This is a genomic window from Bradyrhizobium sp. S3.7.6 (assembly GCF_054061875.1).
This window is the reverse complement of sequence record NZ_JBSSEQ010000001.1, coordinates 1,857,402-1,913,400: the sequence shown is the minus strand read 5'-3', so window position 1 is coordinate 1,913,400 and position 55,999 is coordinate 1,857,402. Positions and strand designations below refer to the sequence as shown.

Here is a 55,999-nt window from a genome sequence, read left to right as displayed (position 1 = left end):
CCATAGCCACAGGCGGATGCGGTGGCCCGGCTCAGCCTGCCCGTTTCAACTGCCCGTGGTTATGGATTCCGGGCTCGGCGCTGCGCGCCGCCCCGGAATGACGACGCGAGATAGTTTTGCGCGAAGCATGGGTCCCGGCTCTGCGGAGCAGCGCTACGCGCTGCACCGCGTCCGGGACACAAGAGGTGAGCGCTGGGCTCTACTTCTTGAAAAAACTATCCGCCGCATCGCGCGAGGCGCGCTTCTTGGTGGCGGCTTCCTCGAGCCTTGCGATCTCGGTGTTGAGCAGCGCCACGCGTTCCGTCAGTTCCTCCACTGACAAGAGCGAGAGATCCTGTCCGATTTCATGGCTGACCTTCTTGCGCGGCTTGTCGTCGTCCTCGATGGCCATGTGTCCTCCCGGGCAGTCCTGTCCTGAAAGACGCCGATCTGGCGTTTTCCGAGCCGAAATGGTACCGCTCCTGCACAAGGAGAATTTGCAGTGACTTTCGCGAGCGCGCAACACCTGACGCGAATGCCCCGGCCCGACCGCAAGGAGGCTGATCGGACGGGATAAGCGCGCGTCCACGCGCGTGAGGCATGAGCCGACCCCAAGCCCTTCCGATCATGCGGGAGGGCTTTTGATTTTTCGTCGGTCGGCATCACCAAACGCGAAAGACCGCAGTCATGACCAAAATTCTCATCACCAGCGCCCTTCCCTACGTGAACGGCGTCAAGCATCTCGGCAATCTCATAGGCTCGCTCCTCCCCGCCGATGTCCATGCCCGCTTCAGGCGACAGATCGGCGACGACGTGCTCTTCATCTGCGCCACCGACGAGCACGGCACGCCGGCTGAGCTCGGCGCCGTTCGCGCCGGACAGGATGTCCGCACTTTCTGCGATGCGCAGCACGCAATCCAGGCCGACATCTACCGACGCTTCGGCCTCTCCTTCGACCATTTCGGGCGAACCAGCTCGCCACAGAACAGCGCTCTGACGCAGCACTTCTATCGCAGGCTCGACGATGCCGGATTGATCGAGGAACGTAAGTTGCCGCAGGTCTGGTCACCCACGGACGGCCGTTTCTTGCCGGACCGCTACGTGCTCGGCACCTGCCCGCATTGCGGCGACCCGTCCGCGCGCGGTGATCAATGTGACCAGTGTGGCGCGCTGCTCGATCCGCCCGAACTGATCGACCCGCGATCCGCGCTGTCGGGCGACCGGGCGCTGGAGGTCCGCGAAAGCCGCCATCTGTTCCTGCGCCAGTCGCAGCTTGTCGAAGCGTTGAGCGCGTGGATCAATAACCGTTCCGGCTGGCCCTCCTTCGTGGTGTCGACCGCGAAAGGCTGGCTGACAGCCGATCTGCGCGATCGCTGTATCACGCGCGATCTGGCCTGGGGTATCCCGGTTCCGCGACAGGGATTCGCCGACAAGGTCTTCTATGTCTGGTTCGACGCGCCGATCGGTTACATCGCCGCCACCCAGGAATGGGCCGCCGCCGCGCCGGGCCGCGACTGGCGAAAATGGTGGTGGCAGGCCGATGACGTCCGCTACGTCCAGTTCCTCGGCAAGGACAACATCCCATTCCACACCGTGAGCTTCCCGGCGACGCTGATCGGCTCGAACGAGCCCTGGAAGAGCGCGGACGTGATCAAGGGATTCCACTGGCTCAATTACGAGGGCGGCAAGTTCTCGACCAGCCGCAATCGGGGCATCTTTACCGACCAGGCTCTGGAGGAATTGCCCGCCGATCTCTGGCGCTGGTGGCTGATCGCCAACGCGCCCGAAAGCGCCGACTCCGATTTCAACGTTGCCAGGTTCGTCGCCGACGTGAACAAGGATCTCGCCGACATCTTCGGCAACCTCGTCAATCGCATTGTCAGCTTCGCCCATCGGGCCTTCGACGGCCGGATTCCGGAAGGCGGCGCTCCTGACGAGGCCGAGCACCTGCTCGCACGGGAACTGGAGCAGCATATCGCGACGCTGCGACGCCATCACGAGGCGCTCGAGTTTCGTACCGCGGCCGCCGCAACGCGTGCGATCTGGGATGTGGCGAACGCTTACCTGCAGCATGCCGCGCCGTGGACAGCCATCAAGTCCGATCGGCTTCGCGCGGCGATCGTGACGCGAACAGCCCTCAATCTGGTCCGCACCTGCGCCGTGCTGGCGTGGAGTATCGTGCCCAGCCTGTCGGAAAATGTGCTGCACGCCTTCGGTAGCGAAGATGCCGCGCCACGCTGGCCCGGTGGCCAAATCGCGGACTTGCTCGACGGCGGCGCCGGCACAGCGGTCGCGCCGATCGGTCCACTGGTCGAAAAAATCTCTCCCGAAAGAGCAAGCCATCTGGCGGCGCGGTTCGGGCCTTAATGTCGTTTCACTTCGGCGGAAAAAGGCGATATGCCATCCGCCGAATTCATTCATCCAAGGACACATCATGGACAAGCTGCCCGCGCAAATGACCGTGGTCGCCATCTCCAAGCCCGGTGGACCGGAGGTGCTGGTGCCGGAACAACGTGCCGTTCCGCAGCCCGGTCCCGACGAGATCCTGGTCAAGGTGCAGGCCGCGGGCGTCAACCGGCCCGACGTGGCGCAGCGCTCCGGCGCCTATCCGCCGCCGCCCGGCGCCAGCGACCTGCCGGGGCTCGAGATCGCGGGCGAAGTGGTGGCGGTCGGCAGCAACGCCAAACGGCACAAGATCGGCGACAAGGTGATGTCGCTGGTCGCCGGCGGCGGCTATGCGCAGTACTGCATCGCGCAGGACGCCCAGGCGATGAGCGTGCCGCCGGCGCTGTCGATCAGGGAAGCCGGCGCGCTGCCGGAAACCCTGATGACGGTCTGGCACAATGTGTTCGAGCGCGGCGGCCTGAAGGCCGGCGAGACGCTGCTGATCCATGGCGGCTCGTCCGGCATCGGCACCATGGCGATCCAGCTCGCGAAAGCGTTCGGCGCGAAAGTGTTCGTCACCGTCGGCTCGCAGGACAAGATCGATGCCTGCCTCAAGCTCGGGGCCGACCGCGCCATCAACTACAAGACCGAGGACTTCGTCGCCGTGGTCAAGGAAGAGACCGACAAGGCCGGCGTCAACCTGATCCTCGACATGGTGGCCGGCGAGTATGTCGACCGCAACTATGATGCCGCGGCGGTCGACGGCCGCATCGTGCAGATCGCAACCCTCAACGGCCCCAAGGTCAGCGTCAACATCGCCAAGGTGATGGTGAAGCGCCTGACCCATACCGGCTCGACCCTGCGCCCCCGTAGTAATGCGGACAAGGCGGCCATGGTGGCCGCAATCGAGGCGAAAGTGATGCCGCTGTTGCGCGAAGGCCGCGTCAAGCCGCTGATGGACAGCAGTTTCCCGCTGGAAAAGGCATCCGATGCGCACCGGCGCATGGAGACCTCGGCACATATTGGCAAAATTGTGTTGGAGGTCTAGGCCAACGGCCCATCAGGCAAGGCGGAAACCCTTTGATTTTCCTCGCTTTCGTGGCATCTATCGCGACGCGCCGAACCATCTTGTTCCGTTCGGAAAACGCCTTGCACTGACCATCTTGCACTGAAGAGTTTGCGTCGAACGCGGAGAACCGACCTTGCGTCTGATCAGGTGCCTCGCGCCCATAGCGCTGGGCCTCATGATTCTCGTCGCCGCATCCCAGGCGCGCGCGCTGGATGCCGTCAGCGTCCGCGGCGACGCGCCCGCGATCGACCTCACCGGCGTGCTCGAGCATCAGCGCAGTGACGCCGATCGCATCCAGGTCTCCACCGCACCCGGCACCGACGGCATCGTCCGCCGCATCGAGGTGCGCGCCCGCGAGGGCGGCCAGAACTGGGTGGTGTTCGCGCTCGCCAACAACACCGACGACCAGCTCGACCGCCTGATCGTCGCCCCGCATTACCGCATCGTCTCGTCGGGCCTGCTGTGGCCCGACCTCGGGCTGTCGCGCATCGCGACCATCACGCCCTCGATCGGCGACCGCCCGGAGCGCCAGGAGAGCGCGACGGCCGACGTGTTCCGCATCACGCTCGATCCCGGCGCCGTCGTCACCTTTGTCGCGGAACTGCGCACCGACAAGCTGCCGCAGCTCTATCTGTGGGAGCCCGAGTCCTACAAGGACAAGGTCAACTCCTTCACGCTGTACCAGGGCATCGTGATCGGCATCTCCGGGCTTTTGGCGCTCGTGCTCACCATCCTGTTCGTGGTGAAGGGCAGCATCATGTTCCCGGCCGCCGCGGCGCTGGCCTGGGCGGTGCTGGTCTATATCGGCGTCGATTTCGGCTTCTGGGGCAAGGTGCTCGACATGTCGAACAACGCCGAGCGCATCTGGCGCGCGGCGGGCGAAGCGATATTGGCGGCGACGCTGCTGGTGTTCCTGTTCGCCTATCTCAACCTCAGTCGATGGCACGTGCGCTATTCGCACATTACGGTGCTCTGGCTCGCCTTCCTGGGTTCGCTGGTGGCGCTCGCCTTGTTCGACCCGGCGGTGGCTTCCGGCATCGCCCGCATGTCGCTGGTGCTGATCGCCTTTGCTGGCTTTGCGCTGATCGTCTACCTCTCCACCCACGGCTTCGACCGCGCGGTGCTCTTGATCCCGACCTGGTTCCTGCTGGTGGTCTGGGTGGTCGCGGCCGGCATGACGGTCGCGGGCTCCGTCACCAACGACATCGTCGGCCCGGCTCTGCTCGGCGGCCTCGTGCTGATCGTGATGCTGATCGGCTTTACGGTGATGCAGCACGCCTTTGCCGGCGGCAGCGCCACCACCGGCGTCGTCTCCGACATCGAGCGGCGCGCGCTGGCGCTGGCCGGCTCCGGCGATCTGATCTGGGACTGGGACGTCTCCGCCGACAAGGTGTTCACCAGCCCCGAGACCGAAGCCCTGCTCGGCCTCAAGCGCGGCACGCTGGAAGGCCCGGCCGCCTCATGGCTTGAGGTGCTGCATCCGCTCGACCAGGACCGGTTCCGCGCCGCGCTCGACAGCGTGCTCGACCAGCGCCGCGGCCGCCTGGTGCAGGATTTCCGGCTGCGCACGCCGGACGGTCATTTCATGTGGTTCGCGCTGAAGGCGCGCCCGGTGGTCGGCTCGGACGGCGAGGTCTCGCGCGTGGTCGGCACGCTGACCGACGTCACCGAGCTGCGCAACGCGGAGGAGCGTCTGCTGCACGATTCCGTGCATGACAACCTCACCGGCCTGCCCAACCGCAAACTGTTCATGGACCGGCTCGGCGCGGTCGCGCATTTCGCCAAGACCATGCCGACGCTGCGGCCGACGCTGATGGTGATCGACCTCGACCGCTTCAAGCAGGTCAACGATTCCGTCGGCATCGCGGTCGGCGACTCGATCCTGCTGACGCTGGCCCGCCGCCTCACCCGCATCCTGAAGCCGCAGGACACGCTGGCGCGGCTTGCCGGCGACCAGTTCGGCCTGATCCTGCTCTCGGAGCAGGACCCTGCCCGCATCACCGCCTTCGCCGAGACCATCCGCAAGACCATCCGCGCCCCGATCGCCTTCAACGACCGCGAGATTTTTCTCACCGCCTCGATCGGGCTCGCGCTGTCCGATCCGCAGACCCAGTTGACGGACGAGATCATCAAGGACGCCGAGCTTGCGATGTATCATTCCAAGCGGATCGGCGGCGACCGCATCGACGTCTACAAGCCGGCGATGCGCGCGCGAAAGACCGACCGCCTGACGCTGGAGAGCGAGCTGCGCCGCGCCATCGAGCGGCAGGAGCTCACGATCCTGTACCAGCCGATCGTGCGGCTGGAGGATCGTTCGATCGCCGGCTTCGAGGCGCTGGTGCGCTGGGATCATCCGAAGCTCGGACGCATGGCGCCGTCGGAATTCATCAGCATCGCGGAAGAGACCGGCCTGATCGTCGACCTCGGCATGTTCGTGCTCGACCAGACCGCAAAGCAGCTTTCGGTGTGGCAACGCGCGATGCGCTCGCGCGAGCCGATCTTCGCCTCCGTCAACGTCTCCTCGCGGCAATTGCTGCGCCACGATCTTATCCACGACATCCGCACCGTGCTGTCGCGCTCCTCGGTGGCGCGCGGCACGCTGAAGCTGGAATTGACGGAATCGCTGGTGATGGAGAACCCGGAGCACGCAGCCCAGATGCTGACGCGCATCCGCGAGCTCGGCACCGGGCTGTCGCTCGACGATTTCGGCACCGGCCATTCGTCGCTGGCCTATCTCCAGCGCTTCCCGTTCGACACCATCAAGATCGACCAGTCGTTCGTGCGCACCACCAACCGCGGCACCCGTCCGGTGATCCTGAAGTCGATCATCGCGCTCGCGCATGATCTCGGCATGGACGTGGTCGCGGAAGGCGCCGAGACCGATTCCGACGCGGTCGAGCTCTACCAGATGGGCTGCGAATACGCGCAGGGCTTCGCCTTCGGCGAGCCCATGGACGCGGACGCGGCGATGCGTCTGCTCACCGAAGTGCGGCTGGAAGCGGCGAGCTAGCGCTTATCTTCTTCCGCTCTCCTCCCGGAAAGGGTCGCTCGCAAAGCGAGCGGGGTGCCGCACCGGCGCGCTTATGCCGGGCTTGATCCAGATCAATGGGCCCTGCTCGACCCACCATGAAAGATGGCACGCAGCATTCGACCCAGAACGGCTTCGTCATCGAGGTCACTGGGCTCGCAGCTGTCGTTCTCAGAATGAGCGGACCACGCGTCTTTCTCAGGAGTCACGGATGACTCAGCACCTTTTCTACGCGATCGCCCTCATCGGCACCGGAGTGTTCCTCGCCTCATCGGCCGAAGCAGTGACAGCCGCACGATGCGAGGACCGAGGCGCAAATTGCCTTGGCACATGCGCCGACTACACCGGCGGGGCCGGTGACGTTCGAGGGCGCCAGAACACATGCGTGCGCGCCTGCGACCGGCAGACGACCAGATGCCTGATACGAGCCCATGACGAACGCTGGCCCCATAATCGCCAATGAAGGCCGTGGTTCTACACTTGGGCTAACGCCCCCCGTCTCGCGCTTGCGGCGCACCGCGTCCAGCTGACCTACCCTGGCTTGCGTCGTAGCCCCGCGACCAAACAAAACCCCACCACCAGCGAGATCGCGGCAAGACCGCCCCAGACCATTCCCGCCTGTTCGAGATAAACATCCTGCGTTACCGGGTCGTAACAGCGGCCGAGCTCGTTGAAGCAGTCGCGCCAGCGCCAGTAGCGGGCCTCGAAGGCGAGCGCGAACAGCACGCCTGTTGCAATCAGGGCTGCGCCAAAAATCCCCCTTAGCCAGCGCAGAATCATGCAGCGTCAGCTCACCTGCGCTGCTTCTTCTTGGTGAACCGCACGCTCTGGCCGTCCGGCATCCGCGTCGCGACGAACCCCGCGGCGAGGCAGGCTTCGCGCTGGGGCATCTGGATGTCGGGGCTGCGGAGGCTGTCCCACCATGAGGCGCGATTCGCCGCCCGCGGCAGGGCCGAGCCGATGATCTCCTCGATCTGCTCGAAACTCAGCACGAATTCCGTTTGCTTCTGCCGCATCAGGTAATCCCGCAGCGCGTCGTAATCGTTCACAATCGTCCTCTCGTCCCAGCTCCGCTGCCCAAAAGCGATGCCCGCGGAAACCAATTCTTAACTCATTGTGGCAGCGCCGTCCCGGCTTAAACACTACGCAAGATTTCGGGCGCATCCACTAGTGTCGGGAGCACTCGATGCAGTCTGGATGGCGCGACGTCACGACCCGCCGGCCGTGGCGGATTTCGGCGAAGCTGCTGATCATATCGTCCGTCGTGACGGTGATCGGCTTTTCCGCCATTTGCGTCAACGTCATGCTGGACATGCGCCGCGGCGAGGAGGCCCTCGCGCGCCAGACGCTGGACAATCTGGCCACCTCCATCGAAGCAGATATCAGCCGCAACATCGAGATCTACGATCTCTCCCTGAAGGCGGTCGCCAGCAACATGCTGCTGCCGGAGATCAACGCGGTCTCGAAGCCGATCCGTCACCTGATCCTGTTCGATCACGCCACCACGGCGCGGCACTTCGGCGCCATCCAGGTGTTCGATGCCGAAGGCAGGCTGACCATCGACGCCTCCACGCTCGATCCCCTGCCGGAGAACCGGAGCGAGGAGGACTACTTCAGGGTTCATCGCGACGATCCCGACGCCGGCCTCTTCATCAGCCGTCCGATGCTTTTCCGCGGCGCCTATTCCATCGTGCTGAGCCGGCGCATCAGCGATACCGACGGCGGCTTCTTGGGGGTCGTCACCGGCTCGATCCGTTTCAGCTATTTCCACGAATTGTTCGAGCGCCTGAACCTCGATCCCGACGATACCATCACCGTGCTGACGCGCGATCGCACCATCATGATGCGGCGGCCGTTCGATCTCGACGTCATCGGCAAGAATCTCGGGACGCGGCAGAGCTGGAAGGCCGACAATCTCAAGGCCGGCGGGTCCTATGCGGGCCAGGGTCCGGTGGACGCGACGCCGCGCCTCTACGTCCGCAGCACCGGCCCGGGTCCGCTGTTCGTGGTGGCAGGCAAGCCGCTCGCCGCCGTGTTCGAGCTCTGGCAGAAGGAAGCCTACCGCATCGGCGCCGTGGTCCTGGCGCTCATCCTGTTCATGCTGGCCTCGACGCTGGTGCTCGCCCGCGAGATCGGCCGGCGCGCCGATGCCGAGCGCAAGCTCGAGGAGATGGCGACGACGGATGCGCTCACCGGCCTGAAGAACCGCCGCAAGTTCGACCAGGTCATCGACGTCGAATGGCGCCGCGCGACGCGCCAGAAGACGCCGGTCGCGCTGCTGATGATCGATGCCGATCACTTCAAGGCCTACAACGACACGTTCGGCCATCAGGCCGGCGACCAGGTGCTGGTCGGCATCGCCATCTGCATTTCCGATTCGGTGCGGCGCTCCGGCGACTGCGCCGCGCGCTATGGCGGCGAGGAATTCGCGGTGCTGCTGCCGAACACCTCGGCCGCCGAGGCCTTCAATGTCGCCGAGACGATCCGCGGCAAGGTGCAGGGCTGGTCCGACGACCAGGCGATGTCGACGGTCTCCTGCGGGATTGCAGGCCTGGTTCCTACCACCGGCCTGGACTGGCCGGTCCTGGTCGCCGCCGCCGACAAGGCGCTCTATGCGGCGAAAGCCGGCGGCCGCAACCAGTCCGTGGTCGCGAGCCTTCCGAAGCTGTCGCTGGTGGCTTGAGGGGCCCCCTCCGTCATTGCGAGCGAAGCGAAGGAATCCAGACTGTCTCCGCGGAGGCAGCCTGGATTGCTTCGTCGCTTCGCTCCTCGCAATGACGAGTGGAGCGCTACCGCCCCAGATATTTCTTCATCTCCGCGATCAGCCCATCGCGCAGTTCCGGCCGCTTCAGGCCGTAGGCGATGTTGGCGCGGAGGAAGCCGGGCTTGGAGCCGCAATCATGGCGCTCGCCCTCGAACTCGACGCCGTAGAATTTCTGCGACTTGGCGAGGCCGATCATGGCGTCGGTGAGCTGGATCTCGCCGCCGGCGCCGCGCTCCTGGGTCTCCAGGATCTTGAAGATCTCCGGCTGGAGAATGTAGCGGCCGGTGATGGAGAGGTTGGAGGGCGCGGTGCCCTTGGCCGGCTTCTCGACCATGCCGTCGACCTCGAACATCTTGCCGGTGCGCTTGCCGACGCCGCAGATGCCGTATTGGTGGGTGAGATGGTCGGGCACCGCCTCGACCGCGATGACGTTGGATTTTTCGCCGAGCGTTGAAGCCGTCTCGATCATCTGCTTGAGGCAGCCGGTCGTATTGAGCACGAGCTCATCGGGCAGCACCACCGCGAACGGCTCGTTGCCGACGATGTCGCGCGCGCACCAGACCGCGTGGCCGAGACCGAGCGGCGCCTGCTGGCGGGTGAAGCTGACGGCGCCGGCCTCCGGCTGGTTCTGCGCCAGGATGTCCTGCTCGGCCTTCTTGCCGCGCGCGGCGAGCGTCGCGTCGAGCTCGAACATCTTGTCGAAATGATCTTCGATGACGTTTTTGTTGCGGCCGGTGACGAAGATGAAGTGCTCGATGCCGGCTTCCCTCGCCTCGTCATAGACGTACTGGATCAGCGGCTTGTCGACGATGGTCAGCATTTCCTTCGGCATCGCCTTGGTGGCGGGCAGGACGCGGGTGCCGAGGCCGGCGACGGGGAATACGGCTTTGCGAATTTTCATGGGACAGATCGAATACCTGAGGACGTGAAGGGAGCAATGGTATCTTGCTAGCTTGTTTGCAGCCGCTAACAAAGGCGGATGTGGGGCCTCGCGCTCACAGAGTTGAGAAAAAGGCCGACACCAAAATTTCACCTTTGTTAAGCTATTGGCAACCGGTACCGGGCCTCCTGAAGGCGGATTTTCGGCCGGACAGGTAGGGTATGATGCAATCAGTGGCAGCGCTGGCGAAACGTGCTGGATTTGTGACCGGCGCAATGATGCTTGCGGCCGCTGTGCTGCTGCCTGTCAGCGCGCACGCCCAGGCGCAGAACGGCTTGTCGAACCTGTTCGGCGGTATTTTCGCCGGCTCGAATCCAGCGCCCTCTCAGCCGGCGCCCGGCCCCGGCGGCGCCTTGCCATGGACCGGCGAGGACGGCGCCTCCGGCCACCCGTTGATGACGGCCGCCGCGATCCGCGAGGCCGCCTCCAACTTCAACAATTGCGTCGCGGGGATGTGGCCCGATGCCGCACGGCGCAACATCACGCAGGAGAATTTCCAGCGCTTCACGGCCGGGCTGTCGCCTGATCTGCGCATCATGGACCTGATGGATTCGCAGCCGGAGTTCACCAAGTCGATCTGGGACTATCTCGACATCCTCGTGAACGACAACCGTCTCGCCAAGGGCCGCGAGGTCCTCGCCAAATACAAAGCGCAGTTCGACGCCACGGAAAAGGCTACCGGCGTCGACCGCTACATCATCGCCTCGATCTGGGGCATCGAGTCCAATTACTCGACGCAGATGGGCGACCGCAGCGTGCTGCAGTCGACCGCGACGCTCGCCTGCATCGGCCGCCGCCAGGCCTATTTCAAGGACGAGTTTCTCTCCGCGCTGGAGATCCTCAACCGCGGCGATCTCAGGCCTGAGCAGATGCGCGGCTCCTGGGCCGGCGCCTTCGGCCCGACCCAGTTCATGCCGACTGCGTTCAAGCGCTTTGCCGTGGATGGCGATGGCGACGGACGGCGCGACGTCGTCGACAATCCCACCGATCTGATCGCCTCGACCGCCAACAATCTGAAGAAGGACGGCTGGCAGGCCGGCCAGACCTGGGGCTACGAGGTCGTGGTGCCCCAAGGCTTCAACTACATGCTGGCCGATCGCGCCAAGGCGATGACGATGGCGCAGTGGGAGAAGCTCGGGCTCAAGCGCCCGGCCAACCAGCCCTTCCCGCATCCGGCCGAGAAAGCCTATCTGCTGGCGCCCGCCGGGGCGCAGGGCCCGGGCTTCCTGATGCTGCAGAATTACCGCGTCATCATGAAGTACAACCCGGCCGAGGCTTATGCGCTGGCGATCGGCCATTTCGCCGACCGGCTGCGCGGCGGCCAGCCCTTCGTGCAGCCCTGGCCGCGCCAGGAGCGCGAGCTGTCCCGCACCGAACGGCTGGAACTTCAGCAGCTGCTGGCCCAGCGCGGCTTCTACAAGGGCACCCCGGACGGCCAGTTCGGCGGCCAGACCCGGGAGGCGCTGCGCAATTTCCAGGCCTCGATCGGGGTCCCCGCCGACGGATTTGCCTCCTCGGACGTGCTGGATCGCCTCCGCGGGCGGTAAAATCGCGCCGAAAGTAACCCTGAACAGGGATTTTGCCCGATCGCCTTGACGGGGATGGCTGTTCCCCGGTGTATGGCAGAAGAATCCGCAAAGAGAATCTGCCCGTTTGGCGCCTGATTCCGCTATTATATCGAGCCTGTCCCGATCCCCATTGCGCGTGCCTGAGATCGCATGTCGAAGAAGTCCCTATTCAAGGCGCTGACCGAGACCGGCCCGCTGATCGCGCTGGGGACGGCGCTTGCGATTCTGGTCTCCATCGCGGGACCCGCCTCGGCGCAGTTCTTCAACTTCCCCGGCTTCGGCGGCCCGCCGCAGCGGCAGGCCCCGCCACCGCGGAACGGTGGAGGCGGCGGCTGGTTCGGCGGCGACTTCTTCGCACCATTCCAGCAGCAACAGCCGCAGGCGCCGCGCCAGGACTTTTCGCGTGCGCCGGCACCAGCCAAGCGCGACACCACGCCCGACAAGAACGTGCTGGTGATCGGCGACGCCATGGCCGACTGGCTCGCCTACGGCCTCGAAGACGCCTACACCGAGCAGCCCGACATGGGCGTGATCCGCAAGCACAAGACCACGTCCGGCCTGATCAAGTACCAGCCGAAGGGTGAGCCCGCGGACTGGGCGGCGGCAGCGAAGGGCATCCTCGAGACCGAGAAGCCTGATGTGATCGTCGTCATGCTCGGCCTCAACGACCGCATCTCGATCCGCGAGGCCGCGCCCGACAAGGCGACGGACAAGGACAAGAAGAACGACAAGGGCGCGCGCGCCAAGCCACCGGCCAAGCCGGGCGATGCTAAACCCGACACGGCCGCCAAGCCGGACGACAAGCCCGCCGACACCGACCTGCCGCAGGACGATGCCGACAACGCCGACACGCCGGCGGTCGCAGCGCCGGAGAAGACCGCGCGCAACCCGAACGGCCTCTACGAATTCCGCGACGAGCGCTGGGTCGAACTCTACGGCAAGAAGATCGAGGAGCTGGCCAACGTTCTCAAGTCCAAGGGCGTTCCGGTGCTCTGGGTCGGCCTGCCCGCGATCCGCGGCCCCAAGGGCACCGCGGACATGCTGTTCCTGGATTCGCTCTATCGCGAAGGCGCGGCCAAGGCCGGCATCACCTATGTCGATGTCTGGGACGGCTTTGTCGACGAAGCCGGCCGCTTCCTCCAGAAGGGCCCGGACTTCGAGGGCCAGATCCGCCAGCTCCGCAGCTATGACGGCGTCTATTTCACGAAACCTGGCGCACGCAAGCTCGCCCACTATGTCGAGCGCGAGATCACGCGCCTGCTCGCCGGACGCTCCGGCCCGATTGCGCTGCCGAGCGAGCCTGCGACCCCCGACACCAGCGCCGAGCCCGGCAAGCCCGCGCCGCGGCCGCTGGCGGGACCGATCGTGCCGCTGGTTGCGGCCTCGATCTCGGCCGATCAATTGCTGGGCGGACCGGGTTCGCGTCCCGCTGCCGTCGATGCGCTCGCCGCGAAGACGATGGTGAAGGGTGAGCCGCTGGCCGCGCCCGCCGGCCGTGCCGATGATTATGCCTGGCCGCGCCGCGAAGTCGGCCGCGAGCAGGCCAAGGGTGATACGCCGATGGCTGCGACGACGCCCGACGGCAGCGCCACTCCCAGCACACCGGGTGCAGCCGCCGCGATCGCGCCGCCAAGGCTCGCGCCGAAGAAGCCGCCGGTACAGCAGCAGCCGCAGCAGCCGGCCCAGGCAACGCCGGCATTCCGCGATTTCTTCGGCTTCGGCTCTCCGCAGCCACCGCCGCGTCAATTCGCACCGGCGCCGCGTAATCCCAATCCCGCGATCCCGCGCCCGCCTGGTAACGTCGGGCGATCGGCGGAGATGTTCCGGTAGTTTTTCTGAATTGAGATCTCGTGTCCCGGACGCGCTGCAGCGTGTAACGCTGCAGCGCAGAGCCGGGACCCAGCACTGCGACATTCACCAAAGAATGGGCCCCGGCTCAGCAAAGCGGCGTTACCGGACGATGCTACGCATCGCCTAGGCCGCATTGCGTCCGGGGCACGAAAAATTCGGGCGGTGGCTCAGCCGTAATAGCGCCAGCGCGGCGGCGGGCGACGGGCGGGACGCGACATCAGGAGCGCGAGTGCGAAGCCGATACCGCCGGCGATCAGCAGCGCACCGAGCGGATTGTCCTGCACCTTCTTGGCAATCGCCTGCGAACCGTCGCGCAAGGTCTCGGCCGGCTTGTCGTAGGCGTCCTTGGCGTAGCCGGCCGCAGTCTCACCGGCGTCGCGCACGGCATCCTTGGCCTGGCCGTAGAGATTCTGCACGGTGCCGGCGGCTTCCCGCGCCTTGCCTGACGCCTGTGTCTGCGCATCGCCAGCGAGATCACCGACGGCGCCTTCTGCGCGCCCAGCGAATTCCTTGGCCGATCCGACGATCCGATCCTTGTCCATGTTGCTCCTCCTCGGGGGTCAGCCGAGGTAACCGATCAGGAGCAGCGCAGTTCCAAGCTTCTGCGAAAGTGTGTAGTCCGGACTACGCTTCCGCCTGCGCTCTTCGGGCTACGGCAGACATGTCGCTCCATCCGGGCTACAGGATGAGCCCGCCATCGACCACCAGCGTCTGGCCAATGATGTAGGACGACAGCGGCGAGGCGAGGAACAGCGCCGCGCCCGCCATGTCAGCCGGCGTGCCCAATCGCCGCAGCGGAATGCGTGACAGCGCGCCTTCGAGCCGCTTGGGATTGTCGGTGGTCACCTTCGTCATCTTGGTGTCGACGAGGCCGGGCGCGATACCGTTGACGCGGATGCCATCCTCGGCCCAGGCCTCGCCCAGCGTCCGCGTCAGTCCGACTGCGCCGGTCTTCGAGGCGTTGTAGGCGGGATTGCCCATGGTGGAATGATAGGCTGCGGTCGAGGACACCATGATCAGCGCGCCCTTGCTATCGCGCAGCATGGAGTGAAACCGCGTCGCGCAGGCCATCAGGCTCATCAGATTGACCTCGACGACCTTGCGGAAGCCGGCCATCTCGAACTCGCCGCGGCGATAGAGCACCGCGCCCTGCGCGAGCACGAGCACATCGAGACGGTCGAAGGACGGCTTGAACGCTTCCACCGCGCCGGTGTTGCCGACGTCGAGCTGCGCATAGGAAAGACCCGTGAGATCGGAGCCTTCTAGCGCCGAATATTCCGCAGGATGAGCACGCGTGCCGCAGACTGCAACTTGCGCGCCCCTGGCGCGAAAGGCTTGCGCGATGCCGTTGCCGATACCGCTGGAACCGCCGACCACCAGCACCTGCTTGCCTGAGAAATCGAGCTCGTTCGCCATCGCGGCCTCCCCTTTTGTTTTGCTTGTTTGACCTGTCTGCGGATCGATGCCAGCCTTGTCCATCTCATAACAAGAAACAAGAGACGCGAGGAAACGGCATGTCCGAATTCAAGGAGCTCAGCCGGTCGGTGAAGGGCCTGACCGTTCTCGTCACGGGTGCGGCGAGCGGCATGGGGCGCGCGACCGCGCGCGTGTTCGCCGCTGAAGGCGCGAACGTCGCCGTCACCGACTTTGACGAGCAGGGCGCGCTGTCCGTTGCCAAGGAGATTGCCGCGAACGCCGGATCCGCGAAGGCGTGGAAGCTCGATGTCGCCGATGGCGGCGAGATCAAGCGCGTGGTTGGCGATGTCGCGGCGCATTTCGGCGGGCTCGACATCATCGTCAACAATGCCGGCATCTCCGTGCGCGTCGCGATCGACGACGAGGCTTACGAAGACGCTTGGGCCAAGGGGATCGCCGTGATGCTGACGGCGCATCCGCGCATCATCCGCGCCGCGCTGCCGCACCTGCGCAAGTCGAAGAGCCCGCGCATCGTCAACATCGCCTCGACCGAGGCGCTCGGCGCCACCGCGTTGCACAGCCCCTATTCGGCGGCGAAGGGCGGCGTGGCGAGCCTCACGCGCTCGCTCGCCGTCGAGCTCGGCCGCGAGGGCATCACCGTCAACTGCATCTGCCCGGGCCCGATCCGCACCGCCATCACCGACCGCATCTCCGAAGAGCACAAGACGATCTACGCCAAGCGCCGCACTGCACTCGGCCGTTACGGCGACCCCGAGGAGGTCGCGCATATGACGCTGAGCCTGTGCCTGCCTGCGGCGTCTTTCCTCACCGGCGCGGTGATCCCTGTCGACGGCGGCTTGATGGCGCGCAACGCGTGAGAGCCATGACGCTTAAGAGATATGCGCGCCGAGCGTTGACAACGCCGGTCGCGGGAGTAGCTTTTTCACCGGCAGAGCGGGACCAACCGCTCGCGGTTCGCGGGAGAAACACCATGACGATCGCCATCCGGCAGCTTCAGAAACATTTTGCCGGCGAGGTTTCCGGCCTCGACCTGCGAAAGCCTCTCACCGAGGCCGAGGCGCGCGAGGTCGAGGCAGCCATGGACAAATATGCGGTGCTGGTCTTCCACGACCAGGACATCACCGACGAGCAGCAGATGGCCTTCGCGCTGAATTTCGGCCAGCGCGAGGACGCGCGCGGCGGCACCGTGACCAAGGAAAAGGACTACCGGCTGCAATCGGGCCTCAACGACGTCTCCAATCTCGGCAAGGATGGCAAGCCGCTGGCGAAGGACAGTCGCGCGCATCTGTTCAACCTCGGCAACTGCCTGTGGCATTCCGACAGCTCGTTTCGCCCGATCCCCGCAAAATTCTCGCTGCTGTCGGCGCGGGTGGTGAACCCGAAGGGCGGCAATACCGAGTTCGCCGACATGCGCGCGGCCTATGACGCGCTCGATGACGACACCAAGGCCGAGATCGAGGATCTCGTCTGCGAGCACTCGCTGATGTATTCGCGCGGATCGCTCGGCTTCACCGAGTACACCGACGACGAAAAGCAGATGTTCAAGCCGGTGCTGCAACGCCTGGTGCGCACCCATCCGGTGCATCGCCGCAAGTCGCTGTACCTCTCATCGCATGCCGGCAAGATCGTCAGCATGAGCGTCCCCGAAGGCCGGCTGCTGCTGCGCGATCTGAACGAGCATGCGACGCAAGGCGAGTTCGTCTACGTCCACAAATGGAAGCTGCATGATCTCGTGATGTGGGACAACCGCCAGACCATGCATCGCGTCCGCCGCTACGACCAGTCCCAACCCCGCGACATGCGCCGCGCGACGGTGGCGGGGACAGAGCCGACGGTACAGCAGCAGGCGGCGGAGTAGGCGGCACACCCCGCTGGACGTGGTCATCGCCCGGCTTGACCGGGCGATCCAGTACTCCGAGACGGTTGTGATGGAATCGATAGGCCGCGGCGTACTGGATGCCCCGGTCAAGCCGGGGCACGACAGCGGAGGGTGGCGCAGGACACCGCAAACCGTCGCAGCAGCTGCTACACAGCTACGCGTGTCCCGCATCGTTCGAGAGCATGCCGGGATCGATGCCGATCTTGCGCAGCGCACGTCCGTACTTCTCGTCGACATCGTCGCCGAAGATCAAATCCGAATCCGCATCGCAATGCAGCCAGCCATTGCTCTGGATTTCGGTCTCGAGCTGGCCCGGCGCCCAGCCGGCATAACCAAGCGCGAGGATGGCGTGCTTCGGGCCGGAGCCGTTGGCGATCGCCCGCAGGATGTCGACGGTCGCGGTGAGGCAGACGCCGTCGTCGATCCGGAGCGTCGCGTTCTCGATGTAGAAATCGCTGGAATGCAGCACGAAGCCGCGGCCGGTATCGACCGGCCCGCCACGCAGCACCTTCATGCTTTCGGCGTTCTCCGGCAGCTTGATGTGCTCGCCCTTCTTGATGATGCCGAGCTGCTGCAACAGCTCGGGGAAGTCGATGCTGCCGGCGGGATGATTGACGATGATGCCCATCGCGCCCTCGGCGGAATGCGCACAGAGATAGATCACCGAGCGCTCGAAGCGCTCATCGCCCATCACGGGCATCGCGATCAGGAGCTGGCCGTCGAGATAGCCGGCCGAGCTGGGAAGCGCGGGGGCCGCGCTGCGGGTGCTTTCGCCCGTCCTTTTGCCTGTGGGAGCCATCGGTGAAGCACTCCGGTTTCGATTCCTATCCTGATGTCGGGCCGGGCTGCTGTCAAATCAAGGCTTGCATAGACTTGATTCAGGTGCATCCATCACAAGCAATTCAATGGTTTGCCCAGGGGCGACCCTGTAAAGACGTGCCATGCTGACAAGAGTTCCCCTGCATGCGGCGTTTGGCGTCGCAACAACCCTGCTTGCGTCGTCGATGACGCTCGCAGCGCGCGCCGACGACGCTTCGCCCTGGCAGCGCGACGGCCATTCCGCAGTGCGATTGCTGGCGGGATCGCGCAGCGGCGCCGTCCTGCTCGGCGGTATCGCCTTCCAGCTCCAGCAGGGATGGAAGACCTACTGGCGCATCCCCGGCGATTCCGGCGTTCCGCCGCGGTTCGATTTCTCCAAATCGGACAATGTCGAAGCGGTGACGGTGATGTGGCCGGCGCCGCTGAAATTCGATGACGGTGCGGGCGGGCATTCGATCGGCTATCACGGCCAGGTCGTGCTGCCTCTGCGCATCGTGCCCAAGGCGCCCGACAAGCCGGTGACGCTGCGCGCCGAGATCAACTACGCCGTGTGCGAGAAGCTCTGCGTTCCCGTCGAGGCCAATGTCGAGCTCGGCTTCAACAACGTCGCCTCGACCGAGGACGCTAATCTGCGTGCTGCGCTCGACACCGTGCCGAAGCCTGCCACGATCGGTGATCCCAATCCGCTGACCATCCGCGACGTCAAACGTGACGGTCCCAAGAATGTCGTGGTCGACGTGGTCGTGCCTGACAGCCGCGGCGTCAATTTGTTCGTGGAAGGGCCAACGCTCGATTGGGCGTTGCCGATTCCGGCGCCGGTCGAGCGCAGCCCACCCGGCGTGCAACGATTTTCCTTCGAGCTCGATGGACTGCCACCGGGCGCCAAGCCCGACGGAGCGGCGTTGAAGTTCACGCTCGTCGCGCCCGAGAAGTCGTACGAGTTCAATACGAATCTGGAGTGAGCCGGAGCTGAGTTGCGCTGCCAGCGCCCCATATTCAGCTGTCGTCCCGGGGCGCGCGCAGCGCGAGCCCGGGACCCATAGCCACAGGGAGTGGTTTGGCGAGGACTCGGAGTTACCAGCCAGCGCAACAATTTCTCCCTGGGGTTATGGGTCCCCGCCCCCCGTGCGCAATTGCGCACTAGGCGGGGACGTCGCTGGTGGCTGGAGCGGCAGCATGCCTCACCCAACCCAATCTTAACGAATGGTTGCTAATCCCCAAGGGCTACCGCATCAGGCCTGCCGCAGCATGCGGGACGCCTGATACGGACGCCCTGGGGATCTCGAATTGGCCGTGATGGATGCAGAACCCGCAACGACCGGACCTGCCGGCCTCATCGCGCGGCTGCGCGCGAAGCTGATGGGCGGGTCGAACGAAGCGTCGCTGACGCGGCGGTTGGCCGGCACCATCTTCATCATCCGGGTGATCAGCGCGGGCCTCGCCTATTTCTCGCAAGTTCTGCTCGCGCGCTGGATGGGGACGTCCGACTACGGCATCTATGTCTATGTCTGGACCTGGGTGTTGCTGCTCGGCAGCATGATGGACTTCGGCATCTCGGCCTCCGCGCAAAAGATCATTCCCGAATATCGCACCAGCGGCGAGCATGCGCTGCTGCGCGGCTTTCTCTCCGGCAGCCGCTGGCTGACCTTTGCCGCGTCCACGCTGGTGTCGCTGGGGCTCGCCGGAATCGTCAAGCTGCTCTCGCCCTGGATCGATCCGGCCGAGGTGCTGCCGCTCTATATCGGCTGCATGACGCTGCCCGCCTTCGTCGTCGCCAACACCCAGGACGGCATCGCGCGCTCGCATGACTGGATGCAGCTCGGTCTGATGCCGCAATTCATCATCCGCCAGGCGCTGATCATCGGCATCACGGCCGCGGCCTTCCTGCTCGGCTATCATCTCGGCGCGGTCGCCGCGATGGTCGCGAGCGCCGGCGCGGTGTGGATCGCGATGACCGGGCAGATGGTGGTGCTGAACCGCAAGCTCGCCGATCACATCGAGCCGGGCCCCAAGACCTACGACATCGGCGGCTGGCTCGCCGTCTCGCTGCCGATCCTGCTGGTCGAGAGCTTCTACCTGCTGCTGTCCTATACCGACGTGCTGGTGCTTCAGCAGTTCCGCCCATCGGACGAGGTCGGTGTCTATTTCGCGGTGGTGAAGACGCTCGCCCTGGTCTCGTTCATCCACTACGCGATGTCGGCGACCACAGCGCACCGCTTCGCCGAATACAACGCGCTCGGCGACAAGGCGCGCCTGTCGGCCTATGTCGCGCATGCCATCAACTGGACGTTCTGGCCGTCGCTGGCAGCGACCATCGTGCTGCTTGCGCTCGGCAAGCCGCTGCTCTGGCTGTTCGGCCCGCAATTCACGGTCGGCTACGACATCATGTTCGTCGCCGCGATCGGCCTCGTGGTGCGCGCCGCGATTGGACCGGTCGAGCGCCTGCTCAACATGCTCGGCCAGCAGAAGATCTGTGCGCTGGCCTATGCGCTGGCGTTCGTGATGAACCTCGTGCTCTGCATCGCGCTGGTGCCACGCTTCGGCGGTCACGGCGCCGCGGCCGCGACCTCGATCTCGCTGACATTCGAGACGGTGCTGCTGTTCTGGATCGTGCGCCAGCGGCTCGGCCTGCACGTGCTGGCGTTTGGCAAATAGGCGCTGCCACCCGGGTTGCCGGCCTGGAGAATGGCTGTTTCGCGCCTTGCGCGGCGGCGACTGAAACCCCCTCCCCGCCCACCGTCTGTCGCAAGATTTTTCTTATTCAACCGAAGCGATTGCGTTTCAGGGAAATTTTATTCTACGTCATATTGCTCAACCGACGAGATAAACCTAAGATTCCCCAGACATGATTGATCCGCTCTATGTCGCCTCCGGATTTGGCGTCGGCCTGCTTGTCGGGATGACCGGCGTGGGTGGCGGCTCGCTGATGACGCCGCTGCTGATCCTGCTGTTCGGCATCCACCCCTCCACCGCCGTCGGCACCGACCTGCTCTATGCCGCCGCCACCAAGACCGGCGGCAGCGTGGTGCATGGCTGGTCGCGGAGCGTGCACTGGCCCGCCGTGCTGCGGCTCGCCTGCGGCAGCATCCCGGCGAGCGCGCTGACGCTGCTCGTGCTGTGGAAGCTCGACCTCAGGAGCGATTCCGAGCGCAGCCTGGTCAATCTGGTGCTGTGCTTTGCATTGCTGCTGACCGCGACATCGCTGATCTTCCGCAAGGCCCTCATGGAGCGCTATCGCGGCCGGCTGGAACGTGTCGACGATCGTACCACGGCGATCGCGACCGTCGTCACCGGCATCGTGCTCGGCGTGCTGGTGTCGATCTCGTCGGTCGGTGCCGGCGCGGTCGGCGTCACCGTGCTGCTGCTGCTCTATCCGCGCCTGCCGATGGCGACCATCGTCGGCTCGGACATCGCGCATGCGGTGCCGCTGACGCTGGTTGCCGGGGCCGGACATTGGGCGCTCGGCGATGTGGATTGGGCCCTGATGGGCGTGCTGCTGCTGGGCTCGCTGCCCGGCATCATCGTCGGCAGTCTCAGTGCGACGCGCGTCCCCGAGACGGTGCTGCGCCTGACGCTTGCCTGCGTGCTGTTCGTGGTCGCCAGCAAGATCATGTTCGCGGAGCTGAACCTGTCGTCCGCGATCGTGACGGCGCTGGCCTGGACGCATTAGGCCAACCACCCGCCCTAGCTGTCATCGCCCGGCTTGACCGGGCGACGACCAAGGGCGGGATCGTAGGGTGGGCAAAGCGAAGCGTGCCCACCGTTTCTCCTCAATCGCGGGAGGATGGTGGGCACGGCGCTGACGCGCCTTTGCCCACCCTACGGCTGGAGCCTTACTCCGCCGTCCAGCCGCCGTCGATCGACAGGTTGGTGCCGGTGATCTGCGCGGCATCGTCGCCGCACAGGAACAGCGCGAGGGCTGCGACCTGCTCGGAGGTGACGAACTCCTTGGTCGGCTGCGCGTCGAGCAGCACGTCGTTGATGACCTGCTCGCGCGTGAGGTTGCGCGCCTTCATCGTGTCGGGGATCTGCTTCTCCACCAGCGGCGTCCAGACATAGCCGGGGCTGATGCAGTTGCAGGTGATCTTGTGGGTCGCGACCTCGAGCGCCACGGTCTTGGTCAGGCCGGCGATGCCGTGCTTGGCCGACACATAGGCGGACTTGAAGGGCGAGGCGACCAGCGAGTGCGCCGACGCCGTGTTGATGATACGGCCCCAGCCCTTCTTCTTCATGCCGGGCACCGCCGCGCGGATGGCATGGAAAGCCGAGGACAGGTTGATCGCGATGATCTGGTCCCATTTCTCAACCGGGAATTCCTCGATCGGCGAGACGAACTGGATGCCGGCATTGTTGACGAGGATGTCGACCGAGCCGAACGACTTCTCGCCGAGCGCGATCATCCCGGCGATCTCGGCGGGCTTGGTCATGTCGGCCGGCGAATACACCGCCTTCACGCCGAAGTCGGACTCGATCTTGGCGCGTTCCTTCTCGATGTCCTCCGGCGAGCCGAAGCCGTTGATGACGACATTGGCGCCGGCGGCGGCGAAGGCGCGCGCATAGGCGAGCCCGATGCCGCTGGTCGAACCGGTCACGACGGCGTTCTTGCCTGACAGACTACCCATGTTATTCGCTCCTTTTTGGCGGGGGCGCGGTGACGTCCCCCGTGAGATCGTAGGTCACCATGGTCTCGCCGGACTGCGGCCGCTCGAGCCAGTCCTTGTGGCGCATCGACAGATGCACGTCGCGCACGCCGGCTTCCCAGTGCTCGACCATGGCGACATGCGAGAAGTCGTAATCCTTCGACGAGGATTCGTAGTTCTTGCTGCGATAGATCAGATGCACCACGGTGACGGTGCTTTCGCGCGATACCTTCGCGAGGAATTCCACGGAAGGATCATTCTTCAGATAATCGGGCAATTTGGAAATCAGATCGCGCACGGCCCGGCGGGCGTTGTGGATCTGCTTGTTCTTGTCGGTGTTCATCCGCGTGCGGCTGGAGAAGCGGATGTCCTTCTCGCGCTCGGTCGCCTCGAGCAGCGAATTCGGCAGATCGCCGCGGGCGCTGAACAGATCGACCTGGAAGATCAGCATGTCGCGAGCGACCTCGGCATCGAGCACGTAGTCGAGCGGCGTGTTGGAGGCGATGCCGCCGTCCCAATAGTGCTCGCCTTCGATCACGACGGACGGAAATCCCGGCGGCAGCGCGCCGGAGGCCATGATGTGCTCGGGGCCGATGGTCTTGCCGAGCTTCTTGAACTCGTAATTGTCGAAATATTTGAAGTTGCCCGAGGTGACGCCGACGGCGCCGACCGACAGGCGCGTCTTCAGATCGTTGATGCGATCAAAATCGACCAGGCGCTCCAGCGTCTTCTTCAGCGGCGCGGTGTCGTAATAACTCTCGGCCTGCTTGGTGCCGGGCGGCCAGAGCGGCGCGGGCGGAATGCGCGGCGTGAAGAAACCGGGCACGCCGAAGGTCGCGATCAATGCGGCACTGGTCGAATTGAACAGCTCGCGGCTGTGATCGCTCTTGCCGATCGGCTTCCACGGCACCGGCGCCGACACCATCTCCCAGAATTCCTTGAGCCGCTTGACGCGGGTCTGTCCCTCGTTGCCGGCGATGATGGCGGCGTTGACCGCGCCGATCGAGATGCCGGCGACCCATTCCGGCTCGAAGTCGAAATGGCACAGCGACTGGTAGGCGCCGGCCTGATAGGAGCCGAGCGCCCCACCGCCCTGGAGGACCAGGACGCGCTGCGCCTTCGCGGGGACTGTTGCGACTTCCGGGCTATGATCTGTCATCTGGGAACAATAGCAAAAGGCGAGCCACCGTGGCGACAGTCCGCCGCGGCGTCAATGCATCCCGGGATCAAGTCTGGCTTATCGGGGGTCGGTCGAGGCCAGGATCATGGTCCAGAACACCTTGTATTTGGTGCCGGGAGCATAGCCCGCCGCGATGCCCAGTTTTGTGACACCGCTCTTGAGCATGTTGGCCCGGTGCGGAGGCGAGTCGCGCCAGCCGGAAAACGCTTCCGCCAGCGTATGATAGCCCGCCGAAACGTTCTCGACCGCCACCGTCGCCGGATAGCCGCCCGCGCTGAGGCGCTTGGCCAGCGGGGCGCGGACATCATGGTCCATCTTGTTGGCCGCCGCCATGGCCTGGGACTGGGATTCGGCGAGCCGCATCAGATCGGGGTCGATCACGACGGTGCCGAGGGCGTTGTTCTGGCGGTATTGCGAGATCATGATCGCTGCCGCCTGCGCATCGAGCTTGGTGCCCGGGACCGACATGTCGGCATACATCGACGGCTGCTGGACCGGTGCTTCGTTGCCGGCGCAGCCGGCGAGAAGCAAAGTGATGAGTATTGCGGCCGCAGCGCGCATGTTCAGGGGCCCCCAAATGAGGGGCCGTTGTTGCATACCAACCGTGGCTGAAAGGTGAATATTGAGGAAGATTTGAGCTTTCGGCCGAGGCGCCTACTAGCCCGCAAATATCCGGTAGCGGCGCGGTTCGAGGCCGATCGTGTCGCCGGCGCGCAGTTCCCTGTCGCGGGGGGCGTCGATCTCGATGGTCTCGCCGCCGGATAGCGCCACCTCGGCCCGCTGCACGGGGCCGAAATTCCGGACGTGCTGCACAGCGCCCTCGAAGGCACCGCTTCCGGGCGGGCCGACCAGCATATCATGTCGCCGCACGAACAGTTTTGACGCGCCAGACACCAAGCCGTCTGCTGCAAGATTGAGTGGGCGGTCGCCGAGCCTGATGACGCCGCCTTCGACCTGGACCGGCAGCTCGATGGATTCGCCGATGAAGCCGTGGACGAAGGCGGTCGCCGGGCTTTCATAGACGTCGTCGGGCGAGCCGATCTGCTCGATCCTACCCTTGTCCATCACCACGACGCGGTTGGCGACTTCGAGCGCCTCCTCCTGGTCGTGGGTGACGAAGATCGAGGTGACGTTGATCTCCTGGTGCAGCGAGCGCAGCCATCGGCGCAGCTCCTTGCGCACCTTGGCATCGAGCGCGCCGAAGGGCTCGTCGAGCAGGAGGATGCGCGGCTCGATCGCGAGCGCGCGGGCGAGTGCGATGCGCTGGCGCTGGCCGCCGGAGAGCTGGCTCGGATAGCGGTCGGCGAGCCAGTCGAGCTGCACGAGATCGAGCAGCTCCTTGACGCGCGCACGAATGGTGGACTCGTCCTTACGGCTGGCGCGCGGCTGCACGCGCAGGCCGAAGGCGACGTTCTCGAACACCGTCATGTGGCGGAACAGCGCGTAGTGCTGGAACACGAAGCCGACGTTCCGTTCGCGCGCGCCCCGCGCCAGCGCATCCTCGCCATTGAAGGAAACCTCGCCGGAATCGGGCCAGTCGAGGCCGGCGATGATGCGCAGCAGCGTGGTCTTGCCGGAACCGGACGGACCGAGCAGCGCCAGCAGCTCGCCATTGTCGACCTTGAGATCGACGCCGTCGAGGGCTTTGAAGCTGCCGAACTGCTTGACGAGATTCCTGACTTCAATGGTCACTTGCGTCGTGTCCTTCGTCGAGGTGACGTTCGAGAACGGTCTTGGCGATCAACGTGATCAGGGCCAGCATCGCCAGCAGCGAGGCGATCGCAAACGCAGCGACGAACTGGTACTCGTTGTAGAGAATCTCGACCAGCAGCGGCATGGTGTTGGTCTCGCCGCGGATGTGTCCGGATACCACCGACACGGCGCCGAATTCGCCCATCGCGCGCGCGTTGCAGAGCAGGACGCCGTAGAGCACGCCCCATTTGATGTTGGGCAGGGTGACGCGGAAGAAGGTCTGCAGGCCGGAGGCGCCGAGCGAGATCGCGGCCTCCTCCTCCTGCGTGCCCTGCTCCTGCATCAGGGGGATCAGCGCGCGCGCCACGAACGGGAAGGTCACGAAGGTGGTGGCGAGCGCGATGCCGGGCACCGCGAACAGGATCTGGATATCGTGATCCCTAAGCCAGCTGCCGAAATATCCCTGCGCGCCGAACAGCAGCACGAAGACGAGGCCCGAGATCACCGGGCTCACCGAGAACGGCAGGTCGATCAGCGTGATCAGGAAGGTCTTGCCGCTAAACTCGAACTTGGCGATGGCCCATGCCGCGACGAGGCCGAATACGAGATTGAGGCCGACCGAGATCGCCGCGACCAGCAGCGTCAGCTTGATCGCAGCCAGCGCCTCCGGCTCGGCGAGCGCGGACAGATAAGCGAGAACGCCTCTCGAAAAGGCCTGCGCGAACACCAGAACCAGCGGCAGCACGACGAAGACGCTGAGGAAGACCACCGCCAGCGCAATGATGGCGATACGTATTGCGGGCGGCTCGGTGCGGAGGCTGTCCCGGGCGGCGGCCGCGTGGGCACGCGCGCGCGCATCGGTCGAAGGCAGCGAGACGGAATCTGCGATCTGCATCGTCATGATCTGCCCTCAGCGCGCCGGGATCCGGCTCTGCGCCCAGCGCTGGAGCCGGTTGACGGCGAAGATGATGACGAAGGAGACGACGAGCATGACCACCGCGATAGCGGTCGCGTCGGCATAGCGGAATTCGGACAGCCGGATCACGATCAGGAGCGGCGCGATCTCGGAGACATTAGGCAGATTGCCGGCGATGAAGATCACCGAGCCGTATTCGCCGACCGCGCGGGCGAAGGCGAGCGCGAGGCCGGTGAGCAGCGCCGGTCCGAGCGAGGGCAGGATCACGCGGATGATGGTCTGCCAGCGGCTGGCGCCGAGGCTGCCGGCGGCCTCCTCGATCTCGGGGTCGAGGTCCTGGAGCACCGGCTGCACGGTGCGCACCACGAAGGGGATGCCGATGAAGATCATGGCGACGAAGATGCCGATCGGCGTGAATGCCACCTTGATACCGAGCGCTGCGAGCGGCGCACCCAGCCAGCCCGTCTCGGCAAACAGCGCCGTCAGCGCCACGCCGGCGACCGCCGTCGGCAGCGCGAACGGCACGTCGACGATGGCGTCGAACAGCCGGCGCCCGGGGAAGCGGTAACGCACCAGCGCCCAGACGATGATGCTGCCCATGACGAGATTGACGCAGGCCGCCGCAAAGGCGAGGCCGAAGGAGACGCGCAAGGCGTTGAGGGTGCGGCGGCTGGACAGGATGTTCCAGAATTGCTCGGGGCTCAGCTCCAGCGATTTCAGGAACAGCCCGGCCAGCGGAATCAGAATGATGATGGAGAGCCAGGAAAGCGTCAGTCCCATCGTGAGACCGAAGCCCGGCAATGTCCGTCGTCGTGCTGCAACTGCGCTCACCAGGCCCCCTGCTACTCCTAAGACGGCGCCCGATCAGTTCTTGTAGATCTGATCAAAGACGCCGCCGTCGGCAAAATGTTCCTTCTGCGCCTTGGTCCAGCCGCCGAAAACGTCGTCGATCGTGAACAGTTCGACCTTGGCGAAGGAGTTTTCGTACTTCTTGGCGATCTCGGCGTCGCGCGGACGGTAGAAATTGCGCGCGGCGATTTCTTGACCTTCCTTGGTATACCAATACTGGAGGTAGGCATCGGCCGCGTTGCGGGTGCCTTTTTTATCGGCAACCTTGTCGACGATCGCGACCGGCGGCTCGGCGAGGATCGATTGCGGCGGCGCCACGATCTCGAACTTCTGCGCACCAAACTCCTTCAGGGCGAGATAGGCCTCGTTCTCCCAGGCCAGCAGCACGTCGCCGACGCCGCGCTCGACGAAGGTCACGGTGGCGCCGCGCGCACCGGTATCGAGCACCGGCACCTGCTGGTAGAGCTTTCCGATGAAGTCCTTGGCCTTGTCGGCCGAGCCGTATTTCTTTTGGGCAAAGCCCCAGGCGGCGAGATAATTCCAGCGCGCCCCGCCGGAGGTCTTCGGGTTCGGCGTGATCACCGAGACACCGGTCTTGAGCAGATCGTCCCAGTCCTTGATGCCCTTCGGATTGCCCTTGCGCACCAGAAACACGATGGTCGAGGTATAGGGCGATGAATTCTGCGGCAAACGCTTCTGCCAGTCGGTCGCGGTGAGGCCCTTGTTCGCGACGGCGTCGATGTCATAGGCGAGCGCGAGCGTCACCACATCGGCCTGCAATCCGTCGATCACGGCACGCGCCTGCGAGCCGCTGCCGCCATGCGACTGCTTGATCTCGACGCTCTTGCCGGTTTCCTTTTGATAGGCATTCGCGAACGCCTTGTTGAACTCGGCATAGAGCTCACGCGTCGGATCGTACGACACGTTCAAGAGATTGATGTCAGCGGCGAGAGCCGAGCTTGCCAACAATCCAGTCAAGAGCAGCCCTGCCGCGAGCGGAACGATACGGCGCATCATGTCCATCTCCATTTACCTCGACGACGTCATCGTCATCGATGGCACGCGGGCATAACTCGGGGCGAAACGCTCTCAAGTCAACGGAACCGGATTTTCTTGTTCGTAGCCGGACAGCTCGACTGTGCTACGAAGTCTTCATCGTGTGGATGCCGCATTCTGTCTTGGCTCGGCCGCGCCAGCGACCGGCGCGTGCATCCTCGCCCTCGGCCGTTCTGCTGGTGCAAGGCATACACCCAACCGACAGGAAACCGGACTCCACCAACGGATGACGCGGCAATTTGGCGCGGACGAAGATGGCTTCGAGTTCCTCGCGCGAGACATTGGCAAAGGGGTTGAACTTCAACCGCGCGCCATCATCCTCGACCACCGGAATGTCGGTGCGCGCATTGCCCTGAAAGCGCTTGCGGCCATTGAGCCACGCATCGAACGGCTTCAGTGCACGCGCCAGCGGCTCGACCTTGCGGATGCGGCAGCAGGCGTCTGGATCGGAGAACCAGAGGTCGCGGTCGGGATCTTCGCGCGACAGCGTCTCCTCGACAGGCTTGATCGAGCGGACGTCCTTCAAGCCGAGTTCCGCGATCAGCGTGTCGCGATAGGCCAGCGTCTCCTCGAACAGCCAGCCGGTGTCGAGGAAGATCACGGGGATCGCCGGATCGACGTCGGCCATGACCTTCAGCAGCGTCGCCGATTCCGTGCCGAAGGACGACACCAGCGCAAGCTTCTCGCGCCCAACCGCCTTCAACGCCGCGGCAATGACTTCCGCAGGCGAGGCATCGCGCAACGCGCGATCGAGCTCCTCCGCCGAGGGCAGCGCGGACGCGGACACCGAAGCGACCTGGGGCGCGATTGCGTTCACGTGCCGACACCTTCGGAGTGACGCAGCTGCATCCGCCGGTGCAGCGCGGTGATGCGGCCGTCGCCGGTCGGCTGATAGAACACCGAATAGCGCTTCGCGGTCTGCATGAAGGCTTCCGCGTCGGCCTGCTTCTTGACCTCGAAGGAATCGAAGCCGGCACGCAGCATGAACACGAACTGATCGCGCAGCACCTGGCCGGTGGCACGCAAATCGCCGCGATAATTATAGCGCTCGCGCAGCAGGCGCGCCTGGCTGTAGGCGCGGCCATCGCGGAAGCTCGGGAACACCAATGCGACGACGGCGATCTTGCCGAGATAGGGCACGAGCTCGGCGATATCGCGATTGTTCGGCCAGATCACGCCGACCTTGCCGCCGCGCTTGAGCAGCGCGTCCGCATCGCTGAGGAAGCGCTCGGCCGGCACCAGGATGTCGCCGCCCTCGGGCAGCGGCGTGTCGACGGCAAGCTTGACGAAGCTGTCGTCGGCGATTTTTCCGCCGTTAACGAGTGGCATAGACGCGCTCCTTGAAGGGTTCGACGCCGAGGCGCTTCACCGTGTCGACGAACAGCTCCTCCGGCCGCTCGCGCAGCGCCAGATAGGCTTCCACGATGTCCTCGACGACGTCAGCGACCTCGTCAAACTTGACGCCGGGGCCGATCAGATTGCCAAGCGCGGCGCTCTCGTCGGCACGGCCGCCGATGGTGATCTGGTAGACCTCCTCGCCGTTCTTCTCGACACCGAGAATGCCGATATGACCGACATGATGATGGCCGCAGGCATTGATGCAGCCGGAGATGTTGATATGCAGCCGCCCGATCAGATTGGCGAGCTCATGGTTGGCAAAGCGCCGCGTCAGCTCCTGCGCGATCGGGATCGAGCGCGCATTGGCCAACGAGCAATAGTCGAGCCCCGGGCAGGCGATGATGTCGGTGATCAGGTTGACGTTCGGCGTCGCCAGCCCAAGCTTGTCGAGCGCCTTCCACAGCGCCGGCAGGTCGCGCTTGGCAACATGCGGCAGCGCCAAATTCTGCTCATGACCGACGCGGATCTCGCCGAAGGAATATTTGTCGGCGAGATCGGCCAGCGCATCCATCTGCTCGGCCGTGGCATCGCCCGGAGGCGCGCCGATCGGCTTCAGCGAGATCGTGACGATGGAGTAGCCCGGGTTCTTGTGCGCGGCGACCGAGTTCTTGCGCCACGCCTCGAAATCGGGATCGGCCGCTGCCTGGCGCAGCTCGTCCGGCATGTGCGGCAGCTTCTCGTAAGCCGGATAGATGAAGCGCGAGCGGATGTCCTCGATCACCTCGTCGTCGATCTGAAGCGAGGAGTTGCGGATATGCTGCCACTCCTCCTCGACCTCGCGGGAGAACTTCTCGATGCCGAGCTCGTGCACCAGGATCTTGATGCGCGCCTTGTAGATATTGTCGCGGCGGCCGTACTGGTTGTAGACGCGCAGGATCGCCTCGATATAGCTCAGGAGATCGCGGCCGTGGACGAAGTGCTTGATGGTCTTGCCGATGAACGGCGTGCGGCCGAGACCGCCGCCGACCAGCACCTCGAAGCCGGTTTCGCCCTTCTCGTTCTTGATCAGCCGCAGGCCGATGTCGTGGACCTTGATCGCAGCGCGGTCGTGATCCGAAGCGGTGATCGCGATCTTGAACTTGCGCGGCAGGAACGAGAACTCCGGATGCAGCGTAGTGTGCTGGCGGATCAGCTCCGACCAGATGCGGGGATCCTCGATCTCGCCCGGCGCGACGCCGGCCCACTGATCCGAGGTGACGTTGCGCATGTTGTTGCCGGAGGTCTGCATCGCGTGGATGCCGACCTCGGCGAGATCGGCCAGCGCATCCGGCAGGTCCGAAAGCTTGATCCAGTTGAACTGGATGTTCTGGCGCGTGGTGAAATGGCCGTAGCCGCGGTCATATTTGCGCGCGACATGGGCAAGCTGCCGCAACTGGTTCGACGCCAGCGTTCCGTAGGGAATCGCGACGCGGAACATGTAGGCGTGCAGTTGCAGATAGACGCCGTTCTGCAAGCGCAGCATCTTGAATTCGTCCTCGGTCAACTCGCCCGAGAGACGGCGTTGCACCTGGTCGCGGAATTCCGAGACGCGCTCGTTGACCAGCGTGCGATCGATTTCGTCGTAAGCGTACATGATTAAAGTGCCTTACAGCCCGACCTGCGATTAAACCGGCAAGTCGATGGTCACGCCATCGCGGCGGATCTGCTCGCGCAGATTTCCGGGCACGATCTTGCCGTCCTCGCCGATCTGGACCGGAGCGATATAGGGACCAATCGCGCCGACGTCATCGGCCACGGCCTCGGCGAGCAACGCTTTCGCCTCATCGGAGTTTCGCACGATCGCGGCGTCTGCGAGGTCAGCCGACCAGCCCTTGGCAGCGGTGCGGTAGACGACGACGCCATCCCAGGTACGGTTAGCGGTCACGACGGAGGAATCGCTGATTTTAAGTTTCTTTTGCAAGGGAGAGGTCATTCGGCAGCATCCAGGAGGTCAGAGATGATTTGTTTGGGTGTTTCGCGGCGAAGCGAGCCGGCATGCCGGACCACGTCGCCGATGATGAGGATGGCGGGACCGCCATGGGTCCGCCGCACGAGCTCGGGCAGGTCGCGCAGCGTGCCGATCGCGCCTTGTGCATCCGGCCGCGTGACGCGGGAGAATACGCCGACCGGCGTCTCCGGCGAACGGCCGGCCGCGAACAAGCCTTCGCGGATCGCCGGGGCCGCGGTCATGCCCATGTAGACCACGACGGTCATTTTGGTGTCGGTCAGCGTCGACCAGTCCACGTTCTCGGCATCGCGCGCCTTGTGCGCGGTGAGGAAGGTGATGCGGGTCGCCTCATGACGATAGGTGAGTGGCACCTCGAAATCGGAGGCGCCGCCGAGCCCTGCCGTGATGCCGGGAATGATCGAATAGGCGACGCCGGCCGCGCGCAGCGCTTCGACCTCTTCGCCGCCGCGGCCGAACACCAAGGGGTCGCCGCCCTTCAGCCGCACCACGCGCTGGCCGGATTGCGCGGCCTCGATCATGCGCTTGTTGATGGCGTCCTGGCCGATGCCGGGCTTGCCGACGCGCCGGCCGACCGGAACGCGCGTGGTGTCGCGGCGGATGCGGTCGAGAATTTCGCCCGAGACCAGTTCGTCATGAAAGACGATGTCGGCATCCTGGAGCGCGCGCAGCGCCTTGATGGTGAGAAGATCAGGATCGCCGGGCCCGGCGCCGACCAGCGCGACCGAGCCTTCCGGCTTGTCGGCACGCGCGAATGCGGACGGATCGGAGATCGCCCTGATCGCGGCGTCGGCCTCGCCCTTGCGGCCCGCGAGCACAGACGCGCCGATCGGACCGTCGATGACGCGCTCCCAGAAGCGGCGGCGCAGCGGAAACTCGGCGATGCGCTCGTTGATGGATTTGCGGAAGCCGCCGATGAACTCGGCAAGCTCGCCGATGCGGGCCGGCAGCAGCGCCTCGATCTTCTCGCGCACGCGCCGCGCCACCACCGGCGAGGTGCCGCCGGTGCCGACCGCGACTACGACATCGCCGCGATCGACGATCGCCGGGAAGATGAAGCTGGAATGTTCGAGATCGTCCATGACGTTGACGGGCAGGCCGAGCGCCTTGGCGCGGACCGACATGGCAACGCCGACATCGCCCGCGCCGGCGCAAACGATGGCAATGACGCCCGAGAGATCGGCGGTGAGCGGATCGCCAGTCGCGATTTCAATCCGCGCCGCGTCTTCGGAGCTGAGGCTCAGGTCCTGATTGCCGTCGATCGCATGCACGCGGATGCGCGCACCGGCAGCGGCGAGCACGCGCAGCTTAGCGCGCAAAAGCTCACCCGCGCCGATGAGGACCACCGGACCGGCCTTGAGATCGAGGAACACCGGCAAGAACCGCATGCGATACTCGCTTCCCCCACATCCGGGGTTGACTGGAATTATTTTCTATATATGTGTCGTTTCGAGCGCGCAAAGAGAAAATTTTTTCTTCTCTTCTGCACCGCAACTATAGAAAATTCGCCTCCAAACGCAAAGTGGCAGAGATGCATCTTCTCAGGACCGATTCCGGTGCAGATGGACGGGACTTCCGGGCTCCCGTTTCCGAGCAAATTCCCGTCGGGCTGACCGCCCCCAGCATGGACCATTTGGACCAGCTTGAGGCGCAGAGCATCTACATTTTCCGCGAGGCCTTCGGCCGCCTGAAGAAGATCGCCCTGCTGTGGTCGCTCGGCAAGGACTCCAACGTCATGATCTGGCTGGCGCGCAAGGCGTTCTTCGGCCGGCTGCCATTCCCGGCCCTCCACGTCGATACCGGCAAGAAGTTTCCGGAGATGTATCGCTTCCGCGATCACTACGGGAAAGAGTGGGAGCTCGACCTGCGCGTCGAACCCTGCCCGCCGATCGATGCCGTCGACCCAACGCTGCCGCCGGCGGCCCGTTCCGCTGCGCGCAAGACCGAAGGTCTGAAGATGGCGCTCGCCAAATTCGGCTTTGACGGCCTGATCGCCGGCATCCGCCGCGACGAAGAGGCGACGCGCGCCAAGGAGCGCGTGTTCTCGCCGCGCGGGCTCGAAGGCAATTGGGACGTGCGCGATCAGCCGCCGGAGTTCTGGGACCATTTCAACGCCTCGCCGCCGCAAGGCGCGCATTTGCGCATCCATCCGATCCTGCATTGGACCGAGGCCGACATCTGGGCCTACACCAAGCGCGAGAACATTCCGATCATCCCGCTGTATCTCGCCAAGGACGGCAAGCGCTATCGCTCGCTGGGCGATCAGGACATCACCAATCCGGTCGCGTCGACCGCGTCGACCATCGACGAGATCCTGGTCGAGCTCGAGCAGACCAAGGTGCCGGAGCGCGCCGGCCGTGCGCTCGACCACGAGACCGAGGACGCCTTCGAGCGTCTGCGCGTCGCCGGCTATCTCTGATTCAAGGACGCAACGCGGCTATGAACATGATCGTCACCCCCGCTTCGCCCGCCACTCCGAACGGCACCACGCGTCCGCAGGTCCGTATCGTGATCGTCGGCCATGTCGACCACGGCAAGTCGACGCTGGTCGGGCGCCTGCTGCACGAGACCGGCAGCCTGCCCGACGGCAAGCTCGAGATGCTGAAAGCCGTCAGCGCGCGGCGCGGCATGCCGTTCGAATGGTCGTTCCTGCTCGACGCGCTCCAGACCGAGCGCGATCAGGGTATCACCATCGACACCACGCAGATCCGCTTCCGCACCAATTCGCGCGACATCGTGCTGATCGACGCGCCCGGCCATGCCGAATTCCTGCGCAACATGATCACCGGTGCGTCGCAGGCGGACGGCGCGGTGCTGATCATCGACGCGCTCGAAGGCGTGCGTGACCAGACCCGGCGGCACGGCTATCTGCTGCACCTGCTCGGCGTGAAGCAGGTCGCGATCGTCGTCAACAAGATGGACCGCGTCGATTTCAGCGCCGAGCGCTTCAAAGAAATCAGCGACGAGATTTCGGCGCATCTCAACGGCCTCGGCGTGACGCCGACGGCGGTGATCCCGATCTCGGCCCGCGATGGCGACGGCGTCGCGGAGCGCACCGACCGCATCGGCTGGTACAAGGGTCCGACCGTGGTCGAGGCGCTGGACCAGCTCGAGCCGGCGCGTCCGCTGGAAGCCCTCGCCCTGCGCCTGCCGGTGCAGGCGATCTACAAGTTCGACGACCGCCGCATCGTGGCGGGCCGCATCGAATCCGGCAGTCTCATTGCCGGCGACGAGATCGTGATCATGCCGGCCGGCAAGATCGCCAGGATCAAGACGGTCGAAAGCTGGCCGGTAACGCCGGTCGCCGGACGGCAGGGCGCGGGGCGCTCGGTCGGCATCACGCTCGACCGCGAATTGTTCATCGAGCGCGGCGACATCGTCGCGCATGTCGGCTCCGCACCGCGCGAGACGCGCCGTCTGCGCGCGCGCATCTTCTGGCTGCACGACAAGCCGCTCGCCAAGGGCGACCAGCTGCTGGTCCGCTGCGGCCCGAAGGAAAGCCGCGCCACCGTCGTCGCCATCGAGAAGGCGGTCGATCCCGGCGAGCTGTCGAGCGTCGAGAACAAGGCGATCGGCCGCAACCATGTCGGCGAGATCGACATTTCTCTTTCGAGCCCAATTGCCGCCGATCCCTACACCGAGAATCCGCGCACCGGCCGTCTCGTGATCGAAGTCTCGGGGCGCATCGCCGGCGGTGGTCTCGTGCTGTCGGTCGATGCCGGCCAGCGCGCCGTGCCGGTCGACATCGTGCCGGTGGAATCGGCGCTGCGGCCCGACGAACGCTCCGCGCGCTACCGCCACAACGGCGCCGTGGTCTGGCTCACCGGCCTGCCGGCGTCCGGCAAGTCGACGCTGGCGAAGGCGCTGGAACGTCGGCTGTTCACCAATGGCGGCTCGCCGATCCTGCTCGACGGCGACACGCTGCGCGCCGGGCTCAACAACGATCTCGGATTCTCCGCCGCCGACCGCAGCGAGAACATCCGCCGCCTCGCCGAAGTCGCGACCCATCTCGCCCGCAACGGCCACATCGCGATCGTCGCCGCCGTCTCGCCGGCACGCGAGGACCGCGCCACCGCGCGCCGCATCGCCGACACCGCGTTCCGCGAGATCCATGTCGCGACGCCGGCAGAGGTCTGCGAGGATCGCGATCCCAAGGGCCATTACAAGAAGGCCCGCGCCGGCGCGCTGGCGTCGTTCACCGGCATCGGCAACGACTACGAGCGACCCGAGGCTGCCGAGCTCGTGATCGACACGTCGGCCCGCACGGTTGCCGACGCCGCGGACGAGATCGAACGGATGCTGAAGACCACCGGCGTGCTGTTCGACGAGCTCGTGGACCTCGCCGCGAATATTTGAGCGCGCGCTCTCCACGAGAGACGCCGCGCTCTGTCCCCACGCTCTACTGCGTTCCCTCCCCCCTTGCGGGGAAGGGCTAGGGAGAGGGGTCCACACGGGGACTCTCTCCATCAGCGCGAGCACTCCGCTCCGTCGAATTCAGGCACACCTTTTCCTGGGCTACCCCTCTCCCCCGCCCTCCCCCGCAAGGGGGGAGGGAGCGCATCTGTGCGCGTGGCGCTAAGCCGGGCTGAAGCGTTTGTAAAACGAGCCAGACCCACACCTCGCCTTGACATTTTGACAACTTTTGGAGGCCTTCTCACGGCCCCGATTTTGGGGCTAATAGGCCCTGAAAGCTGCCCCTTATGGGCGCATTTTGCTGCTGTCGGGTCAAAAGCAGCCAAAAAACAGCCATTTCCAACAAGAAAGCCCATCATGAAACGCGTCGACGCCCACGGATTGAAGATCGCTCCCGTCCTGTTTGACTTCATCGCCAAGGAAGCGGCCCCGAAAACGGGGATCGCGCCGGATGCGTTCTGGGCCGGGGTCGCCGCCATCATCAAGGATCTGGGGCCGAAGAACCGCGCGCTGCTGGCGGTGCGCGACACGCTGCAGGCCAAGATCGACGACTGGCACCGCGCCAACAAGGGCAAGGCGTTCGACCTCGATGCCTATACCGCGTTCCTGAAGGAGATCGGCTATCTCGTCCCGGAGCCGGCGACGCAGAAGGTCGAGACCGCCAATGTCGATGAAGAAATCGGCAAGATCTGCGGCCCGCAGCTCGTCGTGCCTCTCACCAACGCACGCTATGCGCTGAACGCGGCGAACGCGCGCTGGGGCTCGCTCTATGACGCCTTCTACGGCACCGACGCGATCCCGCACGACGCTGCCGAGAGCGGCAAAGGTTACAACAAGGCGCGCGGCGACAAGGTGATCGCCAAGGCCAAGGCGTTCCTCGATGCCGCCGTGCCGCTGGCGACCGGCAGCCACACCGACGTCACCGCCTATAGCGTCGTCGCGGGCCAGCTCGCGGTGAAGCTGAAGAGCGGCAATGCCACCGCGCTGAAGAACGCCGCGCAATTCGCGGGCTTCCAGGGTGATGCCGCCGCGCCGTCCGCGGTGCTGCTCGCCAACAACGGCCTGCACGTCGAGGTCAAGATCGACCGCAGCAGCGTGATCGGCAAGGACGATCCCGCCGGCGTCGCCGATATGATCATGGAGTCCGCGGTCTCGACCATCCTCGACATGGAAGACTCGGTCGCCGCGGTCGATGCCGAGGACAAGGTGCTGGTCTATCGCAACACGCTTGGCCTGATGAACGGCACGCTCTCGGCCGATTTCGAGAAGGGCGGCAAGACGCTGACCCGTTCGCTCAACAGTGACCGCAGCTACAAGACGCCGGACGGCAAGGGCGAAGTGAAGCTGCATGGCCGCAGCCTGCTGCTGATGCGCAATTGCGGTCACCACATGTTCACCGACGCGGTGCTGGACGAGAAGGACGAGGAAATTCCGGAAGGCCTGCTCGACGCCGCCGTCTCGGGGCTTCTTGCGATTCACGACATCAAGGGCAACTCCAAGGTCAAGAACAGCCGCACCGGATCTGCCTATATCGTCAAGCCGAAGATGCACGGCCCGGATGAGGTGTCGCTGACCTGCGAGATTTTTGACCGCGTCGAGAAGATGCTGTCGCTGCCCGAGAACACGCTCAAGGTCGGCATCATGGACGAGGAGCGGCGCACCACCGTCAACCTCAAGGCCTGCATCCAACGCGCCTCCAAGCGCATCATGTTCATCAACACCGGCTTCCTCGACCGCACCGGCGACGAGATCCACACCTCGATGGAAGCGGGTCCGATGATCCGCAAGAACGAGATGAAGGCGCAGGCCTGGATCAAGGCCTATGAGGACTGGAACGTCGACATGGGCCTGATCGACGGCCTGCCCGGCCATGCCCAGATCGGCAAGGGCATGTGGGCCGCGCCCGACAAGATGGCGGACATGCTGCAACAGAAGCTGGCGCATCCGCAGGCCGGCGCCACCACCGCCTGGGTGCCCTCGCCGACGGCGGCAACGCTGCACGCCCTGCACTATCACCAGGTCAACGTCACCGCGCGTCAGCAGGAGCTGACCAAGGGCGGTCCGCGCGCGAAGCTGTCCGACATCCTCACCATTCCGGTGTCGAAGTCGAACTGGGCGCCCGACGACGTCAAGCAGGAGATCGACAACAACTGCCAGGGCATCCTCGGCTATGTCGTGCGCTGGATCGACCAGGGCGTCGGCTGCTCCAAGGTGCCTGATATCCACGATGTCGGCCTGATGGAAGACCGCGCCACCTTGCGCATCTCCAGCCAGCATCTCGCCAACTGGCTGCATCAGGGCGTGATCACCGAGGCGCAGGTGATGGAATCGCTCAAGCGCATGGCCGTCGTGGTCGACAAGCAGAACGCCGGCGATGCGATCTACAAGCCGATGGCGCCCGCCTTCGACGGTGTCGCGTTCAAGGCGGCCTGCGACCTGATCTTCAAGGGGCGCGAGCAGCCGAACGGCTACACCGAGTACATCCTCACCGCCCGCCGCCGCGAGGCCAAGGCTGCGGGCTAGAGCCCGGTCATTCAAACACCAAAGCCCCGGCTCGCGCCGGGGCTTTTTTGTTTTCGGGCCGTAGCCCGGATGGAGCGAAGCGCAATCCGGGACCGGCGTTGCTTGGGGCAGGCCCCCGGATTTCGCTGCGCTCCATCCGGGCTACACGCCCTACCCCGCTAAAACACCGTCAGATATTTCAGCAGCGACACGACGCCGATGATGATGACGACCACACGCGCGATTTGCTTGGCGCGACCGTCCATGGGCAGCATGTTGATGAGATAGAGCACGAGAATGACGACGAGAAAGGTGACGAGTACGCCGACCAGCATCGCAAGGACCCCCCTTCAGGCAAATTGCTACGGTGTTCTAACGCCTATCTCCAGCGCAGGTTCCATCACGGCAACCCACTGCAACTTCTAGTAAATACGTACTTCTACGATCAGCCGGCCTGCCTAAAACTTTACCCTTTTCGTTTCAGATGCAGAAACCGTTTGGGTGATGCGCCGCAAACGGCACGATTGCCGATCTGCCTGCCCCTCCGTTTTGATGTTGCCGGGGCGTCTCGACGAACTTTGCAATGGGAATTTTAGGAGGCTTCGATGCTGAATCGTCTGACCGTGTCCGCGCTGCTGAAGGCGGTGATCGCCATCACCTCGGTCTGCGTGGTGATTGCGCTCTCGCTCACCGCCTACGCCTCCTGGGACCGCCTCAAGACCGCTAACCGCATCTCGCAGATCGCCGACGCCTCCGCCGATCTGTTCAAGGCGATGCACAATCTGCGCACCGACCGCTCGACCACGTCCCGGCTGCTGAACGCGACCGAGCCGATGGACTCCGAGATCGAGAGATATCTGCGCGCGCTGCGCGATGCCCAGATGCCGGCGATGGCCCGCGCGCTCGAGCTGCTGCCGAGCATCGACTTCCCGCAATCGGGCGCGCTGGTGCCTGAGCTCGCGCGGCTCTACAAGCTGCTGGGCGAAGAGCAGAAGCAGTTCTGGGAGGATGTTGCCAAACCGAAGGACCAGCGCCGCGCCGGCCTGACCAAGGAATACATGGAGACGACGCAGGGGCTGCTCGACGTGCTCGACAAGCTCTCGGGCGTCCTCGCCGCCACCGTCAACCACCAGGATGCCGTGATCGACCAGCTGCTGTCGATCAAGCAGAGCGCCTGGCTGCTCCGCAACACCGCGGGCGAGGCCTCACTGATCGTCTCGACCGGACTTGCGGCCGGCAAGATCTCGCCGGAGGGCCGCTACAACTATACCCAATTTGTCGGCGGTACGGCCGCGATGTGGAAAGCGCTGGAATTGTCGACCTCGGGCATGCAATTGCCGCCCGCGCTCGCCTCGGCCATGACCACGGCCAAGACCGCTTATTTCGAGCCGCAATATCTCACCCTGCGCGACCGTCTCGCGGACACCCTGGTCAAGGGTGAGAAGGCCGAGCTGACGGCCAACCAGTGGAGCCCGCTCACGGTCGGCCGTATGGCCAGTGCGGTCGCGGTGGCCGAAGCCGCGCTCGACGCCGCCCGGAGCTACACGCAGGAGCAGCGCAGTACCGCACAGCGCGCGCTGATCGTGCAGCTTGCACTCCTGGCGCTCGCCATCGGCCTCGCCGTCGGCGCGGTCATGCTGGTCAGCCGCCGCGTCATCCATCCCCTCAACACCATCCGCGACGCCATGCTCAAGGTCGCCGGCGGCGACCTCGCCGTCGACAGCGGCTATCTCGACCGCCAGGACGAGATCGGCGCGCTTGCCGGCGCGCTGGAAACCTTCAAGCAGCAGGCGACCGAGAAGCTCAAGATCGAGGCGCAGGAGCGCGAGCGCAATGTCGGCGCGGCCGCGCGCCAGCGCGCCGTCGAGACCTATGTCGGCGAGTTCGAGGGCGCGGTGCGCAAGACGCTCGGCGAACTGAGCGAGGCGTCCGGCGAGATGCGCAAGACCTCGGGTGATCTCTCCGCGGTGTCGCGCCAGACCAACGACCGCGTCCAGGTCGCCGGCAAGGCCTCCAACGACGCCTCCATGAGCGTCGACAGCGTCGCCGCCGCCGCCGAGGAGCTCTCCGCCTCGATCAACGACATCAGCCAGCAGGCGGCGCACGCCGCGGGCATTGCCAGCCGCGCCGTCAACCAGGCCCGCGAGACCGACGGCACGGTGCAAGGGCTGGCGCAGTCCGCAGGACGCATCGGCGAGGTCGTCGGCCTGATCAACACCATCGCGGCGCAGACCAATCTGCTCGCGCTCAACGCGACGATCGAGGCCGCACGTGCGGGCGAAGCCGGGCGCGGTTTCGCGGTCGTGGCCTCCGAGGTGAAATCGCTGGCGAGCCAGACCGCCAAAGCCACCGAGGAAATCTCCGGGCAGATCGCCGACATCCAGAGGGTGGCGAGCGACGCCATCAACGCGATCCAGACCATCGGTGGCATCATCGGCGAAGTGAACGAGGTCGCCACCGCGATCGCCGCCGCCGTACAGGAGCAGGGCGCGGCGACCCAGGAGATCACGCGCAGCACGCAATTTGCGGCGCAGGGCACCAGGAACGTGTCGGACAACATCACCGGCGTGAAGGCCGACGCGGATGCTGCCGCCGGTGCGGCGGACAACGTCAAGCAGGCCTCGGAAACGCTGGAAACCCAGAGCCGCCAGCTCGGCCAGCAGGTCAGCGACTTCCTGGGGAAAATCCGCGCGGCGTAGGACTGCGGATTGGATAGAAAGCTGCCGCTACACCTTCAGTGTCGTCCCGGCGAACGCCGGGACCCATAACCACAGGGAGAAGTTGTCGCGCGAGCTGCTAACCACGTGCCTTCGTCAAACCGCTTCCTGTAGTTATGGATCCCGGATCTGCGCTCCGCTTGTCCGGGACGACAGTGGAGATCGAGGCGCGCCGCAACCCACTTGAGGCCGCACCGCCCCTACTCCTTCGCGACCACCGGCACCTGGCGGAACCTGGCGCGCACCGACTCCGGCAGCGGCGAAAAATTCATCGCGACGCCACGGCGGTCGTTGGCGTTGCGGTTGGCGACCACCAGGCCATCGCTGCCCGCGACGATGTCACCCTTGCGCAAGGTCGGATCGTCCTCGACCTTGACCTGGGCAAGTCCGACCGGATCCTTGCCGTTGCACGTGCAGCCCGCGACGATCTCGTTGCGGAAGCGGAACGCGTTGGGCAGGTCGGAATAGGATTTTCCCTTGTCCGTCGTGGCGTCGTCGATGTTGCTGCCATAGACCAGCGAGGTTTCGGACGTCGGGCAGAAGCTCTTGCAGGATTTCGCCTTGCTTTCGGCGTCGTTTCCTTGCGCCGGGAAGTAGCGGCCATCGCAACCGCGCACGCAATAGGCGATGCCGCCGCCATAAGAGGCCCGCTGGCGCGGCGTGTCGTAGCGCGGCATGTCATCGGTCGGGAACGGCATGCGGATCTCCGGCGCGGAGCGCGCGCGGAAGCCGCCGAACAGCGCCGAGAAGAAGTCTTCCGCATGCGCCGACGGCGTCAACGCGAGGCCGAGCGAGGCGACGGCGAAGCACGCCGCCGCGCCACCGGCCAGTTTGCCGATCGAACGTCTCTTCATATGACCTCGCTCAACTCTCAGTTCACTGCCGACGTCGTGATGTTCAGCGCCTGCCGTCCCGAAGGCAGCGTCGTCACCGGCGGGCGCTTGCGTACGGGGTCGCCGCCCTTGTCGTATCCCTTGGCCATCAGCGGCGCGTTCTTCGGCAGCACCACCACCTTGGCGCCGACATTGACGCGGCTGAACAGGTCCGTGACGTCCTCGTTGGTCATGCGAATGCAACCGGAGGACACGAACTTGCCGATCGTGGTGGGATCGTTCGTGCCATGGATGCGGTATTCGCTCGAGCCGAGATACATCGCGCGAGCGCCGAGCGGATTGCCGGGACCGCCGGCGACGAAGCGCGGCAGATAAGGCTGACGCGCGATCATCTCGGCCGGCGGATGCCAGTCCGGCCACTCGGCCTTGCGACTGACGCTCTGCACGCCGGCCCAGGTGAAACCTTGTCGGCCGACGCCGACGCCGTAACGGATCGCGCGGCCATTGCCGAGCACGTAATAGAGGTAAGTGTTGCCGGTATCGATGACGATGGTCCCGGCCGGCTCGTTCCGGTCGAAGCTGACGATCTGCTTGCGCAGCCGGTCGGGCAGCGCGGCATCCTCGTCGGCGGCCTGCGGCGCCGCGTTGACATAACCCCGCGAATAGCTCGGGTCCTGCGGATATCCCTGCGGCTGCATCGGCGCGTAGCCGAGCGTCTGGGCCTGTGCCGCGAAGGGCACGGTCAGCAATGCTGTCGCGAAGGCAATGGCGGTGGTGGCGCGCAGCGAGAAGCGGCGACGGACTGGAGAGAACCTTGTCATGTGCTGCCCCATTGGATGTGCATCAGGTGATGCGGCTCCCAACAAACGCAGCTGGACCGACTCAAGTTCCACCGCTCGCTGCGGCGGCGAGGTCACAGTCAAGCGAGCAAAACTTCACGAAACCGCGATGGAACCGGAACGTCCGCCCGGACGTTCTACTGCCAACAATGGGCGCGCGGAGGCTTCCGTGCGGGAGGAGATATTGTGCGCGTCCTTCCCACTGAACGTCTGATTTCCGGCAATAACGAGGGCGCCCCGCTTCCCGACAGCCATGTCGAGCTGCCGCCGGTGATCCGCCGCACCGAGTTCGTCGCCTTTGCGCTCGCCGGTCTGTTCCTGATTGCCGTGGTCGCCGTGCTCTACGTCGCCAGGGCATTCTTCCTCCCGGTCGTGATGGCGGTCGTCGCCGGCACCATGTTGTCGCCGGCCGCGAGCTTTCTCGAGCGGCGGCATGTGCCGCGCGCCTTCGGCGCCGTGCTGATCGTGATCGCGGTGACGACGGTGGTCGCCTTCGTCGTCGCGCTGATTGCCGTGCCAGTGATGGAGTGGAGCTCGCGCCTGCCGGAATTGGGCGCGCAGTTGAAGGAGAAGATGCACGTCTTCGACCGGCCGCTGGCGCTGTGGAAGGAATTGCAGACGATGGTGGGCGGCTCGGAGGGGCTGCCTAGCCTTCCGCTGCCGAAAACCGAATGGGTGCAACCGACGCTGGAATTCCTGTCGCCGACCTTCGCCGAATTCCTGCTGTTCTTCGCCACGCTGATCCTGTTCATCGCGAGCTGGCGCGACCTGCGGCGGGCGCTGATCATGAATTTCGGCGATCGCGATTCGCGGCTGCGCACGCTGCGGATCCTCAACGAGATCGAGGTCCATCTCGGCAACTATCTTTTGACGGTGACGCTGATCAATGTCGGCGTGGGTATCGCAACCGGTCTCATCTGCGCCGTCACCGGCATGCCCAATCCGGCCGGGCTCGGCGCGCTTGCGGCGGCGCTCAACTTCATCCCGATCATCGGACCGGTCGCGATGTTCGTCATCCTGGTCGTGGTGGGGCTCGTCGCCTTCCCGACCATCGGCGGCGGACTGATGGCGGGGCTCGCCTTCGGCGGCATCACCTTCCTGGAAGGACACTTCGTCACGCCGACCATCATCGGGCGCAGGCTTTCCCTGAACGCGCTTGCCGTCTTCATCGCGCTGGCCTTCTGGACCTGGCTGTGGGGGCCGATGGGCGCATTCCTGTCGTCGCCGCTCCTGATCGTCGGGCTGATCCTGAAGGAGCATCTGCTGCCGGAGAATTCGCCGCAGCTGCCGCAGGCATGACCGGTTTCCCGAACGGAACTTACCCGGGCACGAAACGTTTTCCGGCTATCTCAGCCGCCAACAGCTTTGGAACTCCTGATGTCAACCAATGGCGAAACCGGGATGAGAGACTGGACCGACAAAGCCACCAGAGAACGCCTCGAGAAGGATGTAGCAGCCGTGAAAAGCGATATCGCCGCCCTCACCGATCAGATCACCGACGCGCTCAACACCTTTGCCAATTCCACCAGCAAGCAGGCCCGCCGCGGCTATCGCCAGGCCCGCGAGAGCGTGGATTCCGCGGTCGACGACATGTCGGATCGCGGCAGCGCCATGATGGAAGCTGCGCAAGACGCCTACGGCTCGATCGAGGAAACGCTGGAAGATGCCATCACGCAGCGGCCGCTCGCGACCGTCGGACTCGCGCTCGGCATCGGCTTCCTGATCGGTGTCGCCTGGCGCCGGTAGCGTGGGCGCAGGACCTTGACGTTGTTACGGCGGCGCTGTCGCGCCGTCGCTGCCGGCTTGCGGGGATCTGAGGAGCAAGGCCATGTTACAGCGCATCATCGACGGCATCAGCGCATCGACGGGCGCGACCGTCCGCCTGACATCGCTCGCCGCGGGCGCGGCACTCGCGCTCTTCATCACCACGGGCTTTCTCTGCGCGGCCGCCTTCATCTCGGTCCTTCAGACCTATGGACCGGTGCAGGCCTGCCTCGCCGGCGCCGGCATCTTCTTCCTGCTGACGCTTGCCGCGGCGGGGAGCTATTGGGGCTACAAGCGGGAGATGCGGAAGCGCGCCCGGATCGCCGCCGAGCGCGCCGCGAAGTCGGCCGCTTCGAGCATGCTCGCCGACCCCATGCTGCTCGCGACGGGCCTCCAGATCGTTCGCGCCATCGGAATCAAGCGGCTGCTGCCGATCCTGGCGATCGGCGGCGTCGCCCTCGGAATCATGGCGAGCCGCGCCGGCGCATCCGACGAAGCCTCGGCTGAACCGGCCGAATAGCGGTCGAAGCGCTAAGATAATTTCGTCGTCGGCAGAACGGGCGAGCTTGCGGGAATTCCATCCGGCGATCATGCGCAATTTTGCGCCAGATTGGACAATTCCAGCCCCCCTCACGCAAACGCTACTCGGATAGGCGGGCGGTTGCCGCTAAAAGCAGCGCCCGTGATTCCAAAAGTCATTTTCCGCGATGAAACCGTCCGTCAAGGCGAACCTCGCCGCATTCCATCACGATGCCAGATTGTATTTGACGCTCGGCATTGCCAACTGGTCGGTGTTCGTCGACCACATCCCGAACAACGTCGTTAATCTCCTGACGCTGCGAAATTTCGGCTTCAGCGGCGCCGCTGACCTGTTCGTGTTCGTGGTGGGTTATGGCGTCGCCATCATTCACGGCAGGATGGCGCTGGAGCGCGGCTACGTCGTCGCGGCGACGCGCATCTTCCGCCGCGTCTGGCGGCTCTACGCTGCCTATGTCGTGCTCTTCGTGATCTATATCGACACCATCGCCTATGTCGCCTCGCAATCGATGGCGCCGGAGATCATCCACGAATACAACATCTCGGGCATTCTCGATCATCCGCTGCGCATCCTGGTCCGCGGCCTCGTGCTCCAGGAAGAGCCGCTGAACCTCGACCTCCTGCAACTGATGATCCCGCTGATGGCGTTCTTTCCGTTTGCGCTATGGGGTTTGTTGCGGCGGCCGAACCTGACGCTGGCGGCATCGGTCGCGCTGTACGTTGCGGCGCGCTGGTTCGACTGGAATTTCCGGGTCTATCCGGACCAGGACTGGACCTTCAATCCGCTGTGCTGGCAGATGCTGATGGTCCTCGGCGGCTGGTTCGCCGTAACAGGCGCCTCCGGACGCGCGTTGCACGGCATGTCCTGGCTGCGGATCCTCGCGGGTGCCTATCTCATCTTCGCGATGGCGGTCACCTTGATGCGGCATTCGCCCGCGCTGGCCGTCTATTTGCCGGACGTCGTCGTCAACAGCATCGCGCCGACAGACAAGGAAAACCTCGCGCCCTATCGCGTGATCCATTTCCTCGCGCTCGCCTTCCTCGCGACCCATCTCATTCCGGCCGACCACCCCGGCCTGAAGTTGCGGCCGCTTCAGGCGGTGATCACATGCGGCGAGGAATGGCTCGCGGTGTTCTGCGTTGCCGTGTTCCTGTCCTTCGCCGGCCATCTCATCCTGATCACCGGACCGAACCTCGTGGTGATGCAGATCGCGGTAAGCCTCGTTGGCTTCGCGGCGATGACGGCTGTGGCCTATTACATCTCGTGGTCGAGGCGGCAGGACCTTCCGGCCGCCCTGCGGCAGCAGGCCTAGAGCTCCGTTCCGATCTAATCGGAACGGAGCTCTAGATTCCTGTCTTGACGCGTTTTCTTCACGCGAACCGGTACCCACTTCGCTCGAGCCAAATAATCGTGCGATTCTGCTAGGCCGAGACCTGTGGCTGCGCTATGCGGGGAGCCTCTGCGTGAGGGGACCGGGCGTGGCGATGGCAAAGGGCGGGGGTGATGAGGCTGACAGCGCGCCCCGGCGCGGCCGGCCGCGATCGATCGAGACCACCAACGCCATTCTCGAAAGCGCCTATGCGCTGATGGCCGCCACCGGCCTTGCCGCCACCTCCATCGACGCCGTCGCACGCCACTCCAGCGTCTCCAAGATGACGATCTACAAATGGTGGCCGTCGCGGGAAGCGCTGCTGATCGACGCCTTCCTTCATCATGCCGCGCAGATGCTGCCGCTGCCGCCTGCGAGCTCCGGCAGCCCCGCGGCGCGCGCACGCCGCCATGCCGCGGCCTATGCCGAGGCGCTCCAGGGCGAGTTCGGCAAGGTGCAGCTCGCCGTCGTCTCCGAATGCATTTCCAAGACCGGCTCGGCGGAGCTGTTCTATGCCCGCTACCTGCAATTCCGCCGCGACGCACTGGTCGAGATGATCGCCGCTGGCCAGACGGATGGCAGCATCCTGGCGGAGGGAGCGCCCGAGTATCTCTACGACGCCATCTATGGCAGCCTGTTCTACCGCTACGTCTTCGGCATTGCACCGATCACGCCGGCCTACGCGCGCAATCTGGTCGACCTGGTGCTGCGGCCGAAGGGTTAGAGCATGATCCGGAAAAGTGCGAAGCGGTTTTCCGAAAAGATCATGCTCAAAGCAACAATCTGAAGCTCGACCTCTATCGCACCGGCCTGACCGGCGCCGAGATCTTGTCCGTGCGGTCGCGCTCGGACATGTCGACCACCGTCTCCATCGGCGCCGTCAATTCATAGACGTAGGAGGCGTCGGTGAAGTAGCGCTTGGCGGTGCCGCCGAGCGCTTCGGGCGCGACACGGTCGAGCAGGATCAGACCGAAATCGGAATCCGGGCGGCGCGTCGCCTCGCTGGTGTTGAACTCCTCCCAGCGGAAATGGAAGACCTCGTCGGTCCCCTCGCCCGTCACCGTCCAATTCGCGGTGATGTGCGGATGCTTTCCGACCAGCGACAGACCTTCGTCGGAGTGCGAGGCGAGCTCGAAGAACAGGAGCGACAGGCTCTGCGCGGCGCGCGCGCTGACCGCGATGTCGGGGCCGGTGACGGCGATGCGATCGGCATGCGGGATGGCGCGCGCCTCGAACAGGCCCTTCAGCTTGACGCCCTGCCACTGGCTCTCGCTGAGCAGCGAGACCACGTTGGACATGGCGTGGATGCGGCCGATCAGCAGTTCACGCGCAACGTCGATGTCCGAGCCGTGGCGCAGCGTGCGCGTCACGATCGACTGGATCACCGCCAGGATGTTCTTGACCCGGTGGTTGAGCTCGTCGATGACGGCGGTCAGCCGGCGCTCGAAGCCGATCCGCACCTGGATTTCCCGGCTGAGCCGCAGATTGTTGTAGGCGACATAGCCGAACAGGCCGCACACCATCGCGGTGATGGCAAAACCGATCGCCGCCACGATGATCGCCGTCTGCTCAGCGCGCCGCGCCGAATTGGTCTTGGCGTAGTAGCCGAGATGCCAGTCGCGGCCGCCAAAGCTCACCGTGCGCGTCGCCGACGGCGCCGGCCCGTCCGCTGCCGTCATGCGTGACGAGACCACGCCCTGGTCGTTGGCAACGAGCTCGCCACCTTCCCTGCGCGGATCCTTCAGCGCGACCGAGAACAACGACATGTCGTCATTGGTCAGCATCAGGGAGGCGAGCTCGTAGGAAAACGTGACGAAGCCGGCCGGCTCGGTCGCGCCCTCGGGAATGACGGGCGCGGCCACGATGATGCCGATGGGCCCGCCGCCACGCAGCAACTGAACCGGGTCCGAGGCGACCGACCTCTTCTCGACACGCGCACGCGTCAGCATGGCGCTGCGCACCTGATCCTGCTCGTAGCTGCGGCCGGGCAGCGCCTTGGTCTCGTTGCTGCGCGGTTCGAGGTCCATCAGCACGTCGATCGGCTGGGTGACCTTCGCAAGATCGATCGGCTTGTCGTCATACGTGCGAATCTGCGGATTGGGGAAGCCGGCGCTCGCGATCGCGTCCTCCGCCGGGAGAAGCTCGTTCGGCTTCAGCCGGGCGACCCACCCGGCGACCACGAAATCGGTCTTGAAGGCGTAGATGGCCGAGCGCAGCGGCTCCAGCATGTTCGGCTTGATGACCGACGGCGCACGGAACAAGCCTGAGGCGACACGCGCGAGCAGCTCGCGCTCGGTCAGCCGGTCCTGGACCAGGCTCGCGTGGACGTCGATCGCGCGCGCCAGCGCGATCCGGTCCAGTGCCAGCTCCTGGTCGTGGACGCGATAGGCCGCGAGCCCGGAGAGCAGGGCTCCGAGCAGGGCGATGAAACCGATGATAAAACCCAGCCGGACCACTTCGACTACTCAGGCGAAAACAGCAGGTCGGCAATAAACACGGAGCATATCAACGCCGCTCGAACGGCCATGTGCCGAAACAGAGTGGACCCCAGTAACGGAGATAATGAAGGAGGAGGCATCAGTACGCAACTTCGGTCGCCTGAAAAGCTTAATTCGCCCGGCCGATGGTCTGGCCATGAAGGCTTTGCTCCGGGCACCGGAGGTAGTTAATCGCCGTGTCCGAAATTTGTTCCGCGGATGCGGCTTTTGCCCCAGACGTTAACGGCGGAAAACGCCTGCGCCACGTCGTCGCGCCGTCAGCCCGCCCGTTTCAGGCCGCCTTTGGCCTCGATGAAGCCGACGATCTGGTCGAGCCCCTCGCTCTTTTTCAGGTTGGTCATGACGAAGGGGCGCGCGCCGCGCATGCGCCTGGCGTCCGTCTCCATCTTCTCCAGGGAGGCGCCGACATGGGGCGCGAGGTCGATCTTGTTGATGACCAGGAGGTCGGAGCGGGTGATACCGGGGCCGCCCTTGGACGGGATCTTGTCGCCGGCCGCCACGTCGATGACGTAGATGGTGAGGTCGGCGAGCTCCGGGGAAAAAGTGGCAGCCAGATTGTCGCCGCCGGACTCGATCAGCACGAGGTCGAGCCCGGGGAATTTTGCGCGCATGTCGGCGACCGCGGCCAGGTTCATCGAAGCGTCCTCGCGGATCGCGGTGTGCGGGCAGCCGCCGGTCTCGACGCCGGCGATGCGGTCCGGCGTCAGCGAGCCCGAGCGCACCAGGAATTCCGCATCCCATTTGGTGTAGATGTCGTTGGTGATCGCCGCAATGTCATAGCGCTCGCGCATGGTCTTGCAGAGCAGGTCCATCAGCGCGGTCTTGCCCGATCCGACCGGGCCGCCTATTCCGACGCGCAAGGGGCCGTGAGATTTCGACATGTCACTCGCTCTCTCTCGATGGATTAAAGGCCGCACCGCTCACGAGCGAAACAGCCGCGTATATTGCGTCTCGTGCCGCAGGCTGGCGAGATCGGCGCGGAAGGTCGCGCTGCCGAGGTCATCCAAGTTCGCATTCAACGCACGATTGGCGGTCGCGGCAACGGCGGCTTCCAGCTTCACCAGCACCCGCTGGCTGTCGGTCTGGCCGAGCGGAATGAGGCGGCTCGCCGCCGAAATCCAGTTCGAGACCAGCGCATGCAGGAAGGCGTGCAGCGTCGGCGCCAGCGGCACGCCGTGCACCGCGGCAACCACGCCGACGGCGACAGGATAGATCAGTGCCGTGCGACATGCCGCCACCATGGCATTCAGCCCGTCGGCATCCCACGCGGCGCGGGAGATGTCGATGAAGGCGCGGCCCTGCGAGGTCGTCTCGAGCTGCCGCTCGCGCGACGGCACGAAGGCGGCGGCGAGCTCCGCGATATCGTTCAAGGTGGTGTCCTCGCCCAATTCAGTGGCGCGATAGGCGTGGACCAGGAACGTCGCATCGCAAAAGCCGGAACCATCGCCCAGCATGGCGTCGAGCCAGTCGGCCAGCGTCGCGGTGTCAGCGATGTCGCCCGCCTCGACCGCCCATTCGATGCCGCTGGAATAGGAGAAGCCGCCGACCGGAAAGGCTGGCGACAGCCACGTCATCAGCCGGTACAGCGCCGCCGCCTCGCGCTCGGCGAGGTCACCGGCACTCACCGGCTCATTTGTGGTCATGAGCATGCTTGTGGCCGTGGTGGTGGTCGGGGTGGTCGCAATGCTCGTCGTGGTGATGGTCGTGGCCATGGTCATGCGCGGCATGATCATGGTGGTCGTGGTGATCGTGACCATGATCATGGTGATGATGGTCGTGATCGTGATGCCCGTGATCATCGTGACCATGTGCGTGGCCGCCGTCGGCGTAAGCGCCGCCCTCGGGATCGAACGGCGCCTCGATCTCGATCACGCGCGCGCCGAGACCCTTCACCATGGCCTCGATGACATGGTCGCGGCGGATGCGCAGGCTCTTGGCCATGATCTGCGTCGGCAAATGGCGATTGCCGAGATGCCAGCCGACGCGAATGAGGTGGTGCGGATCGCGGCCGCGGATCTCCAGCAGCGGCTCGGGCGCCGCGACCACTTCGACCAGCCTGCCGTCCTCCAGCACCAACGCATCACCGCCGCGCAGTGCGACGGCATTCTCCAGGTCGAGCAGGAATTCGAGGCCCCGCGTCCCCGTCATCGCCATGCGGCGGCGGTGCCGGTCGTCGAAATCGAGCACCACCGTATCCGCCGGCGTCTCCGTGAAGCCGTGCTGTCCCTTAACCTGCGTCGCCCGGATCATGCTTTTACCCCGTTACCGTGTCTCGACCTTCTCGGGCGTGATCACTTCAATCTTCGGCGGCGCCGTAAAACACTTCACCGCGACGCGGCCGAACGTCTTCATGTGCTCCATGGCGCGATGCGGCACCAGCGCCTCGGCGCTCTCCCACTGCTCGACGAACACCATCTTGGCGGGATCGGTGACGCTCTCGTGCAAATCATAGGCGATGTTGCCGGGCTCCTTCCGCGTCTCCTTGATGCAGGCGGTGGCGGCCGCAATGAATTCGGCGCGCGTCTCGGGCTTGATGGTCAAGGTGGCAACGACGTAAATCACGAGAAATCCTCCCGGCTTTTCTTCTAAGGTAAGATACCGGGCGGGACCTTAGACCAGGCGGGGTCGAACGCAAAACCGGAAAAGCCGCCCCAGGACATGCAACAAGACATGCAATCGGGACATGCGCCGGGGACATGCATCCAGACGCTATTTCAGTACATGAAATATCGCTGCGCCATCGGCAGCACCTCGGCGGGCGCGCAGGTCAGCAGTTCGCCGTCGGCGCGCACCTCGTAGGTCTCGGGATCGACCTCGATATTGGGCGTGGCGTCGTTGTGGATCATGCTCTTCTTCGAGATCTTTCCGCGGGTGTTCTGCACCGCATAGAGCTTCTTGTCGATGCCGAGCTTTCGCGCGAGGCCGCCGGTGACCGCCGCCTTCGAGGTGAACACCACGGACGACGCGGTGCGCGCCTTGCCGAAGGCACCGAACATCGGCTGATAGTGCACCGGCTGCGGCGTCGGGATCGAGGCGTTGGGATCGCCCATGGGGGCGGCGACGATCGAGCCGCCCTTGATGATACAGTCCGGCTTGACGCCGAAGAAGGCCGGCGACCACAGCACGAGGTCGGCGAGCTTGCCCTTCTCGACCGATCCGATCAGCTTCGACACGCCGTGCGCGATCGCAGGATTGATCGTGTACTTGGCGATGTAGCGCTTGACGCGGAAGTTGTCGTTGTCCTTGCCTTTGTCCTGGTCGAGCGACCCGCGCTGCTTCTTCATCTTGTCCGCGGTCTGCCACGTCCGGATGATGACCTCGCCGAGTCGGCCCATGGCCTGCGAGTCCGAGGACATCATCGAGAGCGCGCCGAGATCGTGCAGGATATCCTCGGCCGCGATGGTCTCCTTGCGGATGCGGCTCTCCGCAAACGCGAGGTCTTCCGCGATCGAGGGATCGAGATGGTGGCACACCATCAGCATGTCCAGATGCTCGTCGATGGTGTTGCGGGTGAAGGGCCGCGTCGGGTTGGTCGAGGACGGCAGCACATTCTTCAGCCCCGCGACCTTGATGATGTCGGGGGCGTGACCGCCGCCGGCGCCCTCGGTGTGGAAGGCGTGGATGGTACGGCCCTTGAAGGCCTTGATCGTATCCTCGACGAAGCCGGATTCGTTCAGCGTGTCGGAATGCAGCATGACCTGGACGTCGTAATCGTCGGCCACCGACAGGCAGTTGTCGATCGCAGCCGGCGTGGTGCCCCAGTCCTCGTGCAGCTTCAGCGCGCAGGCGCCGCCCTTGATCATCTCGACCAGGGCGGCGGGCCGCGACGCGTTACCCTTGCCGGAGATGCCGAGATTGACCGGGAAGGCGTCGAACGACTGGATCATCCGCCCCATGTGCCACGGTCCCGGCGTGCAGGTGGTGGCGAACGTGCCGTGCGAGGGACCGGTGCCGCCGCCGAGCATCGAGGTGACGCCAGACATCAGCGCGTGCTCGATCTGCTGCGGACAGATGAAATGGATGTGGCTGTCGAAGCCGCCGGCGGTGAGGATTTTTCCTTCGCCCGCGATCACGTCGGTGCCGGGGCCGACGATGATGGTGACGCCCGGCTGGATGTCGGGATTACCAGCCTTGCCGATCGCCGAAATCATGCCGTCCTTGATCGCAACGTCGGCCTTCACGATGCCCCAGTGGTCGACGATCAGGGCATTGGTGATGACGGTGTCGGCCGCACCCTGCTTGTTGGTGACCTGCGACTGGCCCATGCCGTCGCGGATCACCTTGCCGCCGCCGAACTTCACCTCCTCGCCGTAGGTGGTGAAATCCTTCTCGACCTCGATGATGAGATCGGTGTCGGCCAACCGCACCTTGTCGCCGGTGGTCGGGCCGAACATGTCGGCATAGACGGAACGCTTTATTTTGACGGACATCACAAGCCCCGTTTGCGTTTGAATTTTTGGTTGTTCACAGCGAAGCCCTCGCTGCGCTTACGGCATCGTCGAATTTTGCATCGAGCCACGAATTGCCGCCACGGCATCCGGCGACGACCTGCTCAGCCCAGCCCGTGTAGTCGGCGAGATCGTCGCGCTCTTCGGCGGACGGGTCGGAATGAATGCGCGCGCCGATGTTGCTGATCTTGTCGGCGATCTTGATGAGTTTTGCTCCGGCAGATTTCTTCGGCGCATCGACGATCTGCCGGCGTCGCCGCTCTGGTTTGGGCAGGCTCATGTCGTCAGTGCATTCAACGACGAGAGAGGCGACGCGATCAGAGAATTTCTGTGCGAGCTCCTCGCGAGTGGTGTCGGTGTCCTCGATCACGTCGTGCAGCCACCCGGCCGCGACCAGCTCGGCATCCGCGCCATCGGTCGCCGTCGCCAGCAGGTTCGCGACCTCCGCGAGATGGGTGATGTAAGGCTCGTTCCCCCGCCCCTTGCGCGCCATGCCGTTGTGCCGGCGCGCGGCCAGCTCAGCAGCTTCGGAGACGAGGCGGACGGCGGGGAGCATGGACTCACAGCTTCCCCATCACGTCGCCGCGAAAACCGTAGATGGTCTTCTTGCCGGCCACGGCGACGAGCTGGACGTCGCGGGTCTGGCCGGGCTCGAAGCGGACGGCGGTGCCGGCGGCGATGTCGAGGCGCATGCCGCGGGCTTTCTTGCGGTCGAATTTCAGCGCCGGGTTGGTCTCGAAGAAATGGTAGTGCGAGCCGACCTGGATCGGGCGGTCGCCGGTGTTGGCCACCGTCAGCGTCACGGTCTTGCGGCCGGCATTGAGCTCGATCTCGCCTTCCTGGATGAAGAGTTCGCCGGGAATCATGCTCTCGCTCCTACCTGATCGGCTCGTGCACGGTGACGAGCTTGGTGCCGTCCGGAAAGGTCGCCTCGACCTGGATGTCGTGGATCATTTCGGGAATGCCCGGCATCACCTGGTCGCGGGTGAGAACCTGCGCGCCGGATTGCATCAGCTCGGCGACGGTACGGCCGTCGCGCGCGCCTTCGAGGATGAAGTCGGAGATGATCGCGATCGCCTCGGGATGGTTGAGCTTGACGCCGCGATCCAGCCGGCGGCGGGCGACGATCGCCGCCATCGAGATCAGGAGCTTGTCCTTTTCGCGGGGAGACAGGTTCATGCAGCATCTCTTCCGTTCAATGCATCAATTCAGCAGCCATCAACTCAGCCACAGCCGCGGCAGCGCCGCGCCGGTCCGCGCCAGCACCGCCATCATATCGGCGCGCAAGCGCGCGGCATCTTGGGCACAGAACCGCGCCATTGCAAAGCCATTCCAGGCGGAGATTCCGACCTCGCCGGCGAATGACTCCGAGGCCTCGCGGATACGCTCGATCAGCGGCTCGTCGCCGGGAACGATCAGCGCCGTGCCGATCGCGGCACCGCCCTTGGCCACCGCCGATCGCCCTAGTTTTGCACCGATATTGCCGTCGAGCCTGACGGTTTCGGCGAACACCAGCTTGCCACCACGACGCAGCCGCCAGCGATCAATGAACTCGCCCTGCTCCATCCGCTCGCCCATGGCGGTGCGGCCAAACACGACGATTTCGCAAAGCAGAAGCGAGGCGGCCTCGTCCAGCTCGATGTCGAAGCGACGATGGACCCGGGCACGATCGAACAGGATCGTCTCCTGGGGCAACCAGCCGAGGTGCGCGCCCGCGGCGACCTTCAAGGCGATATTGAGCTGCGCCGCCGCCCCGGGCGCACGATAGACCTTCTCGGCCGCAGCGGTGGTCAATGTCAGGCGCGAGCCCTGACCTGCCGCGATCTCGATGTCAAAACTGTCTCCGCCGGCAACGCCGCCAGCCGTGTTGACGAACACGCCGGAGAGCCCCTCGCCCTCCGGCGAGGGAAAGCGCACGCGCAGGGAGCCGGACTCATGCAAGACGCCCCGCCGCGTCACCCCATCGCGGGCATGGACGTCGAAGCGCACCGCGCCGCGGGCGCGGTTCGCCTCGAATACCGAAGATGTCGTCAAAGCGTCGCTGCGCATCCGTCTCCCCAGCCGGCCGCGGCAGAAATTTTCGGATTACAGCGCCATCTGGCGGCTGATTTCGGCCGGATCGAGATTGGATCGGTCGCAGGAGAATTTCACCGCGCCGCGATCCATCACCGCGAAACTGTCGCCGAGTTCGCAGGCAAAGTCGAGATATTGTTCGACCAGTACGATGGCGATGTTGCCGAGGTTACGCAGATACGAGATGGCGCGACCGATGTCCTTGATGATCGACGGCTGGATGCCTTCGGTCGGCTCGTCGAGCAGCAGCAATTTCGGCCGCATCACCAGCGCGCGGCCGATCGCGAGCTGCTGCTGTTGGCCGCCGGAGAGGTCGCCGCCGCGCCGGCCGAGCATCGATTGCAGCACCGGGAACAGCGAGAACACGTCGTCCGGAATGTGCCTGTCCTCGCGCTTGAGCGGACCGAAGCCGGTCTTGAGGTTCTCCTCGACCGTCAGCAGCGGAAATATCTCGCGGCCCTGCGGCACGAAGCCGATGCCCTTGCGCGCCCGCTCATAGGGCTTGAGGCCCGTGATGTCGCTGCCGTCGAGCACGATCGCGCCCGAAGAGATCGGGTACTGCCCGACCATGGCGCGCAGGAGCGAGGTCTTGCCGACGCCGTTGCGCCCG

53 protein-coding genes (1 of these 53 running past the window's edge) are annotated in these 55,999 nt (G+C 65.0%); 20 read left to right on the top strand and 33 right to left on the bottom strand.

Features of this window, described 5'->3' with window-relative positions:
* Positions 1 to 199: 199 nt before the first annotated feature.
* Positions 200 to 391 carry a DUF1192 domain-containing protein gene (locus ACVJ5M_RS09035; RefSeq protein ID WP_028148424.1) on the bottom strand — a complete coding sequence of 64 codons (192 nt, stop codon included), beginning with the start codon at positions 389 to 391 and terminating at the stop codon, positions 200 to 202.
* 275 nt (positions 392 to 666) lie between these two features.
* Here ACVJ5M_RS09035 and metG point away from each other — a divergent pair, with 275 nt between their 5' ends.
* From metG to ACVJ5M_RS09020, 3 genes are all read left to right on the top strand, one after another.
* A complete protein-coding gene (metG, locus tag ACVJ5M_RS09030) occupies positions 667 to 2,346 on the top strand; it encodes a methionine--tRNA ligase (protein WP_354100152.1) in 1,680 nt (559 codons plus the stop codon).
* A 67-nt stretch (positions 2,347 to 2,413) separates the two neighbouring features.
* Positions 2,414 to 3,412, top strand: a complete 999-nt coding sequence (locus ACVJ5M_RS09025) for an NAD(P)H-quinone oxidoreductase (protein ID WP_063981012.1) — start codon at positions 2,414 to 2,416, stop codon at positions 3,410 to 3,412.
* A gap of 154 nt (positions 3,413 to 3,566) precedes the next feature.
* A complete protein-coding gene (locus tag ACVJ5M_RS09020) occupies positions 3,567 to 6,443 on the top strand; it encodes an EAL domain-containing protein (RefSeq protein WP_071916666.1) in 2,877 nt (958 codons plus the stop codon).
* Between the two features lie 549 nt (positions 6,444 to 6,992).
* On the opposite strand, the gene ACVJ5M_RS09015 is transcribed toward ACVJ5M_RS09020, so the two are convergent.
* Both ACVJ5M_RS09015 and ACVJ5M_RS09010 read right to left on the bottom strand, forming a co-directional pair.
* Positions 6,993 to 7,241 (bottom strand): hypothetical protein, encoded by a 249-nt coding sequence (locus tag ACVJ5M_RS09015; protein WP_063981010.1) that lies wholly within the window; start codon positions 7,239 to 7,241, stop codon positions 6,993 to 6,995.
* Between the two features lie 11 nt (positions 7,242 to 7,252).
* Positions 7,253 to 7,510, bottom strand: coding sequence for a DUF7662 domain-containing protein (locus ACVJ5M_RS09010; protein ID WP_028148420.1), 258 nt, complete (start codon positions 7,508 to 7,510; stop codon positions 7,253 to 7,255).
* Positions 7,511 to 7,647: 137 nt separating this feature from the next.
* Here ACVJ5M_RS09010 and ACVJ5M_RS09005 point away from each other — a divergent pair, with 137 nt between their 5' ends.
* Positions 7,648 to 9,144 (top strand): sensor domain-containing diguanylate cyclase, encoded by a 1,497-nt coding sequence (locus ACVJ5M_RS09005; RefSeq protein WP_063981009.1) that lies wholly within the window; start codon positions 7,648 to 7,650, stop codon positions 9,142 to 9,144.
* Between the two features lie 106 nt (positions 9,145 to 9,250).
* Here the strand turns inward: ACVJ5M_RS09005 and galU are convergent, their stop codons facing one another.
* On the bottom strand, positions 9,251 to 10,126 hold the full coding sequence (galU, locus tag ACVJ5M_RS09000) for a UTP--glucose-1-phosphate uridylyltransferase GalU (protein ID WP_063981008.1): 876 nt from the start codon (positions 10,124 to 10,126) through the stop codon (positions 9,251 to 9,253).
* A gap of 200 nt (positions 10,127 to 10,326) precedes the next feature.
* Here galU and ACVJ5M_RS08995 point away from each other — a divergent pair, with 200 nt between their 5' ends.
* Complete coding sequence (locus ACVJ5M_RS08995; protein ID WP_283018001.1) at positions 10,327 to 11,712, top strand: lytic murein transglycosylase; 1,386 nt, start codon at positions 10,327 to 10,329, stop codon at positions 11,710 to 11,712.
* A 171-nt stretch (positions 11,713 to 11,883) separates the two neighbouring features.
* Complete coding sequence (locus ACVJ5M_RS08990) at positions 11,884 to 13,563, top strand: SGNH/GDSL hydrolase family protein (protein WP_063981007.1); 1,680 nt, start codon at positions 11,884 to 11,886, stop codon at positions 13,561 to 13,563.
* 188 nt (positions 13,564 to 13,751) lie between these two features.
* Here the strand turns inward: ACVJ5M_RS08990 and ACVJ5M_RS08985 are convergent, their stop codons facing one another.
* Both ACVJ5M_RS08985 and ACVJ5M_RS08980 read right to left on the bottom strand, forming a co-directional pair.
* Complete coding sequence (locus ACVJ5M_RS08985) at positions 13,752 to 14,126, bottom strand: CsbD family protein (protein ID WP_063981006.1); 375 nt, start codon at positions 14,124 to 14,126, stop codon at positions 13,752 to 13,754.
* A 136-nt stretch (positions 14,127 to 14,262) separates the two neighbouring features.
* On the bottom strand, positions 14,263 to 15,000 hold the full coding sequence (locus ACVJ5M_RS08980; protein WP_063986080.1) for an SDR family NAD(P)-dependent oxidoreductase: 738 nt from the start codon (positions 14,998 to 15,000) through the stop codon (positions 14,263 to 14,265).
* 98 nt (positions 15,001 to 15,098) lie between these two features.
* On the opposite strand from ACVJ5M_RS08980, the gene ACVJ5M_RS08975 reads away from it, so the two are divergent.
* Both ACVJ5M_RS08975 and ACVJ5M_RS08970 read left to right on the top strand, forming a co-directional pair.
* Positions 15,099 to 15,878: an SDR family NAD(P)-dependent oxidoreductase gene (locus ACVJ5M_RS08975; RefSeq protein ID WP_063981005.1), complete on the top strand. Its 780-nt coding sequence runs from the start codon at positions 15,099 to 15,101 to the stop codon at positions 15,876 to 15,878.
* A 113-nt stretch (positions 15,879 to 15,991) separates the two neighbouring features.
* Positions 15,992 to 16,879: a TauD/TfdA dioxygenase family protein gene (locus ACVJ5M_RS08970; protein WP_063981004.1), complete on the top strand. Its 888-nt coding sequence runs from the start codon at positions 15,992 to 15,994 to the stop codon at positions 16,877 to 16,879.
* A 175-nt stretch (positions 16,880 to 17,054) separates the two neighbouring features.
* Here ACVJ5M_RS08970 and ACVJ5M_RS08965 read toward each other — a convergent pair whose 3' ends face one another.
* Positions 17,055 to 17,699, bottom strand: coding sequence for a YqgE/AlgH family protein (locus ACVJ5M_RS08965; protein WP_063981003.1), 645 nt, complete (start codon positions 17,697 to 17,699; stop codon positions 17,055 to 17,057).
* A gap of 142 nt (positions 17,700 to 17,841) precedes the next feature.
* On the opposite strand from ACVJ5M_RS08965, the gene ACVJ5M_RS08960 reads away from it, so the two are divergent.
* From ACVJ5M_RS08960 to ACVJ5M_RS08950, 3 genes are all read left to right on the top strand, one after another.
* Complete coding sequence (locus tag ACVJ5M_RS08960) at positions 17,842 to 18,681, top strand: protein-disulfide reductase DsbD domain-containing protein (RefSeq protein WP_063981002.1); 840 nt, start codon at positions 17,842 to 17,844, stop codon at positions 18,679 to 18,681.
* 325 nt (positions 18,682 to 19,006) lie between these two features.
* Positions 19,007 to 20,374: a flippase gene (locus ACVJ5M_RS08955; protein WP_428841268.1), complete on the top strand. Its 1,368-nt coding sequence runs from the start codon at positions 19,007 to 19,009 to the stop codon at positions 20,372 to 20,374.
* A gap of 190 nt (positions 20,375 to 20,564) precedes the next feature.
* Entirely contained in the window at positions 20,565 to 21,389 is an 825-nt protein-coding gene (locus ACVJ5M_RS08950; RefSeq protein WP_283017999.1) for a sulfite exporter TauE/SafE family protein, read from the top strand.
* A gap of 163 nt (positions 21,390 to 21,552) precedes the next feature.
* On the opposite strand, the gene ACVJ5M_RS08945 is transcribed toward ACVJ5M_RS08950, so the two are convergent.
* The 12 genes from ACVJ5M_RS08945 to cysG all read right to left on the bottom strand — a co-directional run bounded on the left by ACVJ5M_RS08945 (position 21,553) and on the right by cysG (position 32,783).
* A complete protein-coding gene (locus ACVJ5M_RS08945) occupies positions 21,553 to 22,341 on the bottom strand; it encodes a 3-hydroxybutyrate dehydrogenase (RefSeq protein WP_028157423.1) in 789 nt (262 codons plus the stop codon).
* A 1-nt stretch (position 22,342) separates the two neighbouring features.
* A complete protein-coding gene (locus tag ACVJ5M_RS08940; RefSeq protein ID WP_063980999.1) occupies positions 22,343 to 23,518 on the bottom strand; it encodes a DUF3734 domain-containing protein in 1,176 nt (391 codons plus the stop codon).
* Between the two features lie 78 nt (positions 23,519 to 23,596).
* On the bottom strand, positions 23,597 to 24,100 hold the full coding sequence (locus tag ACVJ5M_RS08935) for a CAP domain-containing protein (RefSeq protein ID WP_063980998.1): 504 nt from the start codon (positions 24,098 to 24,100) through the stop codon (positions 23,597 to 23,599).
* Positions 24,101 to 24,196: 96 nt separating this feature from the next.
* Positions 24,197 to 25,231: a sulfate/molybdate ABC transporter ATP-binding protein gene (locus tag ACVJ5M_RS08930; RefSeq protein WP_063980997.1), complete on the bottom strand. Its 1,035-nt coding sequence runs from the start codon at positions 25,229 to 25,231 to the stop codon at positions 24,197 to 24,199.
* A complete protein-coding gene (gene cysW, locus ACVJ5M_RS08925) occupies positions 25,221 to 26,132 on the bottom strand; it encodes a sulfate ABC transporter permease subunit CysW (RefSeq protein ID WP_063980996.1) in 912 nt (303 codons plus the stop codon). The genes ACVJ5M_RS08930 and cysW overlap by 11 nt, the downstream gene beginning before the upstream one ends.
* A 9-nt stretch (positions 26,133 to 26,141) precedes the next feature.
* The gene (gene cysT, locus ACVJ5M_RS08920) at positions 26,142 to 26,978 is read right to left on the bottom strand and encodes a sulfate ABC transporter permease subunit CysT (protein WP_071916676.1); all 837 of its coding nucleotides are present in this window, start codon (positions 26,976 to 26,978) and stop codon (positions 26,142 to 26,144) included.
* A gap of 33 nt (positions 26,979 to 27,011) precedes the next feature.
* On the bottom strand, positions 27,012 to 28,013 hold the full coding sequence (locus ACVJ5M_RS08915) for a sulfate ABC transporter substrate-binding protein (RefSeq protein WP_028148402.1): 1,002 nt from the start codon (positions 28,011 to 28,013) through the stop codon (positions 27,012 to 27,014).
* Between the two features lie 124 nt (positions 28,014 to 28,137).
* Positions 28,138 to 28,869 carry a phosphoadenylyl-sulfate reductase gene (locus ACVJ5M_RS08910; protein WP_063980995.1) on the bottom strand — a complete coding sequence of 244 codons (732 nt, stop codon included), beginning with the start codon at positions 28,867 to 28,869 and terminating at the stop codon, positions 28,138 to 28,140.
* Positions 28,866 to 29,381 carry a DUF934 domain-containing protein gene (locus ACVJ5M_RS08905; protein WP_063980994.1) on the bottom strand — a complete coding sequence of 172 codons (516 nt, stop codon included), beginning with the start codon at positions 29,379 to 29,381 and terminating at the stop codon, positions 28,866 to 28,868. Before ACVJ5M_RS08905 ends, ACVJ5M_RS08910 begins: the two co-directional genes overlap by 4 nt.
* Positions 29,368 to 31,023: a nitrite/sulfite reductase gene (locus tag ACVJ5M_RS08900; protein ID WP_063980993.1), complete on the bottom strand. Its 1,656-nt coding sequence runs from the start codon at positions 31,021 to 31,023 to the stop codon at positions 29,368 to 29,370. The genes ACVJ5M_RS08905 and ACVJ5M_RS08900 overlap by 14 nt, the downstream gene beginning before the upstream one ends.
* 30 nt (positions 31,024 to 31,053) lie before the next feature.
* On the bottom strand, positions 31,054 to 31,362 hold the full coding sequence (locus ACVJ5M_RS08895) for a DUF2849 domain-containing protein (RefSeq protein WP_071916679.1): 309 nt from the start codon (positions 31,360 to 31,362) through the stop codon (positions 31,054 to 31,056).
* Positions 31,359 to 32,783 (bottom strand): siroheme synthase CysG, encoded by a 1,425-nt coding sequence (gene cysG, locus ACVJ5M_RS08890; protein ID WP_063980991.1) that lies wholly within the window; start codon positions 32,781 to 32,783, stop codon positions 31,359 to 31,361. The genes ACVJ5M_RS08895 and cysG overlap by 4 nt, the downstream gene beginning before the upstream one ends.
* Positions 32,784 to 33,019: 236 nt before the next feature.
* Between cysG and cysD the strand changes: the two genes are divergently transcribed.
* The 3 genes from cysD to ACVJ5M_RS08875 all read left to right on the top strand — a co-directional run bounded on the left by cysD (position 33,020) and on the right by ACVJ5M_RS08875 (position 38,331).
* The gene (cysD, locus tag ACVJ5M_RS08885; protein ID WP_063980990.1) at positions 33,020 to 33,814 is read left to right on the top strand and encodes a sulfate adenylyltransferase subunit CysD; all 795 of its coding nucleotides are present in this window, start codon (positions 33,020 to 33,022) and stop codon (positions 33,812 to 33,814) included.
* 20 nt (positions 33,815 to 33,834) lie between these two features.
* A complete protein-coding gene (gene cysC / locus ACVJ5M_RS08880; RefSeq protein ID WP_063980989.1) occupies positions 33,835 to 35,751 on the top strand; it encodes an adenylyl-sulfate kinase in 1,917 nt (638 codons plus the stop codon).
* A 414-nt stretch (positions 35,752 to 36,165) separates the two neighbouring features.
* Positions 36,166 to 38,331 (top strand): malate synthase G, encoded by a 2,166-nt coding sequence (locus ACVJ5M_RS08875; protein ID WP_063980988.1) that lies wholly within the window; start codon positions 36,166 to 36,168, stop codon positions 38,329 to 38,331.
* 158 nt (positions 38,332 to 38,489) lie between these two features.
* Here ACVJ5M_RS08875 and ACVJ5M_RS08870 read toward each other — a convergent pair whose 3' ends face one another.
* Positions 38,490 to 38,645 carry a Thivi_2564 family membrane protein gene (locus ACVJ5M_RS08870; RefSeq protein WP_011084288.1) on the bottom strand — a complete coding sequence of 52 codons (156 nt, stop codon included), beginning with the start codon at positions 38,643 to 38,645 and terminating at the stop codon, positions 38,490 to 38,492.
* Between the two features lie 270 nt (positions 38,646 to 38,915).
* Between ACVJ5M_RS08870 and ACVJ5M_RS08865 the strand changes: the two genes are divergently transcribed.
* Positions 38,916 to 41,009, top strand: coding sequence for a methyl-accepting chemotaxis protein (locus tag ACVJ5M_RS08865; RefSeq protein ID WP_063980987.1), 2,094 nt, complete (start codon positions 38,916 to 38,918; stop codon positions 41,007 to 41,009).
* Between the two features lie 218 nt (positions 41,010 to 41,227).
* Here ACVJ5M_RS08865 and ACVJ5M_RS08860 read toward each other — a convergent pair whose 3' ends face one another.
* Positions 41,228 to 41,881, bottom strand: coding sequence for a DUF2865 domain-containing protein (locus ACVJ5M_RS08860; protein ID WP_063980986.1), 654 nt, complete (start codon positions 41,879 to 41,881; stop codon positions 41,228 to 41,230).
* A 17-nt stretch (positions 41,882 to 41,898) separates the two neighbouring features.
* Positions 41,899 to 42,681, bottom strand: a complete 783-nt coding sequence (locus ACVJ5M_RS08855) for a L,D-transpeptidase (RefSeq protein ID WP_063986079.1) — start codon at positions 42,679 to 42,681, stop codon at positions 41,899 to 41,901.
* 204 nt (positions 42,682 to 42,885) lie between these two features.
* On the opposite strand from ACVJ5M_RS08855, the gene ACVJ5M_RS08850 reads away from it, so the two are divergent.
* The 5 genes from ACVJ5M_RS08850 (at position 42,886) to ACVJ5M_RS08830 (ending at position 47,094) form a co-directional block, all read left to right on the top strand.
* Positions 42,886 to 43,998, top strand: a complete 1,113-nt coding sequence (locus tag ACVJ5M_RS08850) for an AI-2E family transporter (protein ID WP_354100151.1) — start codon at positions 42,886 to 42,888, stop codon at positions 43,996 to 43,998.
* Positions 43,999 to 44,073: 75 nt separating this feature from the next.
* Positions 44,074 to 44,445, top strand: a complete 372-nt coding sequence (locus ACVJ5M_RS08845; protein WP_028148389.1) for a DUF883 family protein — start codon at positions 44,074 to 44,076, stop codon at positions 44,443 to 44,445.
* Between the two features lie 82 nt (positions 44,446 to 44,527).
* Positions 44,528 to 44,983, top strand: coding sequence for a hypothetical protein (locus ACVJ5M_RS08840; protein WP_028148388.1), 456 nt, complete (start codon positions 44,528 to 44,530; stop codon positions 44,981 to 44,983).
* 187 nt (positions 44,984 to 45,170) lie between these two features.
* On the top strand, positions 45,171 to 46,313 hold the full coding sequence (locus ACVJ5M_RS08835) for an OpgC domain-containing protein (protein WP_063980984.1): 1,143 nt from the start codon (positions 45,171 to 45,173) through the stop codon (positions 46,311 to 46,313).
* A 172-nt stretch (positions 46,314 to 46,485) separates the two neighbouring features.
* The gene (locus tag ACVJ5M_RS08830; protein ID WP_063980983.1) at positions 46,486 to 47,094 is read left to right on the top strand and encodes a TetR/AcrR family transcriptional regulator; all 609 of its coding nucleotides are present in this window, start codon (positions 46,486 to 46,488) and stop codon (positions 47,092 to 47,094) included.
* Positions 47,095 to 47,167: 73 nt separating this feature from the next.
* On the opposite strand, the gene ACVJ5M_RS08825 is transcribed toward ACVJ5M_RS08830, so the two are convergent.
* From ACVJ5M_RS08825 to urtE, 11 genes are all read right to left on the bottom strand, one after another.
* Positions 47,168 to 48,826 carry a CHASE domain-containing protein gene (locus ACVJ5M_RS08825; protein WP_063980982.1) on the bottom strand — a complete coding sequence of 553 codons (1,659 nt, stop codon included), beginning with the start codon at positions 48,824 to 48,826 and terminating at the stop codon, positions 47,168 to 47,170.
* A 299-nt stretch (positions 48,827 to 49,125) separates the two neighbouring features.
* A complete protein-coding gene (ureG, locus tag ACVJ5M_RS08820) occupies positions 49,126 to 49,749 on the bottom strand; it encodes an urease accessory protein UreG (protein WP_063980981.1) in 624 nt (207 codons plus the stop codon).
* A gap of 39 nt (positions 49,750 to 49,788) precedes the next feature.
* On the bottom strand, positions 49,789 to 50,517 hold the full coding sequence (locus ACVJ5M_RS08815) for an urease accessory protein UreF (protein ID WP_084794959.1): 729 nt from the start codon (positions 50,515 to 50,517) through the stop codon (positions 49,789 to 49,791).
* Positions 50,498 to 51,118, bottom strand: coding sequence for an urease accessory protein UreE (locus ACVJ5M_RS08810; protein ID WP_063980980.1), 621 nt, complete (start codon positions 51,116 to 51,118; stop codon positions 50,498 to 50,500). Before ACVJ5M_RS08810 ends, ACVJ5M_RS08815 begins: the two co-directional genes overlap by 20 nt.
* A gap of 12 nt (positions 51,119 to 51,130) precedes the next feature.
* Complete coding sequence (locus tag ACVJ5M_RS08805) at positions 51,131 to 51,430, bottom strand: putative quinol monooxygenase (protein ID WP_014498210.1); 300 nt, start codon at positions 51,428 to 51,430, stop codon at positions 51,131 to 51,133.
* Between the two features lie 152 nt (positions 51,431 to 51,582).
* Positions 51,583 to 53,298, bottom strand: a complete 1,716-nt coding sequence (gene ureC, locus ACVJ5M_RS08800) for an urease subunit alpha (protein ID WP_071916691.1) — start codon at positions 53,296 to 53,298, stop codon at positions 51,583 to 51,585.
* A 34-nt stretch (positions 53,299 to 53,332) separates the two neighbouring features.
* Positions 53,333 to 53,872 carry an HD domain-containing protein gene (locus ACVJ5M_RS08795; protein WP_283017998.1) on the bottom strand — a complete coding sequence of 180 codons (540 nt, stop codon included), beginning with the start codon at positions 53,870 to 53,872 and terminating at the stop codon, positions 53,333 to 53,335.
* Positions 53,873 to 53,876: 4 nt separating this feature from the next.
* The gene (locus ACVJ5M_RS08790) at positions 53,877 to 54,182 is read right to left on the bottom strand and encodes an urease subunit beta (protein ID WP_283017997.1); all 306 of its coding nucleotides are present in this window, start codon (positions 54,180 to 54,182) and stop codon (positions 53,877 to 53,879) included.
* Positions 54,183 to 54,192: 10 nt separating this feature from the next.
* Positions 54,193 to 54,495 carry an urease subunit gamma gene (locus ACVJ5M_RS08785; RefSeq protein ID WP_007605424.1) on the bottom strand — a complete coding sequence of 101 codons (303 nt, stop codon included), beginning with the start codon at positions 54,493 to 54,495 and terminating at the stop codon, positions 54,193 to 54,195.
* Between the two features lie 39 nt (positions 54,496 to 54,534).
* Entirely contained in the window at positions 54,535 to 55,365 is an 831-nt protein-coding gene (locus tag ACVJ5M_RS08780; protein WP_063980978.1) for an urease accessory protein UreD, read from the bottom strand.
* Positions 55,366 to 55,401: 36 nt separating this feature from the next.
* A protein-coding gene (urtE, locus tag ACVJ5M_RS08775) for an urea ABC transporter ATP-binding subunit UrtE (protein ID WP_014498215.1) crosses the window boundary here: on the bottom strand, positions 55,402 to 55,999 show its 3' portion. The gene runs 98 nt beyond the window's last position; 598 of the gene's 696 nt are visible here — the last part of the coding sequence; its start codon lies beyond the right edge, outside the window — the gene reads right to left on this strand; the stop codon is at positions 55,402 to 55,404.

Excerpts from the sequence above, each read along its gene's own strand:
- ACVJ5M_RS09035 (WP_028148424.1), bottom strand. The coding sequence starts at position 391 with ATGGCCATCGAGGACGACGACAAGCCGCGCAAGAAGGTCAGCCATGAA.
- metG (WP_354100152.1), top strand. The coding sequence starts at position 667 with ATGACCAAAATTCTCATCACCAGCGCCCTTCCCTACGTGAACGGCGTC.
- ACVJ5M_RS09025 (WP_063981012.1), top strand. The coding sequence starts at position 2,414 with ATGGACAAGCTGCCCGCGCAAATGACCGTGGTCGCCATCTCCAAGCCC.
- ACVJ5M_RS09015 (WP_063981010.1), bottom strand. The coding sequence starts at position 7,241 with ATGATTCTGCGCTGGCTAAGGGGGATTTTTGGCGCAGCCCTGATTGCA.
- ACVJ5M_RS09005 (WP_063981009.1), top strand. The coding sequence starts at position 7,648 with ATGCAGTCTGGATGGCGCGACGTCACGACCCGCCGGCCGTGGCGGATT.
- galU (WP_063981008.1), bottom strand. The coding sequence starts at position 10,126 with ATGAAAATTCGCAAAGCCGTATTCCCCGTCGCCGGCCTCGGCACCCGC.
- ACVJ5M_RS08995 (WP_283018001.1), top strand. The coding sequence starts at position 10,327 with ATGATGCAATCAGTGGCAGCGCTGGCGAAACGTGCTGGATTTGTGACC.
- ACVJ5M_RS08990 (WP_063981007.1), top strand. The coding sequence starts at position 11,884 with ATGTCGAAGAAGTCCCTATTCAAGGCGCTGACCGAGACCGGCCCGCTG.
- ACVJ5M_RS08985 (WP_063981006.1), bottom strand. The coding sequence starts at position 14,126 with ATGGACAAGGATCGGATCGTCGGATCGGCCAAGGAATTCGCTGGGCGC.
- ACVJ5M_RS08980 (WP_063986080.1), bottom strand. The coding sequence starts at position 15,000 with ATGGCGAACGAGCTCGATTTCTCAGGCAAGCAGGTGCTGGTGGTCGGC.
- ACVJ5M_RS08975 (WP_063981005.1), top strand. The coding sequence starts at position 15,099 with ATGTCCGAATTCAAGGAGCTCAGCCGGTCGGTGAAGGGCCTGACCGTT.
- ACVJ5M_RS08970 (WP_063981004.1), top strand. The coding sequence starts at position 15,992 with ATGACGATCGCCATCCGGCAGCTTCAGAAACATTTTGCCGGCGAGGTT.
- ACVJ5M_RS08965 (WP_063981003.1), bottom strand. The coding sequence starts at position 17,699 with ATGGCTCCCACAGGCAAAAGGACGGGCGAAAGCACCCGCAGCGCGGCC.
- ACVJ5M_RS08960 (WP_063981002.1), top strand. The coding sequence starts at position 17,842 with ATGCTGACAAGAGTTCCCCTGCATGCGGCGTTTGGCGTCGCAACAACC.
- ACVJ5M_RS08950 (WP_283017999.1), top strand. The coding sequence starts at position 20,565 with ATGATTGATCCGCTCTATGTCGCCTCCGGATTTGGCGTCGGCCTGCTT.
- ACVJ5M_RS08945 (WP_028157423.1), bottom strand. The coding sequence starts at position 22,341 with ATGGGTAGTCTGTCAGGCAAGAACGCCGTCGTGACCGGTTCGACCAGC.
- ACVJ5M_RS08940 (WP_063980999.1), bottom strand. The coding sequence starts at position 23,518 with ATGACAGATCATAGCCCGGAAGTCGCAACAGTCCCCGCGAAGGCGCAG.
- ACVJ5M_RS08935 (WP_063980998.1), bottom strand. The coding sequence starts at position 24,100 with ATGCGCGCTGCGGCCGCAATACTCATCACTTTGCTTCTCGCCGGCTGC.
- cysW (WP_063980996.1), bottom strand. The coding sequence starts at position 26,132 with ATGACGATGCAGATCGCAGATTCCGTCTCGCTGCCTTCGACCGATGCG.
- ACVJ5M_RS08915 (WP_028148402.1), bottom strand. The coding sequence starts at position 28,013 with ATGATGCGCCGTATCGTTCCGCTCGCGGCAGGGCTGCTCTTGACTGGA.
- ACVJ5M_RS08905 (WP_063980994.1), bottom strand. The coding sequence starts at position 29,381 with ATGCCACTCGTTAACGGCGGAAAAATCGCCGACGACAGCTTCGTCAAG.
- ACVJ5M_RS08900 (WP_063980993.1), bottom strand. The coding sequence starts at position 31,023 with ATGTACGCTTACGACGAAATCGATCGCACGCTGGTCAACGAGCGCGTC.
- ACVJ5M_RS08895 (WP_071916679.1), bottom strand. The coding sequence starts at position 31,362 with ATGACCTCTCCCTTGCAAAAGAAACTTAAAATCAGCGATTCCTCCGTC.
- cysG (WP_063980991.1), bottom strand. The coding sequence starts at position 32,783 with ATGCGGTTCTTGCCGGTGTTCCTCGATCTCAAGGCCGGTCCGGTGGTC.
- cysD (WP_063980990.1), top strand. The coding sequence starts at position 33,020 with ATGGACCATTTGGACCAGCTTGAGGCGCAGAGCATCTACATTTTCCGC.
- cysC (WP_063980989.1), top strand. The coding sequence starts at position 33,835 with ATGAACATGATCGTCACCCCCGCTTCGCCCGCCACTCCGAACGGCACC.
- ACVJ5M_RS08875 (WP_063980988.1), top strand. The coding sequence starts at position 36,166 with ATGAAACGCGTCGACGCCCACGGATTGAAGATCGCTCCCGTCCTGTTT.
- ACVJ5M_RS08870 (WP_011084288.1), bottom strand. The coding sequence starts at position 38,645 with ATGCTGGTCGGCGTACTCGTCACCTTTCTCGTCGTCATTCTCGTGCTC.
- ACVJ5M_RS08865 (WP_063980987.1), top strand. The coding sequence starts at position 38,916 with ATGCTGAATCGTCTGACCGTGTCCGCGCTGCTGAAGGCGGTGATCGCC.
- ACVJ5M_RS08860 (WP_063980986.1), bottom strand. The coding sequence starts at position 41,881 with ATGAAGAGACGTTCGATCGGCAAACTGGCCGGTGGCGCGGCGGCGTGC.
- ACVJ5M_RS08855 (WP_063986079.1), bottom strand. The coding sequence starts at position 42,681 with ATGACAAGGTTCTCTCCAGTCCGTCGCCGCTTCTCGCTGCGCGCCACC.
- ACVJ5M_RS08840 (WP_028148388.1), top strand. The coding sequence starts at position 44,528 with ATGTTACAGCGCATCATCGACGGCATCAGCGCATCGACGGGCGCGACC.
- ACVJ5M_RS08835 (WP_063980984.1), top strand. The coding sequence starts at position 45,171 with ATGAAACCGTCCGTCAAGGCGAACCTCGCCGCATTCCATCACGATGCC.
- ACVJ5M_RS08830 (WP_063980983.1), top strand. The coding sequence starts at position 46,486 with ATGGCAAAGGGCGGGGGTGATGAGGCTGACAGCGCGCCCCGGCGCGGC.
- ureG (WP_063980981.1), bottom strand. The coding sequence starts at position 49,749 with ATGTCGAAATCTCACGGCCCCTTGCGCGTCGGAATAGGCGGCCCGGTC.
- ACVJ5M_RS08815 (WP_084794959.1), bottom strand. The coding sequence starts at position 50,517 with ATGCTCATGACCACAAATGAGCCGGTGAGTGCCGGTGACCTCGCCGAG.
- ACVJ5M_RS08810 (WP_063980980.1), bottom strand. The coding sequence starts at position 51,118 with ATGATCCGGGCGACGCAGGTTAAGGGACAGCACGGCTTCACGGAGACG.
- ureC (WP_071916691.1), bottom strand. The coding sequence starts at position 53,298 with ATGTCCGTCAAAATAAAGCGTTCCGTCTATGCCGACATGTTCGGCCCG.
- ACVJ5M_RS08795 (WP_283017998.1), bottom strand. The coding sequence starts at position 53,872 with ATGCTCCCCGCCGTCCGCCTCGTCTCCGAAGCTGCTGAGCTGGCCGCG.
- ACVJ5M_RS08790 (WP_283017997.1), bottom strand. The coding sequence starts at position 54,182 with ATGATTCCCGGCGAACTCTTCATCCAGGAAGGCGAGATCGAGCTCAAT.
- ACVJ5M_RS08785 (WP_007605424.1), bottom strand. The coding sequence starts at position 54,495 with ATGAACCTGTCTCCCCGCGAAAAGGACAAGCTCCTGATCTCGATGGCG.
- ACVJ5M_RS08780 (WP_063980978.1), bottom strand. The coding sequence starts at position 55,365 with ATGCGCAGCGACGCTTTGACGACATCTTCGGTATTCGAGGCGAACCGC.